At 39.7% G+C, this 57,671-nt stretch carries 58 protein-coding genes (2 of these 58 cut by a window edge); 32 read left to right on the top strand and 26 right to left on the bottom strand.

Going from position 1 to position 57,671, the window contains the following annotated elements; translation table 11 throughout:
• From xdhA to suhB, 15 genes are all read left to right on the top strand, one after another.
• Nucleotides 1-191, top strand: partial view of a xanthine dehydrogenase small subunit gene (gene xdhA / locus HUU81_RS04605; RefSeq protein WP_199611089.1) — the final stretch only. The gene continues 1,258 nt to the left of window position 1, outside the view; 191 of the gene's 1,449 nt are visible here — the last part of the coding sequence; its start codon lies beyond the left edge, outside the window; it ends in the stop codon at nucleotides 189-191.
• Entirely contained in the window at nucleotides 184-2,787 is a 2,604-nt protein-coding gene (gene xdhB, locus HUU81_RS04600; protein ID WP_199611088.1) for a xanthine dehydrogenase molybdopterin binding subunit, read from the top strand. Before xdhA ends, xdhB begins: the two co-directional genes overlap by 8 nt.
• On the top strand, nucleotides 2,784-3,893 hold the full coding sequence (gene xdhC, locus HUU81_RS04595) for a xanthine dehydrogenase accessory protein XdhC (protein ID WP_199611087.1): 1,110 nt from the start codon (nucleotides 2,784-2,786) through the stop codon (nucleotides 3,891-3,893). Before xdhB ends, xdhC begins: the two co-directional genes overlap by 4 nt.
• A gap of 11 nt (nucleotides 3,894-3,904) precedes the next feature.
• Entirely contained in the window at nucleotides 3,905-5,317 is a 1,413-nt protein-coding gene (gene allB / locus HUU81_RS04590) for an allantoinase AllB (protein WP_199611086.1), read from the top strand.
• Entirely contained in the window at nucleotides 5,314-6,411 is a 1,098-nt protein-coding gene (gene alc, locus HUU81_RS04585; protein WP_199611085.1) for an allantoicase, read from the top strand. Before allB ends, alc begins: the two co-directional genes overlap by 4 nt.
• Before the next feature lie 35 nt (nucleotides 6,412-6,446).
• Nucleotides 6,447-6,971, top strand: a complete 525-nt coding sequence (gene uraD, locus HUU81_RS04580; protein ID WP_233520573.1) for a 2-oxo-4-hydroxy-4-carboxy-5-ureidoimidazoline decarboxylase — start codon at nucleotides 6,447-6,449, stop codon at nucleotides 6,969-6,971.
• A gap of 89 nt (nucleotides 6,972-7,060) precedes the next feature.
• A complete protein-coding gene (gene uraH, locus HUU81_RS04575) occupies nucleotides 7,061-7,402 on the top strand; it encodes a hydroxyisourate hydrolase (protein WP_199611084.1) in 342 nt (113 codons plus the stop codon).
• Nucleotides 7,403-7,461: 59 nt separating this feature from the next.
• Entirely contained in the window at nucleotides 7,462-8,034 is a 573-nt protein-coding gene (locus HUU81_RS04570; RefSeq protein ID WP_199611083.1) for an ureidoglycolate lyase, read from the top strand.
• A gap of 2 nt (nucleotides 8,035-8,036) precedes the next feature.
• On the top strand, nucleotides 8,037-9,374 hold the full coding sequence (guaD, locus tag HUU81_RS04565; RefSeq protein ID WP_199611082.1) for a guanine deaminase: 1,338 nt from the start codon (nucleotides 8,037-8,039) through the stop codon (nucleotides 9,372-9,374).
• Between the two features lie 25 nt (nucleotides 9,375-9,399).
• Entirely contained in the window at nucleotides 9,400-10,683 is a 1,284-nt protein-coding gene (locus HUU81_RS04560) for a urate hydroxylase PuuD (protein WP_199611081.1), read from the top strand.
• A gap of 179 nt (nucleotides 10,684-10,862) precedes the next feature.
• Nucleotides 10,863-12,155 carry an NCS2 family permease gene (locus tag HUU81_RS04555; protein ID WP_199611080.1) on the top strand — a complete coding sequence of 431 codons (1,293 nt, stop codon included), beginning with the start codon at nucleotides 10,863-10,865 and terminating at the stop codon, nucleotides 12,153-12,155.
• A gap of 96 nt (nucleotides 12,156-12,251) precedes the next feature.
• Nucleotides 12,252-13,148: a universal stress protein gene (locus HUU81_RS04550; RefSeq protein WP_199611079.1), complete on the top strand. Its 897-nt coding sequence runs from the start codon at nucleotides 12,252-12,254 to the stop codon at nucleotides 13,146-13,148.
• Between the two features lie 46 nt (nucleotides 13,149-13,194).
• Nucleotides 13,195-13,434, top strand: coding sequence for a DUF1289 domain-containing protein (locus tag HUU81_RS04545; protein ID WP_199611078.1), 240 nt, complete (start codon nucleotides 13,195-13,197; stop codon nucleotides 13,432-13,434).
• Nucleotides 13,435-13,579: 145 nt separating this feature from the next.
• Complete coding sequence (locus HUU81_RS04540; RefSeq protein ID WP_199611077.1) at nucleotides 13,580-14,488, top strand: DMT family transporter; 909 nt, start codon at nucleotides 13,580-13,582, stop codon at nucleotides 14,486-14,488.
• 143 nt (nucleotides 14,489-14,631) lie between these two features.
• Nucleotides 14,632-15,435 carry an inositol-1-monophosphatase gene (gene suhB / locus HUU81_RS04535; RefSeq protein WP_199611076.1) on the top strand — a complete coding sequence of 268 codons (804 nt, stop codon included), beginning with the start codon at nucleotides 14,632-14,634 and terminating at the stop codon, nucleotides 15,433-15,435.
• A gap of 95 nt (nucleotides 15,436-15,530) precedes the next feature.
• Here suhB and HUU81_RS04530 read toward each other — a convergent pair whose 3' ends face one another.
• On the bottom strand, nucleotides 15,531-16,376 hold the full coding sequence (locus tag HUU81_RS04530) for a type 1 glutamine amidotransferase domain-containing protein (RefSeq protein WP_199611075.1): 846 nt from the start codon (nucleotides 16,374-16,376) through the stop codon (nucleotides 15,531-15,533).
• Nucleotides 16,377-16,621: 245 nt separating this feature from the next.
• Nucleotides 16,622-17,533, bottom strand: coding sequence for a LysR family transcriptional regulator (locus HUU81_RS04525; protein WP_199611074.1), 912 nt, complete (start codon nucleotides 17,531-17,533; stop codon nucleotides 16,622-16,624).
• Between the two features lie 413 nt (nucleotides 17,534-17,946).
• Here HUU81_RS04525 and HUU81_RS04520 point away from each other — a divergent pair, with 413 nt between their 5' ends.
• Together HUU81_RS04520 and HUU81_RS04515 are read left to right on the top strand one after the other, a co-directional pair.
• Nucleotides 17,947-18,123, top strand: coding sequence for a DUF1328 family protein (locus HUU81_RS04520; RefSeq protein ID WP_199611073.1), 177 nt, complete (start codon nucleotides 17,947-17,949; stop codon nucleotides 18,121-18,123).
• Nucleotides 18,124-18,186: 63 nt separating this feature from the next.
• Nucleotides 18,187-18,381, top strand: a complete 195-nt coding sequence (locus HUU81_RS04515) for a hypothetical protein (protein WP_199611072.1) — start codon at nucleotides 18,187-18,189, stop codon at nucleotides 18,379-18,381.
• A gap of 93 nt (nucleotides 18,382-18,474) precedes the next feature.
• On the opposite strand, the gene HUU81_RS04510 is transcribed toward HUU81_RS04515, so the two are convergent.
• The gene (locus tag HUU81_RS04510; RefSeq protein ID WP_199611071.1) at nucleotides 18,475-19,818 is read right to left on the bottom strand and encodes a sigma-54 interaction domain-containing protein; all 1,344 of its coding nucleotides are present in this window, start codon (nucleotides 19,816-19,818) and stop codon (nucleotides 18,475-18,477) included.
• Nucleotides 19,819-20,089: 271 nt separating this feature from the next.
• Between HUU81_RS04510 and HUU81_RS04505 the strand changes: the two genes are divergently transcribed.
• From HUU81_RS04505 to HUU81_RS04485, 5 genes are all read left to right on the top strand, one after another.
• Nucleotides 20,090-20,569: a PA2169 family four-helix-bundle protein gene (locus HUU81_RS04505; RefSeq protein WP_199611070.1), complete on the top strand. Its 480-nt coding sequence runs from the start codon at nucleotides 20,090-20,092 to the stop codon at nucleotides 20,567-20,569.
• 477 nt (nucleotides 20,570-21,046) lie between these two features.
• Entirely contained in the window at nucleotides 21,047-21,598 is a 552-nt protein-coding gene (locus HUU81_RS04500) for a BON domain-containing protein (RefSeq protein ID WP_199611069.1), read from the top strand.
• Between the two features lie 859 nt (nucleotides 21,599-22,457).
• Nucleotides 22,458-22,805 (top strand): DUF883 domain-containing protein, encoded by a 348-nt coding sequence (locus HUU81_RS04495; RefSeq protein ID WP_199611068.1) that lies wholly within the window; start codon nucleotides 22,458-22,460, stop codon nucleotides 22,803-22,805.
• An 8-nt stretch (nucleotides 22,806-22,813) separates the two neighbouring features.
• Complete coding sequence (locus HUU81_RS04490; RefSeq protein ID WP_199611067.1) at nucleotides 22,814-23,323, top strand: hypothetical protein; 510 nt, start codon at nucleotides 22,814-22,816, stop codon at nucleotides 23,321-23,323.
• On the top strand, nucleotides 23,320-23,592 hold the full coding sequence (locus HUU81_RS04485) for a hypothetical protein (RefSeq protein WP_199611066.1): 273 nt from the start codon (nucleotides 23,320-23,322) through the stop codon (nucleotides 23,590-23,592). The genes HUU81_RS04490 and HUU81_RS04485 overlap by 4 nt, the downstream gene beginning before the upstream one ends.
• Nucleotides 23,593-23,734: 142 nt before the next feature.
• Here HUU81_RS04485 and HUU81_RS04480 read toward each other — a convergent pair whose 3' ends face one another.
• From HUU81_RS04480 to HUU81_RS04470, 3 genes are all read right to left on the bottom strand, one after another.
• Nucleotides 23,735-25,102 (bottom strand): lysine N(6)-hydroxylase/L-ornithine N(5)-oxygenase family protein, encoded by a 1,368-nt coding sequence (locus HUU81_RS04480; RefSeq protein ID WP_199611065.1) that lies wholly within the window; start codon nucleotides 25,100-25,102, stop codon nucleotides 23,735-23,737.
• 52 nt (nucleotides 25,103-25,154) lie between these two features.
• Complete coding sequence (locus HUU81_RS04475; RefSeq protein WP_199611064.1) at nucleotides 25,155-28,040, bottom strand: GNAT family N-acetyltransferase; 2,886 nt, start codon at nucleotides 28,038-28,040, stop codon at nucleotides 25,155-25,157.
• Between the two features lie 71 nt (nucleotides 28,041-28,111).
• A complete protein-coding gene (locus HUU81_RS04470) occupies nucleotides 28,112-29,440 on the bottom strand; it encodes a hypothetical protein (protein ID WP_199611063.1) in 1,329 nt (442 codons plus the stop codon).
• 204 nt (nucleotides 29,441-29,644) lie between these two features.
• On the opposite strand from HUU81_RS04470, the gene HUU81_RS04465 reads away from it, so the two are divergent.
• Entirely contained in the window at nucleotides 29,645-31,537 is a 1,893-nt protein-coding gene (locus HUU81_RS04465; RefSeq protein WP_199611062.1) for an IucA/IucC family protein, read from the top strand.
• A 70-nt stretch (nucleotides 31,538-31,607) separates the two neighbouring features.
• Here the strand turns inward: HUU81_RS04465 and HUU81_RS04460 are convergent, their stop codons facing one another.
• A complete protein-coding gene (locus HUU81_RS04460) occupies nucleotides 31,608-32,321 on the bottom strand; it encodes a glycine-rich domain-containing protein (protein ID WP_233520572.1) in 714 nt (237 codons plus the stop codon).
• A 123-nt stretch (nucleotides 32,322-32,444) separates the two neighbouring features.
• A complete protein-coding gene (locus HUU81_RS04455) occupies nucleotides 32,445-32,927 on the bottom strand; it encodes a MarR family winged helix-turn-helix transcriptional regulator (protein WP_199611061.1) in 483 nt (160 codons plus the stop codon).
• A gap of 156 nt (nucleotides 32,928-33,083) precedes the next feature.
• On the opposite strand from HUU81_RS04455, the gene HUU81_RS04450 reads away from it, so the two are divergent.
• The gene (locus tag HUU81_RS04450; RefSeq protein ID WP_199611060.1) at nucleotides 33,084-33,734 is read left to right on the top strand and encodes a class I SAM-dependent methyltransferase; all 651 of its coding nucleotides are present in this window, start codon (nucleotides 33,084-33,086) and stop codon (nucleotides 33,732-33,734) included.
• A 154-nt stretch (nucleotides 33,735-33,888) separates the two neighbouring features.
• On the opposite strand, the gene HUU81_RS04445 is transcribed toward HUU81_RS04450, so the two are convergent.
• From HUU81_RS04445 to HUU81_RS04435, 3 genes are all read right to left on the bottom strand, one after another.
• Nucleotides 33,889-34,401 (bottom strand): DUF2937 family protein, encoded by a 513-nt coding sequence (locus HUU81_RS04445; protein WP_199611059.1) that lies wholly within the window; start codon nucleotides 34,399-34,401, stop codon nucleotides 33,889-33,891.
• A 113-nt stretch (nucleotides 34,402-34,514) separates the two neighbouring features.
• Nucleotides 34,515-35,555, bottom strand: a complete 1,041-nt coding sequence (locus tag HUU81_RS04440; protein ID WP_199611961.1) for a mechanosensitive ion channel family protein — start codon at nucleotides 35,553-35,555, stop codon at nucleotides 34,515-34,517.
• 330 nt (nucleotides 35,556-35,885) lie between these two features.
• Complete coding sequence (locus HUU81_RS04435; protein WP_199611058.1) at nucleotides 35,886-36,992, bottom strand: serine hydrolase domain-containing protein; 1,107 nt, start codon at nucleotides 36,990-36,992, stop codon at nucleotides 35,886-35,888.
• 194 nt (nucleotides 36,993-37,186) lie between these two features.
• On the opposite strand from HUU81_RS04435, the gene HUU81_RS04430 reads away from it, so the two are divergent.
• The 6 genes from HUU81_RS04430 to HUU81_RS04405 all read left to right on the top strand — a co-directional run bounded on the left by HUU81_RS04430 (nucleotide 37,187) and on the right by HUU81_RS04405 (nucleotide 42,997).
• On the top strand, nucleotides 37,187-37,690 hold the full coding sequence (locus HUU81_RS04430; protein WP_199611057.1) for a GNAT family N-acetyltransferase: 504 nt from the start codon (nucleotides 37,187-37,189) through the stop codon (nucleotides 37,688-37,690).
• A 116-nt stretch (nucleotides 37,691-37,806) separates the two neighbouring features.
• A complete protein-coding gene (locus HUU81_RS04425) occupies nucleotides 37,807-40,623 on the top strand; it encodes an AHH domain-containing protein (RefSeq protein ID WP_199611056.1) in 2,817 nt (938 codons plus the stop codon).
• Between the two features lie 13 nt (nucleotides 40,624-40,636).
• Complete coding sequence (locus tag HUU81_RS04420; protein WP_199611055.1) at nucleotides 40,637-41,269, top strand: imm11 family protein; 633 nt, start codon at nucleotides 40,637-40,639, stop codon at nucleotides 41,267-41,269.
• 47 nt (nucleotides 41,270-41,316) lie between these two features.
• Nucleotides 41,317-41,937, top strand: a complete 621-nt coding sequence (locus HUU81_RS04415) for an imm11 family protein (RefSeq protein ID WP_199611054.1) — start codon at nucleotides 41,317-41,319, stop codon at nucleotides 41,935-41,937.
• Nucleotides 41,938-42,057: 120 nt separating this feature from the next.
• Nucleotides 42,058-42,675 (top strand): imm11 family protein, encoded by a 618-nt coding sequence (locus tag HUU81_RS04410; protein ID WP_199611053.1) that lies wholly within the window; start codon nucleotides 42,058-42,060, stop codon nucleotides 42,673-42,675.
• A 94-nt stretch (nucleotides 42,676-42,769) separates the two neighbouring features.
• On the top strand, nucleotides 42,770-42,997 hold the full coding sequence (locus HUU81_RS04405; RefSeq protein ID WP_199611052.1) for a hypothetical protein: 228 nt from the start codon (nucleotides 42,770-42,772) through the stop codon (nucleotides 42,995-42,997).
• Nucleotides 42,998-43,111: 114 nt separating this feature from the next.
• Here HUU81_RS04405 and HUU81_RS04400 read toward each other — a convergent pair whose 3' ends face one another.
• The 4 genes from HUU81_RS04400 to arsH form a co-directional block, all read right to left on the bottom strand.
• Nucleotides 43,112-43,960, bottom strand: a complete 849-nt coding sequence (locus tag HUU81_RS04400; protein ID WP_199611051.1) for an alpha/beta hydrolase — start codon at nucleotides 43,958-43,960, stop codon at nucleotides 43,112-43,114.
• A 165-nt stretch (nucleotides 43,961-44,125) separates the two neighbouring features.
• Nucleotides 44,126-44,575: a GNAT family N-acetyltransferase gene (locus HUU81_RS04395; RefSeq protein ID WP_199611050.1), complete on the bottom strand. Its 450-nt coding sequence runs from the start codon at nucleotides 44,573-44,575 to the stop codon at nucleotides 44,126-44,128.
• A 375-nt stretch (nucleotides 44,576-44,950) separates the two neighbouring features.
• Nucleotides 44,951-45,676: a CPBP family intramembrane glutamic endopeptidase gene (locus HUU81_RS04390; RefSeq protein ID WP_233520571.1), complete on the bottom strand. Its 726-nt coding sequence runs from the start codon at nucleotides 45,674-45,676 to the stop codon at nucleotides 44,951-44,953.
• Nucleotides 45,677-45,990: 314 nt separating this feature from the next.
• Nucleotides 45,991-46,659 (bottom strand): arsenical resistance protein ArsH, encoded by a 669-nt coding sequence (arsH, locus tag HUU81_RS04385; protein ID WP_199611959.1) that lies wholly within the window; start codon nucleotides 46,657-46,659, stop codon nucleotides 45,991-45,993.
• A gap of 301 nt (nucleotides 46,660-46,960) precedes the next feature.
• Between arsH and sigZ the strand changes: the two genes are divergently transcribed.
• A complete protein-coding gene (gene sigZ, locus HUU81_RS04380) occupies nucleotides 46,961-47,491 on the top strand; it encodes an RNA polymerase sigma factor SigZ (RefSeq protein WP_199611049.1) in 531 nt (176 codons plus the stop codon).
• Nucleotides 47,492-47,512: 21 nt separating this feature from the next.
• Here the strand turns inward: sigZ and HUU81_RS04375 are convergent, their stop codons facing one another.
• From HUU81_RS04375 to HUU81_RS04345, 7 genes are all read right to left on the bottom strand, one after another.
• A complete protein-coding gene (locus tag HUU81_RS04375) occupies nucleotides 47,513-47,812 on the bottom strand; it encodes a hypothetical protein (protein WP_199611048.1) in 300 nt (99 codons plus the stop codon).
• Between the two features lie 227 nt (nucleotides 47,813-48,039).
• Nucleotides 48,040-48,909, bottom strand: a complete 870-nt coding sequence (locus HUU81_RS04370; RefSeq protein ID WP_199611047.1) for a PhzF family phenazine biosynthesis protein — start codon at nucleotides 48,907-48,909, stop codon at nucleotides 48,040-48,042.
• Between the two features lie 399 nt (nucleotides 48,910-49,308).
• Nucleotides 49,309-49,539: a hypothetical protein gene (locus HUU81_RS04365; protein ID WP_199611046.1), complete on the bottom strand. Its 231-nt coding sequence runs from the start codon at nucleotides 49,537-49,539 to the stop codon at nucleotides 49,309-49,311.
• Between the two features lie 182 nt (nucleotides 49,540-49,721).
• The gene (locus tag HUU81_RS04360; RefSeq protein WP_199611045.1) at nucleotides 49,722-49,910 is read right to left on the bottom strand and encodes a hypothetical protein; all 189 of its coding nucleotides are present in this window, start codon (nucleotides 49,908-49,910) and stop codon (nucleotides 49,722-49,724) included.
• A 237-nt stretch (nucleotides 49,911-50,147) separates the two neighbouring features.
• Nucleotides 50,148-50,531: a hypothetical protein gene (locus HUU81_RS04355; RefSeq protein ID WP_199611044.1), complete on the bottom strand. Its 384-nt coding sequence runs from the start codon at nucleotides 50,529-50,531 to the stop codon at nucleotides 50,148-50,150.
• Nucleotides 50,528-50,926 carry a DUF6973 domain-containing protein gene (locus tag HUU81_RS04350; RefSeq protein ID WP_199611043.1) on the bottom strand — a complete coding sequence of 133 codons (399 nt, stop codon included), beginning with the start codon at nucleotides 50,924-50,926 and terminating at the stop codon, nucleotides 50,528-50,530. The genes HUU81_RS04355 and HUU81_RS04350 overlap by 4 nt, the downstream gene beginning before the upstream one ends.
• A gap of 90 nt (nucleotides 50,927-51,016) precedes the next feature.
• Nucleotides 51,017-51,577 carry a hypothetical protein gene (locus tag HUU81_RS04345; RefSeq protein ID WP_199611042.1) on the bottom strand — a complete coding sequence of 187 codons (561 nt, stop codon included), beginning with the start codon at nucleotides 51,575-51,577 and terminating at the stop codon, nucleotides 51,017-51,019.
• Between the two features lie 362 nt (nucleotides 51,578-51,939).
• Between HUU81_RS04345 and HUU81_RS04340 the strand changes: the two genes are divergently transcribed.
• Nucleotides 51,940-52,824 (top strand): IS982 family transposase, encoded by an 885-nt coding sequence (locus HUU81_RS04340; protein WP_199610025.1) that lies wholly within the window; start codon nucleotides 51,940-51,942, stop codon nucleotides 52,822-52,824.
• 40 nt (nucleotides 52,825-52,864) lie between these two features.
• On the opposite strand, the gene HUU81_RS04335 is transcribed toward HUU81_RS04340, so the two are convergent.
• The 4 genes from HUU81_RS04335 to HUU81_RS04320 form a co-directional block, all read right to left on the bottom strand.
• Nucleotides 52,865-53,827, bottom strand: coding sequence for an AraC family transcriptional regulator (locus HUU81_RS04335; RefSeq protein ID WP_199611041.1), 963 nt, complete (start codon nucleotides 53,825-53,827; stop codon nucleotides 52,865-52,867).
• Between the two features lie 202 nt (nucleotides 53,828-54,029).
• The gene (locus tag HUU81_RS04330) at nucleotides 54,030-56,459 is read right to left on the bottom strand and encodes an efflux RND transporter permease subunit (RefSeq protein ID WP_233520570.1); all 2,430 of its coding nucleotides are present in this window, start codon (nucleotides 56,457-56,459) and stop codon (nucleotides 54,030-54,032) included.
• The gene (locus tag HUU81_RS04325; protein WP_233520569.1) at nucleotides 56,446-57,291 is read right to left on the bottom strand and encodes an MlaA family lipoprotein; all 846 of its coding nucleotides are present in this window, start codon (nucleotides 57,289-57,291) and stop codon (nucleotides 56,446-56,448) included. The genes HUU81_RS04330 and HUU81_RS04325 overlap by 14 nt, the downstream gene beginning before the upstream one ends.
• Before the next feature lie 75 nt (nucleotides 57,292-57,366).
• Nucleotides 57,367-57,671, bottom strand: the 3' portion of a protein-coding gene (locus HUU81_RS04320) for a M48 family metalloprotease (protein WP_199611039.1). 1,243 nt of this gene lie beyond the right edge of the window; the window shows 305 of its 1,548 coding nt (coding positions 1,244-1,548); the start codon falls outside the window, past its right edge; its stop codon occupies nucleotides 57,367-57,369.

The following is a 57,671-nucleotide window of genomic DNA, read 5'->3' as shown; positions in this document are numbered from 1 at the left end:
TTAAGCAACAAGCATGGAAACAAGCTTCCATTGATAATGGCAAAACTGCTTTGTTAGATGACTTTGAGCCAATTTCCGATGTGCGAGCATCAAAACAATATCGAATGACCATAGCTCAAAATTTATTACAGAAGTGTTTTTACGAACACAGTAGCCGCGGCCTTTCTTTACAAGTGAGCGATTATGCGTAGTTTATCCTCCATCGCTAAACATCATTCAAAAACAGCCATAAAGGGTGGTACCCATAAGGCATTACCTCATGATAGCGCCAAGCAACATGTAACAGGCTCTGCGATTTATGTGGACGACCAAATAGATGCAGCAAACCAGCTACATGCAGCTATTGGTTTTAGTACTATCGCAAAAGGAAAAATTACGTCCTTAGATCTTGCCGCTGTAGCCAAAGCGCCCGGTGTGATAGCGGTAATTACTTGTGATGATGTAGTTGGCAATATTGATGTAGGGCCTGTATTTAAAGGCGATATTTTATTAACGAGTAAAACGATTGATTATCACGGCCAACCTATTTTCGCCGTTGCAGCCACTAGCTATAATCTTGCACAACAAGCGGTTAAGCTAGCCAATATAGCGTATCAAGAAAGCACTCCTAGACTGGAAGCGAAAGAGGCGTTAAAGAAAAAGTCATTTGTACGACCCAGCTATGTAATGGCAACGCCACAATTACCAACAAGCGCAACCGATAACACACCAAGCCAACACGCTAGCAATGAGCAGGATAACCGTGAACCCGATCACAATAACTTAAGCGACGAGCAGTTAAATACACTTATCAATGAAGCAGAGCACCAATTATCGGGTCAATTACATATTGGTGGGCAAGAGCACTTTTATTTAGAAGGCCAAGTTGCCATTGCTATACCTGATGAAATTGATGATGTTTATATTCACTCATCTAGCCAACATCCTACCGAAGTGCAAAAGTTGGTGGCACAAGTACTAAACGTAGCCATTAATAAAGTGAATGTGATAACTCGTAGAATGGGCGGCGGATTCGGAGGAAAAGAAACACAGGCTGCACCTTGGGCTTGTATAGCCGCTGTGCTAGCCAGCAAAACTAAGCAACCCGTAAAACTAAGATTAAGCCGTGCTGACGATATGATGATGACAGGCAAACGACATCCATTCAGCACAGATTATCGCGTGGGCTTCGATAGTAAAGGTAAAATTACTGCACTAGAAATTAACTTAGCGGCTAATTGTGGATATTCCCCCGACCTGTCTGACGCCATTGTCGACCGCGCAATGTTCCATTCTGATAATAGTTATTATCTGGAACACGCAAAAATAACAGGTCACCGCTGTAAAACTAATACCGTATCACATACTGCATTTCGAGGATTTGGTGGCCCACAAGGCATGCTGGTGATAGAAGCAATAATGGATGACATTGCTCGATATTTAGTATTAAACCCTCTGGCAGTTCGAAAACGAAACTTGTACGGCAAAACAAAACGTAACATAACGCATTATGGCCAAGTCGTGAGCCAAAATATATTGCCCGACATTATTAATCAATTAGAACAAACCAGTGAATATACCTACCGCCGCAACGAGATTCTGTCGTTTAACAAATCACACCCTTACTTAAAAAAAGGAATAGCACTCACCCCTGTTAAATTTGGTATCTCGTTTACCGTACAACACTTAAACCAAGCTGGAGCCTTAGTGCATATTTATACTGATGGCAGCGTACAAGTGAATACCGGCGGCACCGAAATGGGACAAGGGCTATACATTAAAGTGGCACAAATTGTGGCGCAAGAACTACAAATAGATATTGATCATATTTCAATGACCGCAACACGCACAGACAAAGTGCCCAATACATCCCCCACAGCCGCTTCATCCGGTACTGACTTAAATGGTAAAGCGGCGCAAAACGCAGTTCAAAAAATAAAAAAACGGCTAATTAACTTTGCTAGTACGCATTTTAATTGTCCTCAAGAGCAAGTCACTTTTGTTAATAATTTAGTAGAAATTGGCGAGCAAACCTTATCGTTTCCCGAACTTATTCAGCTGGCTTACATGCATCGCGTATCCCTGTCAGCAACGGGCTTTTATAAAACGCCTAAAATTCATTTTGATCGCGAAACAGGAAAAGGCCGGCCATTTTTCTATTATGCCTATGGTGCGGCAGTATCCGAAGTTATCATCGACACTCTAACGGGTGAATCTAAACTGTTACGTGTTGATATTTTGCATGACGTGGGAAGCTCATTAAATCCTGCTGTCGATATTGGGCAAATTGAAGGTGGCTTTGTACAAGGTTTAGGTTGGTTAACGTCAGAAGAACTAATGTGGAATGAACAAGGAAAATTGCTCACCATTGGCCCTTCCACTTATAAAATACCTGCGGTTAGCGACATTCCTGCAGATTTTAGGGTCAATTTATTTCAGCGAGAAAATGAAGAAAACACCATATATAACTCTAAGGCCGTTGGCGAGCCGCCATTTATGCTCGCCATTTCCGTTTGGTCTGCCATAAAAGATGCCGTTTCAAGCATTGCTGATTATAAAACTTGCCCTCCTTTAGATACGCCCGCAACCCCCGAGCGTATTCTTGATGCTTGTATGTGGGCAGAAAGCTGGAAAAATAACGCCTCTCAGCAAGCAACTCCAACAACTAAAAAAACGCTAAAAAAGCTGGCTAAAGGGGTTAAATCTGGCGAACAAGCGTCTACAGATACTCAACCACTCAAAGAAGTGTCAGCACCGTTGAGTCGAGGTCAAACCAAGGCTTCACTAAAAAGTGAGGTGAAAAAATGACATCCTCTTTTGACCCACGCCAACCTCCGCCTAGTCATAACAGCATGCCTAAAATGCATGAGCAAGACTGGCTAAGTGCAGCAAATTATTTGTCTAAAAAACAAATACCTTATGTTATTGCTACAGTGATTGTTGTTAAAGGTTCAGCTCCGCGTGACGCGGGCAGTAAAATGGTCATCACGCAGGAAAATAGCTATGCATCAATTGGTGGCGGGCATCTAGAGTTTCAAGCTATTCAAACAGCGTTACAGCTTATTGCAGATAATCACCATGAGCCATTAAGCCACAGTTACACAGATAAACACTGCGCCCCGCATCAACACATTGAGCACTATCAACTCGCCGCTAAATTAGGACAATGCTGCGGTGGGCAAGTTACTATTTTATTTGAATATTTTTCGGTAAACCGTCCTAAATTAGTTATATTCGGCGCGGGGCATGTTACAAAAGCATTGCTTAATATTATGCAAGCTTTGCCCATTCATATTACGTTAGTGGATTCTCGCGAAGCTCTACTTGATGACACTTTTATAGAGACGAACACATCTCCGCAAAGCTCTGACAATATTGTTACCTGCTTAAGTGATCAGCCTGAGCGAGAGATTTGCACTTTCGCTGCAAATACCTATTACTTGGTACTTACTCATAACCATCAACTTGATTTTGAAATCTGTCACAACATTTTGAAACGCGACGACGCTGCGTATATTGGCTTAATTGGATCGAATACGAAATGGCGACGCTTTGTTCAGCGTTTTCGTCACCGCGATATTCAGCAAAGTCGCATCGACACCATTCGCTGCCCTGTGGGTAATAGCAATGTACCGGGCAAACGGCCAATGGAGGTTGCAGTGTCGATTGCCGCAGAGTTAATTGCTCTTTTCTACCAAGATAACCTCCATGATTACGCCCCAAGATGCACTCCTCATTTAGCTATTGATGGCTCAAGTTTACAAAAACTATTTAACGCTAATGAAGATCAGCACATGCAAGATAACAAGCATTTAGCTGACGATTATAAGACTAAGGGTTATAAGACTAAGGATTATAAGAAAAGTAGCGAGAATAAATTAAAAACAACGCCTGCAATAAGTAAACAAGAGTGAGTACCTTATAAATGACTGCAACTTCAACCTTAATAGATAACAACACGCCAACGCTGGCAATAAAAAGTCAGCGAGTATTGCTAGAAGGTCAGTTTCAACCCGCCACACTATTCATTAAACAAGGCAAAATCCATAGCATAAAAAGTAACGAGGATGACAGTAACTGCCCGCTTGATATGCCCATTCACGACGTGGGTCACCTTGCGGTTATGCCGGGCATCGTTGACACACATGTGCATGTAAATGAACCTGGGCGTACTGATTGGGAAGGGTTCGACACGGCCACGCATGCGGCAGCAGCTGGCGGCATCACCACATTAGTGGATATGCCATTAAATTGTATTCCAGTCACGACTTCAGCTGACGCGTTACAGCAAAAAATTAACGCCATAGAAGGCAAGTTGTGGGTAGATTGCGGTTTCTGGGGCGGCGTAACACCAGAAAGTATTGAAGAGTTACCGCAGTTACTGGAAAGTGGTGTATTAGGTGTTAAATCATTTTTAATCGACTCGGGTATTGATGAGTTTCCGCCAATGACAGCGCCTGATCTTATTAACGCGCTTCCGATTATAGAAAAGTTTCAAGTGCCCTATCTTATTCATGCCGAGCTAGACACCAATAAAAGTCCACCAGCAACGATAGGCAAACACTATCAAAGTTTTTTAGCGTCGCGCCCAAAAGCATGGGAAAACCAAGCTATTCAACTAATGATTGACCTTGCCAAACAGCATGCACCTAATGCACACATTCATATTGTGCACCTCTCCAGCGCAGAAGCAATACAGGATATTCTGGCAGCCCGCGCCCAGCAAATAAATATTACTGTCGAAACCTGCCCACATTATTTAACGTTATGGGCTGAAGCAATTCCCGACGGCAAAACGTTGTTTAAGTGCTGCCCTCCCATCCGTGAAAACGACAACCGAATGCAACTATGGCAAGCCTTAAAAAATGAAGAAATTAATTTCATTGTGTCTGACCACTCGCCCTGCACACCTCAACTTAAACTGATTGATAGTGGCGATATTGAACATGCATGGGGCGGCATTTCAGCCTTACAGTTTTCTTTACCGTTAGTTTGGCATGAAGCAAAAGCACAAAATATTAGCCTTGCTCAAATTAGCCAGCTTGTTTCTACCGCCACCGCAGAATTTGCAGGTATTGGTCACCAAAAAGGAAAAATAGCCGAGGGTTATGATGCTGATTTATTAATTTTTGATGATGAAAAAACATTCACGATCGAAAACAGCATGATCAAACATAAACATAAATTTACGCCCTATGCGGGCAAGCAAGTAACGGGCGAAATAGTACACACTTATTTGCGGGGTAATCTTATTTTCTCACAGGACCAATTTTATGGTGCTGCACAAGGCCGCCCTATTCTTAAAGAAGCAACAGCAAAGGCGAATGCAACGGTATGAGCGAAGAACAATTAACTCTGTGGCAAAATAATTACGTTGATTTAGTCTCGAATAAACTAGGTGCTGAAGCACTTTCATGCAGTGATGAGTTTTTTGCCCCCAAAGAAAATCTACTGAAGCCCGAGCCAAGCATTTTTATCCCAGATAAATATACCGAGCGCGGTAAATGGATGGACGGTTGGGAATCAAGACGAAGTTACGGAAGAATTTGGCGAACCGAAAGCAACGAAGATTACGACTGGTGCATTATTCGCTTGGGCGTCCCCGGCAGTATTGTCGGGGTCGATATCGACACTGCTCACTTTAAAGGAAATGCCCCACTAACCGCTACGCTTGAAGCCTGTTCATGCGATGCATCTCCAACCGACAGTACCACTTGGACAACTATCGTTGATAACCAATCGCTCACTCCCGACAGCCACAATCTATTTCAAGCATTAAGCAATGTTGATGACGTTTACACTCATGTAAAACTGAAAATTTATCCTGATGGCGGTGTAGCACGACTTAGGGTTTACGGCAGCGTAGCCTTTAACCCTATGCAATTTTTACCCGGCGAGCTGATTGATGTAGCAGCAGTGAGTAATGGCGGGTTTGCATTAACGTGCAGTGATATGTTTTTTAGTCATAAAAACAACCTGATTATGCCGGGTAAAGGTGTGAATATGGGCGATGGTTGGGAAACCAAACGCCGTAGAGATCCGGGCCCCGATTGGGTCATTATTAAACTGGGCAGTCCTGCAACAATTAATAAAGTGTTATTAGACACCCAACATTTTAAAGGCAATTACCCTGATCATTTCACCTTACAAGCAATGAATGAAGGCAACAGCAAAGCATCAAGCCAAGATACGATAACAGATGATGAAAAATGGCTAACCATTATTGGTGAAACACCGTTATTTGCTGACCGCGAGCACTTATTTATTATTCACGATCCACAACATCGGCAGCAAATTTTTACGCATATAAAACTGAATATTTTTCCTGACGGCGGGGTCAGCCGTTTACGGGTATTTGGCTATCTAGAGCAGAACAAACATGAACGCGAAGTAGTTATTGGTTTGCAAGATACATTCAAACCCATTGCTTGATGCTGCTAACCTAATTTAAAAGCTTATCGAGACTAATGATGAAAATGAAAGCGCTAACATTACCAGAATTTAATCAGGCAAATGAAACAACACTGTACGACTTTTTGGCGCAATGTTGTACCAGCCAACACTGGATTCAATGCTTAATGCGCGAGCGGCCATACGACTCAGTGAACGACTTTAAAAAGAGAGCCGATTTTTGTTGGCAGCAAATGACTCAGCCAGACTTGCTAGAAGCGTTTTCTGGGCATCCACAAATTGGCGATATTTCTACTTTGCAGCAAAAGTATCAGCACAATGAAGGGTTTTCACAACAAGAGCAACAATCGGTTGAATCAGCCAGCAATGAGACGATTAACGCGTTAGCTAAAGCTAATGAAGAGTATTTAGCAAAATTTGGCTTTATTTTTATCGTCTGTGCAACAGGAAAAACAGCTCAACAAATGCTTGAATTACTGAATGACCGTTTACCCAATTCGCGCGAGATAGAGTTAGGCAATGCAGCAGAAGAGCAGCGTAAAATATTTCAGCTTAGGATAGATAAACTGCTACATGAATAACCGACTGTGTATTTTCCTTAAGATGAGTTGGAGGCAACACCTTGCTTGTAAAACACACCTCACAGCCAGAGATAATTAAAGGAGCATCAATGAGCCAAATTACTAGCCACGTACTCGACACCAACCATGGATGCCCCGCCAAAGGCATTGATGTTAGTGTGTATAAGTTTCACAAAGAGGGTTGGGACAAGATAGGTAGCGACACCACAAACCAAGACGGACGAACCCCAAATTTATTAAATGAAGGAGTTACTCTTGAAGGCGGTATTTATCGGGTTCACTTTGCCACCCTAGGGTATTTTGAACACCTCGACATTCCATGCTTTTATCCCTACGTTGACATTGTATTTAGCATCGCAAACTCGGATGACCATTACCATATTCCGTTGTTGCTTTCCCCTTTTGGTTATACCACGTATCGAGGAAGTTAATGTATGTGCATCAATCGGCAGTGTTATTTGCTTAATAACAACCACTAGGTAACTATTTTATGGATACGTGTCGCGTTATCACTGCATCAGATATTCAGTTGTTAACTAAAGCGTCATTTGCCGCATTTGGCGATGTGATTGAAGCTGTGCCTGATAGCGAGTTTATCAGTATTAATTATGGTCACACCCAACGTTTTCACGATTTAGCGACCATCGACACAATGAGCAATGACGGTAATGCCATCGTCAATATTTTTCGTTCAACGCCCTTAACATTTCCCATGGCGCTAACAGTGATGGAGCGTCACCCATTAGGCAGCCAACTATTTTTCCCTTTATCCGACGAGCCCTATTTAGTGATTGTTGCCCCAGCGGGTGAGTTTAACCAGCAGCGTTTAAAAATATTTTTAGCGTCTCACGGTCGCCACCGACAAGGCGTTAACTACGCTAAAGGAACGTGGCACCACTTTTGTTTAGCACTGAATACCACGTCCGATTTTTTAGTGATAGACCGTGCTGGCTCTGGCAATAATTGCGACGAACAATCACTTAATCCAGCCTTATCTATCGCGGCAGATACAGTGTCATCAATACTTGCGTTAACCGATAAAAATGAAAAAGAGGCCACTTAGCTATGTCAATAATAACGCTTGCTTCAGAGAAAAAATGTCATTCGTCACACTATTTTCGCGCAGCTATTTTACACTTCATTTCTGAACCCAAAAACATAAATGATGACAAAGCTTGGCAATACTTTGAGGATGGCTTGCTTGAAGTGGTTAATGGTAAAGTGATCAGTGTCAGGCAGGCCAGCGAAGCCCTTCCCTCACTACCTGAAAATGCAAGTGTCGTTGACTATTCTGGCTCTCTTATTTTACCTGGCTTTGTTGACGTTCATACCCATTTCCCTCAAGCAGAGATGATTGCATCGTACGGCGAACAGCTTTTACAGTGGCTTGAAAATTACACCTTTGTCACTGAACAAAAATATGCCGAACAAGCATATGCGAACAAAATGGCAGAGTTCTTTTTAGACATGTTATTTTGTCATGGTACAACCGCCGCCATGGTGTTTTCGACCGTGCATAAAGAGTCTGTTACCGCGCTTTTTAACGCCGCCAACGCTAAAAACATGCGCTTAATAACCGGTAAAGTATTGATGGACAGAAACGCTCCTGAAGCACTATGCGATACTGCGCAGTCTGGTTATGAAGAAAGCCAAGCTCTCATTGAACAGTGGCATGGAAAAGGAAGATTAAGCTACGCAGTAACGCCAAGATTTGCCCCTACCAGCACACCTGAACAGCTAACTTTAGCAGGTAAACTGCTGCAACAAGATAGTAGTTTATACATGCAGACTCATCTTGCTGAAAACTTAGATGAGAATGCATGGGTAAAAACCTTATTCCCAGATGCAAAAGATTACCTAGATGTTTACGAACAGCACGGTTTAATGTCAACACGCAGCATCTTCGCCCACAGTATTCATTTACAAGAACGTGAGTATAAGTCCCTCGCACACCATCAAGCTGGCGTTGCTTATTGCCCCAGTGCAAACCTCTTTTTGGGCAGCGGCGCTTTTAATATGCCAACTGCACAACAATACCAGCTCAATGTTGGCTTAGGCAGCGACGTAGGTGCAGGAACCAGCTTATGCTTATTAAATATATTAAGCGATGCTTATAAATCGCAAAAAGTGGAAGGTTTTACATTAAATCCCTTTTATTCATTGTATTTAGCAACGTTAGGTGGCGCAAAGTGTTTAGACTTAGAAGACAAAATAGGCAATTTTGAAGCGAATAAAGAAGCCGATTTTGTAGTATGGGATTTAAACGCGACGCCTTTAATGACCATGCGAAACATACACAGCCACCAATTAGCAGAACAATTGTTCAGCTTTATTATTTTAGGTGACGATCGCGCAGTCGTCGCAACCTACGTTAATGGACAACTCGCGTACGAGCGCACTTAATCATAAGTCGTAAAGGAAACTCACCATGGAATTATTGCTAAACGCTTACACATTAGATTGGTTAAATTTAATTATTCGTTTTGTGCATGTTGTTACAGGCATCGCATGGATTGGTGCGTCTTTTTACTTTGTTTGGTTAGATAACCATTTACAAACACCGCCTCAATGGAAAACAGATAAAGGCATTAAAGGTGACTTATGGGCCATTCATGGTGGCGGCTTTTACGAAGTAGCAAAGTATAAATTGGCCCCCGATCATATCCCCGAGCAATTACACTGGTTTAAATGGGAAGCATATTCAACATGGCTTAGCGGCTTTGCGCTGCTGGTTATTATGTATTACATAGGGGCTGAAACTTATTTAATTGATCCCAGAGTCATGCTGTTGTCACCAACCCAAGCAGTTGGTATTGGCTTAATTTTTATTATTACCACATGGTTAATGTACGAATTTATGTGTGAGACTGCACTGATTAATAAGCCAGTCTTATTCGGAGCCATTTTGTTCATTATTGGCATTGGATTAAGTTATGCGTTGGCGCACTTATTTAGTGGGCGCGGCGCCTTCATTCATTTTGGCGCCATTATTGGCACGATAATGGCGGGTAATGTGTGGCGCGGCATTATTCCCGCGCAAAAAGCACTCGTTGAAGCGGTAAAGAATAATCAAGTGCCTGATCCAAGTTGGGCAGCAAAAGCCAAAGCTCGCTCAACGTTTAATACTTACACTACCTTGCCATTGGTATTTATTATGATCAGTAACCATTATCCCGTTACGTATAATCACCAATATAATTGGCTAATTTTACTCGCCATTGTGGTCATTACTGCACTCGCAAGACAATATTTTGTGCTAAAACATACTGGCAAAAACAAACCTATCGTACTGATTGGCAGCATTATACTCACCATTATACTGGCGGCTGTTTTAGCTCCTAAACCAGCAACCACATCATCAACCATAATTAGCACTCAGCAGACAGAATCACCTACCACCGCAGAAATAGGCACTGAACTCCTTAATCCAGACCAATTTAAAGCTGGCTCACTAAAAGTGATGAATATTATTCAAACCCGTTGTAGCAGCTGTCACTCATCCACGCCTACCGACAATATATTTACTATTGCACCCGCAGGTGTGGTGTTTGACAACTTGCAAGACGTTAAGAAGTGGGCACCTAGAATCAGGGCAAGAACCATCAGCAGCCATGACATGCCTTTAATGAATAAAACAAATATGACGAATGAGGAAAGACATACATTAGGACGTTGGATAAATGCGCTTCAACATATGAAAAATGAAGGATAGCGCATACTTATTCCCTTGAAATGTATATAATTTGCGAAGGTGTGTTGGCTACTTCTATCTATACAATCACTGCCAATAACTGCACGCCTTAATTCGCCGAGCAAAGACTCACGTTCAAATAATAAAGTACTTCCTCGGCAATATAAGTACCCTACCCTATACAATAAGAGAGTTAATTCATGCTTGAAGCATTATTTAAACTTAAAGCGCATAACACGAACGTAAAAACCGAAATTCTTGCAGGTTTTACCACGTTTCTCACCATGGCTTACATCATCGTAGTTAACCCCGAAATTTTATCTATTTCTGGCATGGACTATGGTGCCGTATTCGCAGCAACCTGTATTGCAGCCGCTATTGGTAGCTTAATTATGGGGCTTTATGCCAATTACCCTATCGCGTTGGCACCCGGAATGGGGCTTAATGCATTTTTTGCATTTGGTGTAGTTCAAGGAATGGGACACTCTTGGCAAACTGCCCTTGGTGCCGTGTTTTTATCTGGGTTTATTTTCTTCTTATTAAGTTTATTCCGCGTCAGAGAGTGGATTATTAACAGCATTCCTAACGCCCTTCGTTTTGGTATTACCGCAGGTATTGGATTATTTTTAGCGCTCATAGGGCTAAAAAACGCAGGTATCGTGGTCGACAATCCAGCTACTTTAGTATCCTTAGGTAATTTAACGGCACCAACAAGTTTATTGTTTGCCTTCGGTTTTTTTCTTGTCTGCGCTCTTTCATATCGAAAAGTTACAGGCGCAGTGATGATAAGTATCGTCGCCGTCACCGCCATAGCCTTAATGTTAGGCATGATTGAATATAAAGGCTTTGTTTCTGCGCCGCCGAGTATTGCACCTACGTTTATGGAATTAGATATTGCAGGGGTACTAAACTTCAGTTTAGTGAGTATTGTGTTTGCCTTTCTGTTTGTTGACTTGTTCGATACCTCTGGCACTTTAATCGGCGCAGCTCAGCGCGGTAACTTATTAGACAAAGACGGTAAACTACCGCGACTTAAAAAAGCACTCATGGCCGACAGTGTAGCCTCAATGAATGGCGCGGTATTGGGTACATCTAGCACCACCAGTTACATTGAAAGTACTGCGGGCATTGAAGCAGGCGGACGAACCGGATTAACAGCGGTCGTTGTCGCCATTTTGTTTTTATTAAGCTTATTCTTTGCTCCCATCGCTGCTATTGTGCCGCCTTATGCCACTGCACCCGCACTACTATATGTGGCAGTACTAATGACCAGTGGCTTAATAAATATAGATTGGGACGATATTACCGAAGCTGCACCCACTGTGATCACAGCCATCATGATGCCGTTTACTTTTTCCATAGCACATGGCATTGCCATCGGATTTGTGAGTTATGCCGCCATCAAATTATTAAGCGGTAAGCATAAAGAGCTTAATCCTGCTATTGCCATTATCGCGGGCTTATTTATTTTAAAATTTATTTTTATTGATTAGTTGTTTCTCCAAATTTGCTTTTATATCCTATAGTTAAGATTTATATGATTAACTTGGGCATGCCTAAGCGCATGCCCGTCATAATAGGAAGCTTTGATGAAAAAGGTACTGATTGTTGCAGACAAATATGGCACCGCTCAATTGGCTATTCAACGTGGAATTGACTTAGCAAACAACATTAATAGCACCACTGAAGAAAAAATATCAGTTACCATTGTTGCCTTCAGCTTTGAACATTTAAATCGCTTTTCTATTGCGCTAACCCCTGAAGCCGCACAAGACATTCAACAAACTATTTTAGATAAGCGTACTGGCGAAATTGATGCAGCATTAGAGAATGCGGACCCAGAAGATATTCAGATCGACATCCAAATTATTTGGGAAAAAGACGTCGCTACCTGGCTACTAGAATATTTAAATATTCATAATTACGACTTATTGATCAAATCGGGCAACCGCAGTGAATCATTCTTTTACTCTTCAACAGATTGGCTATTAATAAGAAACTGCCCTTGTCCATTTATGATTTTATGTAAAAACCGTTGGCGTTCTAAACACAATGTATTAGCCGCAATCGATTTAGATACAAAATCAACCAGCAAACAGGCGCTCAATGAAAAAGTGATTGAGCAAGCCAAGTTTTATAATCAATACATTGGTAAAGAACTCTACGCCGCGTACATTGTACCAGTGTCGTCAGTACTCAATGATTTAGGTTTAGTGTTTGCAGACGAAGAAGATAACCAAGCGCAAAAAACGGTACTTCCAAGACTACGAAAATATGTTGAGCAACGAGGCTTAAGTGCCAAAAATGCAATTGTAAGAGCGGGAGATCCCAGTGCCAAGCTCACTTCCACAGCGCATAAGCTAGGAGCAGATTTGGTGGTATTAGGTTGTGTGGGCCACACAGGATTAAGTGGAAAAATAATAGGTAATACTGCTGAAAAAATTCTTACTCATTTAAAATCAGACGTACTAGTACTGAAGCCTTAATTTGGCATAAAATGGTAGTTAATCGAATTAACCACCAGAGCATTAAATGACTGTATCTTCACCCTGTGTATCATGCTGTAAACTTGATGAAAACGATATTTGTATGGGGTGCTATCGCTCAATGAATGAGATAGCAAACTGGAGCCAAAGTAACGACGAGTACAAACTCCAAGTACTGGAACACGTAAAAGAGCGTGAGCACTTATATAAAGAAATGGATTACCATACTATTGATAAATATCCCATCACACGTAATAAGCACATGCAATATAAAAAACAAAGCTAACGCCTAACTGCTGATACGCCTAGCCCCAATGCTCTAGCTTTCAGTATTAAAGTTCCGAAAATAGCCAGTATTTAATATTACTTTCATTAATATTCACGCTATGCCCTGTGAAACAGCGCTTTTAGATGTACTTATTAGGAAGAAAATGAAAATCAGTCACGCATTTGAATTTATTTTACTGGCCGTTATTTGGGGCGCCTCGTTTTTATTAATGCGGATTGCTGTGCCTGAATTTGGCCCTTTCGCGCTAATGGAGCTACGTGTAGCCATTGCGGCTATTGCTCTTATTCCTATCCTTATAATCCATCAAAAACATAAAGAACTATGGCAACATCGAAAACCCATTTTTAATGTTGGTATCATTAATTCAGCGATCCCCTTTGTCTTATTCGGCTACGCAACCTTATATTTAACAGCAGGATATACAGCCATTATAAATGCTACAGCACCGTTATGGACTGCGATTATTGCCTATTTCTGGTTCAGACAATTATTATCACGCTCTGCCTTATCGGGTTTATTAATTGGATTTGTTGGGGTAACTGCACTCGTTTGGGACAAATTAAGCAGCCTTTCTAATAACATTACATTAGCCATTTTCGCCGCACTAGGCGCTACATTTTTATATGGTGTAACCGTTAATTACACTAAAGTGAATTTGGCACAAGTAAACCCAAGTGCAATCGCGACGGGTAGCCAAATTTCTGCAGCAATCGTACTAATGCCATTAGCATTTATTTATTGGCCAACCCAACCCATATCACTTCAAGCATGGATCTCAGTAATTAGTTTAGGTGTGATATGTACCGCATTTGCCTATATTTTATATTTTCGATTACTGCGTAATATTGGTGGCGCAAAAGCTGTCACTGTCGCCTATTTTATTCCTGTATTCGCTTCATTATTTGGCGTTTATTTTTTGCATGAGCCTATTTCTATTTCAATGATCACCGGCGGTAGCTTAATTATTCTTGGAACAGCGCTGACGATGGGAATTATTTCACCACTGAAAAAAATCCATAAACGTGCTAAATCAACGGCAAAGAAAATATAGTTTTCATGCTGATTACTTTTTAATCAAAAATAAGTTTACTTTTTCATTTTTTCCGTTACAATACGCGCCGCTTTGCTGGTTGCATTCAATATAACTGGCATTTTTAGCAATCTCTGTTCTTTTTAAAATAAGGTAATCACAATATGCATCCAATGCTAAACATTGCTGTGCGCGCTGCACGTAATGCAGGCAATATCATTGCTCGCGCCTGCGAACAACTTGACTTAGTAGTAGCTGAACAGAAAGGCGCTAATGACTTAGTAACGAATATCGATAAAGAAGCGGAACAAGCAATTATTGCAACAATTCAAAAGTCATACCCTGATCACTGTTTTGTTGGTGAAGAGTTTGGTGTTATTACAGGTGAAAATAGTGATTACCAATGGATCATCGACCCGCTTGATGGTACTACCAACTTCATTAAAGGCATTCCTCATTTTGCCGTTTCAATTGCATTAAAAGTTAAAGGCAAACTAGACCAAGCTGTTATCTACGATCCAATTCGTGGCGAATTGTTCACAGCTTCAAAAGGTGCTGGTGCGCAACTTAACGGTTACCGTATTCGCTCTTCTAAAGCTAAAGAATTGAAAGGCACAGTATTAGCAACTGGATTCCCTTTCAAGCAAAAGCATCAAATGGATGCTTACATGAATATTTTCCAAGCGTTATTTGTACACACTGCTGACATTCGTCGTGCTGGTTCTGCAGCATTAGACTTAGCTTATGTTGCTGCTGGTCGTCATGATGGGTTCTGGGAAATGGGCTTAAAACCGTGGGATATTGCTGCGGGCCAATTAATCTGTCAAGAAGCGGGTGTTTTAGTTACTGACTTTGCTGGCGGTAACAACTACGAAAACAGTGGAAACATTGTTGCAGGTAGTGCACGAGTAGTAAAAGAAATGCTTAAAGAGATGCGTCCTCACTTAAATGACGCACTCACTAGATAATCTGCGCATCATAACTAACTCGATGTTAGTTATTTGATGCGAAAAGCCCGAGCTCACATTGTGACCTCGGGCTTTTTTATTTATAGCTTGAACAATTATTTAGCGTCTAATTGTTTTAATATTACCTCTGCAACGCCGATTGCTGATGCAGGGTTTTGTCCAGTGATAAGCTCTCTGTCAACAACAACTTTTGCGCCCCAATCTTCAGCGCTTCGCTGATATTTCCCACCAGCCGAGATTAACGCATCTTGAGGGAAATAGTACATTTCTCCGCCATTTAAGTAATACTTGGTAGCAGTAACCTCTTCTGAGTTACTAAACACGGTCATGTTGTAGCCACTATAAATCCAGTTTTTTGCTGGCTTAGCGTTTTTACCTTGTTTCAGCTGCGCAACAAACTCGTCATTATTTGGCATACTTGCAAGTAGCGCAATTGGCCCATGACATACAAGTCCTGTAGGTTTACTGGCTTTATTAAAGGCGGTAAGTATACGTCCTAATTGATCATCTACCACTAAGTCTTCCATTGGTGCGTGTCCACCAGGTGCAAAAAATGCGTCGTATTTATCTACACCTATCTGCTCTACGCGATTAAAGCTAATAACGGGACTATTAACCGGATCGGTAATCTTTAACTCTTTTAATAACGACTTGTGCAGATTGTAATATGCTTGGTCATTATTAAATAAGCTTAATGAGTCAGAATTAGGATCCATTGCAGGGGCAACACCAGACGGCGTCGCAAAAGTCACGGTATGGCCTTCATCAATAAAGCGTTTCACAGGTTCCATCAATTCATTGAAGTAAAAACCGGTCGCGTAAGTTTTTCCGCCTTTTAACGTCATTTCTGCCTTGTCAGACATCACGACCAGTATGTTATCTGCCATAACTAGTGGACTTGCTACTAGGGTAAGTGCAGTAAGAAGTGATTTTAGTTTCATATAAAGCTCCAACTATCTTTTGAGTGTGGACGCAGTATATGGAATGGATTATTTTTGAACAATCCCAATAAAATCTATTTCTTTGTATCAAAAAATAATACAATTTAAGTAATATGACTGCTTTTCGATTCACGCTTACTGATGTTGTAATGAAAAACTTTTTACAATCAATATGTTGAATAGTTACATTACGGCACTGGATAGCCCTGACAACTTTTGTTGGTGCTCACGCAACCCTGCCGCAATCATTCAGCGTCAAGACTAGTTAACCGATCTTTGATGAAATCTATTAATAGCGTGACGGGATTAGCACTACCAAGCCTACGTGGATAAACGCCATATATATCAATATCCTTAGTATTATAATCAGGTAATAGCTCAATCATTTCACCGTTGTCCAAATATGATTTAACTGTCCATAAGGGTAATTTTGATACGCCCTGCCCAGCTAAGGTAAACGCGAGTCGAGCTGCCGAATTATTCGTTTTAACAGGCCCGTTAATTTTAATACGTTGTTCAAGCCCATCCTTTTCAAGTACCAAAGTGGCTGCTGAAGGTGTGTAAATCACCCAGTCTAATTGCGCCAATTCTTCAATTGTTTTTGGTAATGTCGTCGCTGTCCCGCTCTGGTCAAACATACTGTTTGCGGCAACAACAACCGTTGGTTCAGACACTATCTTACGGGAAATTAAGTTTGAATCTTGTAATGGCGCACCACGAAATGCCAAATCAATACCTTCTTCGACCAAATTAACGACTTCATCGGTTAGCATTAAATTGACTTCAATTTTAGGGTACTGCTTACGAAACGCTATGACTGCGGGGACAATACGCTTTAGCCCCCAATTTACTGAGCAAGTCAGCCTTATTGTACCAACAGGGTTGGATGACAACGAAAGCAACTCATCTTTCGCTGCAACCGCTTCAGACGCAATTAACCTACAGCGCTCATAAAATAATGCCCCTGCTGGGGTTAAACTAATATTTCGCGTATTACGATGCAGTAACTGTACATCTAACTGTGTTTCTAAGCGTTTAACATGATAACTAACGACTGCGCGAGTCAGTCCCATACGTCTAGCAGCTTCGGCAAAGCTGCCATAATGCACAACCTTCTCAAACACTAACATAGCTTTAATGCTGTCTAACGTTTCCATAGCGATCTTCCAGAGTTATCGTTTACCTGTGTTAAGCGCGTACTTGTTTAGCGTATTAAAACACAAACCAATGATTTTATTTTAAAATTCAGCTGAATATTCCACTTAACACTTTATGCCTATAGAAAATAGGATCTGCTAACCGTTAAAGATAGTTTTTGCAAAAGAGGCTCCTCTCGCCAAATGTAAAAAGTGAAAAACTTACCGAAAAAATTGTAAAAAGTTCTAAATTTCACACATAAGCAAAGTTAAAAGTTAATGAGAAAACATAAACAAAAACAATTAAATCATTTAATATCAATGACTTATAAAAAAAATTAAAATATGGCATACAGTTCGCAATACTAGACTAAACTTTAAATTCAACAATATGTTTTGTTGATAAATATTCACTTAAATAGTTGGAGAAGAGTATGCTTAATTGGGCATTGATATTTTTTATTATCGCCATCATCGCAGCCATTTTTGGTTTTGGTGGAATAGCAGGTGCAGCAGCAGGTATAGCTAAGATTTTATTCTTCGTATTTGTTGTATTGTTAGTCATTTCTTTAATTGCAGGGGCTTTAAAAGGCAAGCCGCCAAGTGTATAGACACTAATTAATTAAAAGCAAAGTTTTACATTTTATATTATTTTATTTAAACGGGGACGTATCATGGAATTATCAAAACTTTTAACACGTATTTTATTTGTAGTAACTGCCACTTTTGCTCTAGCAGCTTGTGATCAAGGTCCAGCTGAAGATGCTGGCGAAAAGATTGATGAAGCAGTAACTGACGCAGGTAACGCAATTGAAGACGCATGTGAAGATGTGAAAGAAGGCGTTAAGGCTGATGACACTGATTGTTAATTAGCATTGCTATTAATTAATAAAAAAGCAGTGGTATTAGAAAATACCACTGCTTTTTTTTGTACTATCTAAGGCTAATAAATTAAAAAAGTACTATTCACCTTCTTGGTACTTGTCTAACTTGTTATACAGCGTCTTAACACTAATACCCAACTGTTTTGCAGTATCAGTCTTATTCATATTATTTGCTTCTAACGATTGTAAAATTGCTGCTTTTTCAAGTTCTTCCAATGGCATTCCAATAGGCACTTCCGCTTCTACAGGTTGTTGACTACACAATGACTGATCAATAATCAAATGTTCCGGTAGCACTACATCCTCAGCAAGAATATAGGCACGCTCAATTGCATGCTTAAGTTCGCGTACATTACCAGGCCACTGATGTTGTTCAATTCTCGCCAATGTTTCGATTGCAATACTCTTATTAAATCCCTCTTTTGCATTTCGATACGCTAGAAAATGTTTGGCAAGCCCTGTTTTGTCGTCACCACGATCTCTTAATGGTGGAACATGAATAGGAAATTGCGCTAGCCTAAAGTATAAATCTTCACGGAAAATATCATCGCTGATTGCTTGTGCTGGATCGCGGTTAGTTGCTGCAACAATTCGCACATTAGCAATTTTTAGCTGACTGCTGCCCACTGGACGATATTCATTAGATTCCAACACGCGTAACAGTTTAACCTGATGCTCAATTGGCATCTCAGTAACTTCATCTAAAAATAACGTACCACCTTCCGCTTGTTCAAACACGCCTTGATGATCGCGATGCGCGCCTGTAAATGCCCCTTTTGTATGGCCAAACAATTCGCTATCAACTAATTCTGGGCTTAATGCACCACAGTTAATTGCAACAAAAGGCTCTTCTCTTCGTTCACTGGCTAGATGAATCGTATTAGCAACTAATTCTTTACCTGCCCCACTCTCACCAATAATCAACACATTGGTATCAGTCATTGCCACTTTACGAATGGTGCGATAAAGCTTACGCATGCTTTTTGACGAACCAACTAATAAACCAAATTGATCTAAGTCGCTGGTCACTACCTTTTGAGAAGCTAGTAGGTGCTCTGATAATTCGTCATAAAGATCTTTCAGGGTTTCTTCTAAAATATCAAAATTGAAAGGGTTACGATGGTGGAAACCTGCACCGCGTAACATAATTTTATCTAGATAGGGATTGGGTTGTCCCTGACTGAAAAAGATAAATTCGACATTAGACAGCAAATCGCCTTTACATAATCGCTCGAAATCCTGCTTTGCAAAATCATCAGCTTGAATTAAGGCAATATCACATTGCATAAATTCAAGCTGGTCAATCCAGTGCTCAAGTTCACTACTTTTAGCAACGATGAATGAACGTACCACATCAAACGATAATAACCGCTCTTCTAACTTTCTATCACTTAAATGGATGAATATTTTTGGTTGGCTCATTGCCGTTCTCCTTAGGATCATCACGCATGGTAGGGCAAGTTTGTAAATTTAACAATGTATGTTTGTAATTCTTTCTAGTTACCAAAATTAACCCTCTCCTAAATATGGCTAATGCAATGAAAATCAACACCTTAGGTGTTGGCATATAAATTGATTGCTAAATGTAGCATTTTGAAAAAAAACGAGACCTGATTAAGGTCAAATTAACAGATATTTAAACCAGTATTTATGACATGCCATTTTAGTTATGAAGGCATTTGGGGGTAACACCATGGATCCATTTGTATACGTACCACCACAAGATCCTACACAAACAGACGCGATGATAGTTAACGAGATCATTGCAGTTTGCCATGACGGGCTGGCTTTTTATCAACATGCACAAGAACATGTTGAAGATTATAATTTGAAACGCATTTTTTCAGGCATGATCGAGATAAGAAGAGAGATTATTGAAAAGCTCGAACCTGAAGTCATTGCACGTGAAGTTAGCCCAGTTGAAAGTGAGTCCATTTTTAATAAAGTACGCCAATGGTATGTTGATGCCAAAGACATGCTTTCAGACGATAACGCAAATGTATTTATTGATGAGTTAGAGCAACACGAACAAGCCACGCTGAACCGCCTCAAAGAAGCGATGAAACGGATTGAGGATGAACGTTTAGCTAAAAAGATTTCTCATATAGCGGCCTCTGTGCAAATGACACATGACAAAATGGCCGCACTAAAAGAACAATATAAAAATAATTGATCCAAACTTAATAAGTGAACGTAACGACTAATATGAAACGAATGATTTACTAACACAGACATTTGATTTACTCCTACCACGACACACTTTGCTCCCTACGGGGAGCTTTTTTTTATCTTCATTTAATACAGAACCAACAAAAAAGTCCCTCTTCTATATTGAATTTGAAGAAACAATCACCACAAATTCGGCATTAGCAAAGTGTAAATTTCATACAGTTTAGTGACTGTTTCTCAGTAAAAAACTTAACGTAATTTTTTAAATTATATTTTTGGTAATTTGAAACTTAGTGACTACTATTTACACATGTTAATTTCTGAACATTTTACAATTGCAGTGTAAAAAAATTGCAATAATTCAAACATTAACACGCTACAGGAGAACGAATAAAAATATAAGTTATTGATTTTAATTGTTTTTTACAAGTTGGCACTGTTCTAGCAATATTGACTATGAATATATCAATAGGAGGATGTTATGAAAATTAAGACGATTGCACTATTAGTGGGTTTATCAGTAAGTACTTCAGCATTTGCAGGTAATAACAAAGCAAACAGCTGGGAGAAAACAGCTCATGATGCATGGATTGATGGTAAAGCAGAAACCACCTTATTGTTAAATACTAACCTGAATTCTTTTGACATTAATACAGATGTTAAAGACGGTAAAGTTTACCTTACAGGTAAAGTAGAAAGTGATGTTGATAAGGCTCTTGCAGAAGAGTTAATCGAAGGTCTTGATGGCGTTAAGTCTGTTGAAAATAACTTAACAGTACTAAACAACAATAAAGATAAAAAAAGTGATTTTGTTCAATCATTAACTGATTCAAAAGTAACAACTGTAGTTAAAACACGCTTGTTGCTAGATTCAAACGTAAGTGGCACTGGCATTGACGTAAGTTCTAATAAGGGCATAGTAATCCTTAAAGGTGAAGTTAATTCAAGCGCAGAGCGCGACCTAGCGGTTACTATTGCTGAAAATACGAACGACGTAAAACGTGTGATTGATAAAATTAACGTTATTGAATAATTTTATTCAGATAGTAAGTTAATCACAAAACTACCTACACATACGCTGTATGTTTAATGAAACGAGGAATACAATTAGTTAATTCACAAACACATAACGGAAAACTACCGCATCCTGTTAGGTGAATGGTTTTGATTAATTGTAGTGAGTGAATGGTTGTTTCAATCATTCCTATCGAAAGAGCCAGCATTCGCTGGCTCTTTTTCGTATTTACTTTCCCCTGTTTTTCAACATGTTAAACCAAACTAAAGTTACCTGCGACTGAAAACCATAGTGTGTTTACCAACTAACGTTACCAAGACCTTTCGCTATCCTCACACCCTATATACCTAGCAATAAAATAACTGACGTCTGTTTGTGATTTGTTAGGCGATATCACTTATGCATTTTTTATGTTAAGAAAGTGATAAGCGCTGCCATTAGCAATCCCCACCAATTACTTTTTAAGTAACTAGCCCTAGTTAATTAATCTAGTAATCAATCTAGTTAATCAACCATCTAATGTGTAAATTTTACTCACTTACCGAAATTGTTTCATGTGTGTTCACTTAACAAAACAACACGAAAACACAACCTATTGATTTTAAAGGATTAAATTATTGGCACAGCCATTGCTCTATATAATGTAACTGCTGCTGTTGTACTAATTGGAATAACACAGCACTTGAGTAAAACGTGAGATGAATTGCTTACACTAGTAATAAAATTATTACTGAATATTAAATAGTCATACGCGTTTTTTCATCAAGACTATACTCAAAATATACGTTTTTAGAAACTAAGCGGGACATAGTTCAATATCAATAGCTTAGCTATTTGTAGAGGCTATACCTAGAAATAGTAGACAGAGGAGGCCATCATGGCAAGCCAAGCAAACCCTAACAAATCGAATAGTACTAACACTAAAAACAGTGCAGCAAACCCAGCAACCGCTAACGCTGCGCACGAAGATTTCTTCACTGACCGTGTTACAAGTGCATTGCATGAAACTATCGATAATTTAGCCGCTCGTGCTCATAATACCGAAGAGTCTGTTCGTAATGCAGCAAGCCAATCTGCACATGCATTAACTGAAAAGCAGCATGAACTTCAACAAAACTGGCAGAAATCAAAAGTACGCACTTTTGCAAGCAAAAACCCTGTGGCAACAGTTGGTATTGCGTTTGCAGCAGGTGCATTATTAACTAGCTTATTTTCTAAGAAGTAGGTAGTTAGATGAGCCCAACGGATCCTAAGAAAAATTCAGCTGCCCACACTGAGCCTGATATTCCTGCTGGCCAGCATAACGCAAGTATTGCAGATACTGCTGAGACAATAGAACAGCGCTCTATTACTCAATTAGCTGAACCTGATCCGTTATCATCGCTTTTAGCATCATTAGAAACCCTGTGGCAACAATATCGCGATCGGTGGGTAGCTGGCAGTAATTTGCTAGCTGCCGATTGTCGATTGTCTTTGCGAGCATTGGCCTCGACACTGATGGTCGCACTAGCTTTTTTCGCGGTGTTTACTTGTTTATGGATTGGCGTAAATGTGTTTGCTACCTACGGGTTAATTCAAGCCGGATTACATTGGACGTTAACAGGTTTAGCGATCATCGGAGTCAATACCATTGTCCTTTGGTGGCTAAAATCAACGATCCATAGCTTAACATCTGAAATTAGCATTACCCGAACACTCGACTCGGTATTTTCTCACCAACCGAAGGAGGAATCTCAGTCATGACTTTATTATCGAGCTGGTTGATTGGCAAAGAGCAACAAGAAGTTAAAGCGCTCAGTGAAACGTATGAAACTCATTGCCTAGCGCTTGATAGGCAAAAACGTGTTGTAAAATCTAAACTGTATACTCAATTACGTAAACCAAGCACAATTGCATTGTTTTTCGGCATAGGCTGTATACGTGGACTGATGTCGAATCAACAAGAGCATTCTGGAACATCTTGGACTACACAGATTTTTAGAGTGATTTCTTTAATGCGACTAGCTAGCTAGGCGCGTAACCTTTCATGTTTATTTGTATTCTATCTAAACGCTTTTTGCTCACACCGCGACAAGTGTAGTTTGATGGCTCCAAGTAAACGAGCAAGAGCAAAGAGCAAAAGCGCTTAGACGAACTTAAGAGGCAGAGTTTCTTTTACATATAATGCACTGCACATGAGTCTTCATGAGCGGTTAACTCCGCATTAGCGGCAAGGTCTTGGCTAGGTAATCCCCAATCAATCAAATTCTCCTCTTCAGCTAACTGATATAAATCACTACCGTGTACGCTGTTGATTATTTTAGCTGCACGCCATGCGGCTAAACTTAGCTGTGGTTCTGCAATGCCGTGCGAGCTTTTCCCTGCATTCACCATATAAATACGGTTATCGCTACCATGGCTATGAGAAATTTGATCAGCATAGTTCTTAATATAAAAATCTGGTGTAAGGCTTGGATTTTTCAAATCGGCTAACGTTAAACTTGGCTCTATATGCTTAAGGCACTGAGGAATGCATCGTTCAAAGCCAGTGCAAAAAATCACAATATCAGCATGAATATGGCTTACGTGGTGCGTTTGACCATGCTGTACTTCTAACTGGTAACCTTCACTATTGCTTAGCATGCCCGTTAAGCTGCGGTTTGGTTGAATTGTCCACCAAGCTGGTTTTCTAAGTACGTACCGATCGTGGTAAAGCTGTTGATATAACTCTTTTAGGCATGCAGAAGTAATACCGTCACTGGTTAATTTCTGTCTCGATACTTCACGATCTTTTATCGATTGATCAAGATGATAAAAGCCATTTACATAATCCGGCATAAAGTAATTATCACTGAAACACCCTTCATCTAAACTTTCGATATTTGCTCTACGCGACACCCAAGTGATCTGTTTTGGGTGACCAAACTGTCCATTAAAGGCATGACCAAATACATCAGCCCCCGTTTGTCCACCACCAATAATTGCAACACGCTTACCCGATAAATCCGGTGCACGTAGTTGTAACTCACTAGCGTGAAAACATGTTGTGCTTACATGTGGCCTTGCAAATTCTGGCATATTTGGCTGAACGCCTGTGCCTACTACTAAGTGTTTTGTGCGATATTGCTGCGTATCCGTAGCCACTTCAAAAACGCCATTGTTAAGCTGAATTGATTCAACATTACTGTTTAGCTGAACACTTGGTAATTGCGCCGCAACCCATGCCATGTAGTCTGAAAATTCTAAACGCGAAATCACGGACTGATCCGATGCTAAAAACGGATAGACTTTTTTCGTTTTAACTAAGTAGTTCATAAAACTGTAGGGATTGGTTGGATCAACACAAGTCACCATATCTTTGACAAAAGAGGTTTGCATTTTTGACTGTTCAAGTAACAATCCAGGGTGCCAACTAAATTGCGGCTTACGCTCTAAAAATAACGTCGACAATTCAGGTTTAGTGGCTGACAGTGCTGCAATGCTTAAGTTAAATGGCCCTGCACCAATGCCTAGCAGGTCGTAACAATGTGGTTGTGTTGTCATGGTTATCTCGTTTCTTAAAATAAATAGTTGATTGGTTACAGCTTTATTAGCACTAAATGGAAAAATGCTTGAAAAATCTCTCGCGTTCGCATTGTAGTAACGCCGCGCGCTTGTGCGGAAAATCAAATTCAAACTGCTTTTCCATACCACATCGTGCTGTAATTTCGATGACTCGCTTATTTTTTGCGTTTGGCTCTCCGAGTACTCGATAAGTGTTTGGTTCATCTAAAAAGCAGAACTGAAGAATAGCTTTACTCCACGTATCAAAATACTGAGCGCCACGAAACTTTCTATTTCCTACCAGCATATGAACCCCGCGATCATGGGGTTCACTTTCATAATGTTGAGCCAACCTATCGTCTGCCGCCCAGTAAACTTCAAAATAACCAAATGGCACACCGTCAAACTCACCCATAACGCCAAACTGATGAGGCATATTGGCTAATTTGGTTAAGTACTCAATATGACTTTGTTTTGTCCCTGCTAACTCCCAAACAGGCGCGATACCTTCATCGTTATGCCACAAGTGAAAACATGCTAAATCTCGTTCAATATCAATAACTCGAAGTGTTAATGTTCTTTTTAAGTGATAAAAATAGCGTCGATATAAAACGCCACTTGGCTGAGTACCGCTTTTACAATGCCAAAGTGGCGCTATTTGTAAAAACTCGTGACGATAGAGTCGCGTAGCGCTTAATTGTTTTTGGTGGTTAAAGTGCGTTAATACGCTTTGAGGCCAATTGTCAGTTGTAATATATTCAACTTTGTAAGCCATTAATGCATGCTCTGCTACGCTCCACCAGATGAGTGGTTCAGCTGAATCGTTAAATATTGTCTCAATGTGAGCAAGCCGTACTTGCGCTTCTTCAGCCACATTAGTGTGGTGAAACGTAATACGATACTGAGCAACCGTCTCACCATATTCTCGCACTTGTATTTGTCTAACCTCATGCGGCTGGTGCATGATGATGGCGTTACTTTCTAATTGATATAATTCATCAGTTAGGGCTAGTGTTCTCCCCTGTGGTAATGGTTTATAAATAGTGTTACGTAGTTCGTCAGGCTGACGGAAAACATTGTTGATATCACAATAAATTTTAGTTGGATCGGTCAACGTTGCTTCGTTTTGGCCTGATAAAAAGCAATAAAAGTTTCTTTTCCAACGCAAAGTTGCTGAGTGAAGCACATAATCATAAAACGATGGGTCAATTGGATTTGCACTACGTAACGCATTAAATTTATCTTGGCACAGCAACCAAAGCGCACCTTCAGAAATAAGCCCTTCAGCAGCAATAGTAGAAATAGTATTTAATAATGTATTACCAATTACATAGTAAGCTAGGTAAGGGTTTACGCGTTCTGCTTCTTCAAAGTATTCAGGCTTTTCGTTGTCTAATACAGTATTAAACCGCGTCAAAGCCGCATCGGTTAAACCAATACCCTGACAGTCGCGGTAAACCATGCCGACAGGTAAATTATCTTTAATTTTTAATAAAATATTCTGTTGATGAGCCAGTAATACAATACCGTAATCACTTCTTGTGATAGTGAGTGGCGCAATCACATGTTCAAAAAATTTATCAAACCATTGCCTAGCCGCCTGTTGGTGGCTTAATTTAGATTGTTCAGCATAAGCTAAAATCCACTGTGCTATTTTTGCAGGTTGTTGCGACAAGATTTTTTGGTTCGCTGTCGCTAATAAAAATACTTCATCGTCTTGCAGTACAGAAGCCTGCTCTGCTTGCCCGTCCTCTACATAAAAATGATTTTGACGAAAACAAACTAACGGCAAATCCAAAGCGACATTGTTATGGTCATTGATTGAGCACCACATTGGCTCTTCCATAAAAGTTAGCGATGGTAAACGCTGCTTTAATTCATCGCCGCTTGCAGTATTTAATAACTGACTAAATTGCGTCCCTCTTCGCGCTTCTTTTTCTGTCATTAAGCGCAAGGAGTTGGTTAGCTTTACAGGCAAAGACACTTTCAACATCCAAGGCGAATCAGGGTGGTAAATAGCCCGTGATGAAGAGGTTGCTGTCCAGCCTTGTGTGGCACGATGTGATGCAATCGCGGCGTCATCAAACACAAGCTCTATCACAGCATCCTTTAACGTTTCAGCCTGAACTGACTGTTTCCACGCTGCTGCTTGTAATGGATGCATGGGTAATGGCACCCATTCTTGACTAGGCAGTGCAGTAACGTCGTTGCTAGTGCAATGAGCGTAAAAGGCCAAAAGCTGCGTAGCTAATCTATCCAGTTCTGGCTCTGCTTGTAATTCAGCGTTGTCTGCTGGCTCAGATTGAATTTGACCAGCTAAAAACGAACGCTTTACCGCAAACCATTGAAGTGAAAAGGTTTGCGCAAACTCAGGTAAAAATTGCTGTTGCTGTGCTTCGTTTAAAGGCGCACAACTTTTAGGGGAAGGATGCATACTGTGTCCAGCAGTTAGCATTTGTTCGGATGCAATAAAACCAGCTTGAGCTGTACTCAACTCAGTATTTTGATTAATCCTGTCAATGGCAGCACACTGGGCGCGGGTAATGTAATCGTTTGAGTTTTTAACCTGCAACATAAAGCGTGTTTTAGCCGTCACATCAACATCATCAAACAGCGAGTTCATCACAAGCTCAACGGCCTGTTCGAAGCAGATTAGTACACCACTTTCTTCATGGGCTTGATTTGCAGCCGCTTTTTCGTCGTATAAATAAATTTCCCCCGTATAGCGATGACTTAACGCTGGTGAGCAATACGTTAGTGGTAAAATTAAAGATTTACTCGTATCAAGAGGCAATGTAACCGTATTATTGCTATAACGAGCTATCGTTGTTTCTGCCAACAAACTGTTAAAAAAAGACTGATGCGTAAGTGCATGCGCCATGGTTGATTCCTTTTCGAGTGCCTGCCCGCAATAATTAAACGCATAGAAAAGTTGCATGATTAGCTCCTCGCTATACTTCAATTACGCAGAATTAAATAAAAAATAATGTGAATAATTAAAAACGTTGATTAAGTAGATTTATGTGCAAACTCAGATGGCACCTCCTTACTTGAGGAAGCCAAACTTGAAGGTGGTAACGTTGAAAAAGATAAGCGCGCAGCATGCAACGAAAGATAAACGCATGTACCACTTAACAATATCGCAAAAAACAGTGTTAACAGTGCAAGCGGTAGTTGAAAATAAAGCAAGATAGCTGAAAGTACAGTGCCAACAATATGCCCCGAACTATGGGCTTGAGCTAGTACGCCATAAAATACCCCTTTCTCAATATCATTTGTGGTACTAACAACACCTTGGTTGGTGTACCAAGAAGGTAAACCTGACACACCCAATGTAATAGCAACAACGGCAATCATTAAACTGAGCCAGCTTAATGGCATAAAAATCAATACTACCGCACCAGTATTTAATGCCACTAACAATGTAGGTAAAACCACCCGAGAAGAGTTAGCAAACTTAGGAATAATAACGCGTTGGCAAAACCACGCTATCACACTCGTTAATAACATTAACCCTGCGAAATACCTGCTCGCCCCCTCTCCTTGGTAACCAAGAGAAGTTAACGCTGATAATAATAAAAGCTGAATAACACCTACCAAGCACGTTGTAATTACAGCAATGCCTAAGGCCAGCTTAATTACCGAAAATTGGGAAAACTGCTGACTAAATGAAGTAAATTTGGAATTCGCACCGGTTGCTTTATGCGTTATGTTAACGATTGCATTGACGCTATTACCGCTGATGCTTTTCAACAACGGCAAAATAAATAAGATGGGAATACTAAGAAGCAAGAATAGGTTCAATGGAAGTAGAACCAGTAATGGCCCAACAATACGACCAATGGTAATAAAGCTGCTATTTTTAGATAAGCTTGCCACACTGGGCGCGCCATTTTTAGAAATGGCCAGTTGAGACAGCGGCAATAAAGCACTACTAAAAAAACCGGCTAATAAGCGACAGCACCCCATTAATGCCAGCGCTATTGTTAAACTTATTTCATTGTGACTACCGACAAATAGCGCCGCTAAAAAGCCAAGATTGGCAATAATAAAACCAGCTGCGACCACATAATGCACTTGCTTGCGGTGCCAGCGCCCAATCGTGCGCCCCCACCAACCAGAACCATACCAATAAGAAACCAGATTTAAATTTGCCACCGCCACTAATATGCCTAGTTCGCCACTCACTAATGGCATTCCCATAAGTTCAGCGATAGTTGGCAACAGTGCCATCATAATAGTTTGATTTAACCCCAATGCCACTAATGCAATAGCGTAAGGTGAAAGCGATGCAACCGCCCTGAGTTTAGCCAATTTTGTGGTTAGTGAATGAGACATTAAGGCAACTTTTTAAATTATTTATCGAGAATATTAATGATAATTATTCTCATTTGTGTTAAAAAGTCAATCATTCATTGTTAAAAATATTTTTATTTCGACTTAGTAGCTTTTGTAGAGCGTGGCTTAACACTTGAATTCACACCTTAAAAAAGCCAATTGCTAAGTCACTATATTTAAATAGAAAGTAAGGATTCAATTGCTATGACTCTAAGCGCTAACACCTTTGCCGTTAACCCAACTGCAGACTTTCAACCTAGTCAGCATCAATGGTTACAAGCAAATAAAAAGCTAACTGCCAAAATTCTGAGTGAATTACATTTTGAGGAACGGTTAACCTTCACAGAAAAAAGCAATAAAGATGGTAAACAGTATTGGCAATTATCAACACCACATAGAGATTGGACCTTTTCTGCCACCATCAGCATTTGGGGGATGTTTATTATCGACCCTCACAGCATTTCGTTAAGCGATGGCTTATTGCCTGATGCTTGTGTATTGTTACTTGATATTCAAGACACAATTTTAATTAGTGAACATATTCTTGCTGGATTGCTAGAAGAAATTCAGCAAACCTTATTCAGTGATACGGTACAACTTGCTAATTTAGCAAAAACAACAGCCACAGAACTCGTTTCAATTAACGAAGTAGAAAGGCAACCATTCTTAGATGCTCATCCAAAAGCAATTGCAAACAAAGGCCGCCTTGGTTGGGGGGAAAATGAACTGGCTCAGTATGCACCAGAATCAAATAACACCTTTGGATTACACTATCTAGCAGTAAAAAAGTCGGCGTGCCAAGCAGGAATAAAAACAGGTTTAGCGCAACGTGAGTTACTAAAAGCGAGTATGACCGATGATGCCTATAACACATTGATGCATAGACTAACTCAACAGCTCAATACCTTTCCAACAACAAATAGTACAGCAGAAAATTATTTAATTATGGCAGCCCACCCGTGGCAAGTCTCACGCTTTCTAAAAGCGCAATTTGCCACTCTGCTGGCATCTGGCGCATTAATCGATCTTGGTGCAGTTACTAGTAGCGATAACCAGTGGCAGCCGCAACTTTCAATTAGAACGTTAAGCAGTACTAACCCTACCATTAAATACGACATGAAAACGGCGCTCACTATTTTGAACACGTCCTGTTACCGAGGGATCACAGGGCATTTTATTGTGCAAGGACCACAATTATCCGCTTGGTTACACCAGCTAACACAGTCTGACCGCTTATTTAAAACACTTGGCTTGAAGGTTCAACAAGAAGAAGCCGGTATTTTCTGTGCGCATCCGTATCAATCTCAACTTGATGGCGCTGACTATCGTTACAAAGAAATGCTAGGCTGTATTTGGCGAGAACGAGCTGAGAGCTTAATCACCAATCAGCAAAGAGTCATGTCGATGGCAACACTGACTCAAACAGATAGCCACGGTAACAGCTGCTTGCTTGCACTTATCGAATCGGCGAACTGTCAACCTGAGCAATGGATAAGAGCGATGTTTCGCCATGTAGTCATCCCGCTTTATCATTTAATGTGCCAATACGGTGTCGCGCTTGTTGCACATGGTCAAAACATCACTTTAATTTTAGAAAACAATATGCCAGTAGGATGCACGATAAAAGACTTCCATGGCGATTTACGTTTAATTGACAATGATTTTGCCGAGTTAAGCAGTTTAGACGATGAAATAAAAAGCCACCTAACTCGATTACCAGCTCATTATTTAATTCACGATTTATTGACTGGTCACTTCGTGAGTTTGCTAAGGTTTGTGTCACCACATTTAACTGCTGACGCTTCATCAAACACCACGTTAACTGAGCAAGATTTTTACGACTGGCTGGCCGACGAAATTATTCAATACCAAGCACAGCACCCACATTTAGCTAACCGTTTTGCGATGTTTAACTTATTCACTCCAACCATTGATAAAATTTGTATTAACCGCGTGCGATTTAAAATTGGGTATGGTGATAGTAGCGAGCGCCCTTTGCCAGAAATTGGTGAACCAATCCCTAACCCGCTATTTAAATTCGCTGCGCACTATGCAGACCAAAGCTTAGTGCCAATTAAAGAAGAAAATAACGCTTAAGAAATTCTACGCGTGCTCTTATGCAAACGTTTACTTAAATTTAGCAGCTAATACGTTTAATCCTAGGCTATTAGCTGCCTCCACCACATCCACTACTACCGCAACTTGAACCACAACTACTGATTGAGTCTCCGCCACCATTTGCATCCGCGTTTGCGCAATCGCCACTGTAGCCTGAAGCGCATCCTGGACTAAATGAGGCACACCCAATATGAGTAGCACAATGCCCCTTGCTTCGAGGCCCATTACAATTTAAAGAGTATTTAAATCCATCTGGAATTTTCAGCCTTGCATCAAGGGAGAAAAGGATTGGTAAACGTTTGGGATTATCCGTTGAAACTCCTTTTCGCAAACATGACAGCTTCCACGCTAGTTTTATACCTTGCTGCGCTGAGCGATCTGACTTCATTGCTTCAGACGGCGTATGATGTAAAAAATAACCCAGAGCCTTATTACAAAACCGCTGGTATTCTTTGGTGAATAAAATCATTTCATGCCAAGCTACATCAACCACTTGAGAAGGCATAGATACTGGCCTTTTGCCTGCCATGTAACAAATGCAAAACCACTCTTTTAATCCATCAATCACTTTCGCCACATCACTATCAGTTAAATGTGGGTATGTATCTTTTACCTGCTGAGACACTTTTTGCGGAAACATATACGTTTCAATAAACCTTAAGCGTTTTGCTCGCTTAGCGCGTTTAGCAACTCTAGCTAAAATGAGTGCAATAACAATCGCAGCACTACCAAATATAATAATTAAGATTACTCCAGCATCCATCGCTTACACCTTTCCAGTTACACAAACGTTATACCTATATCATTTCACCGCACGTTCAATAACAAGTATGTTTTTCGCATGACATTATGCTTAAACAAAACATGACTTCCTAACAATAATGAATTAGCAATCGCTATGATAAGCACTGCAAAGCTTAGTTAATGCTTTCTCAAAATTATTGTACTCTTCATCATCTAAAAGGGTTTTGAACGATTGCTCTAAGCTTTTATAAACTGTATTTTGAGCCTTCAAGAATAACTTCCGACCTAGTTCAGTTAATAATATATGTTGTGCTCTTGCGTCATATTGGCAAGTTGCACGATATATTAGGCCTCTTTTTTCCAGTTTGTTGATCATTAAGCTGGCAGATGATTTCTGCACCTGCATTTCAGCGGCTAATACAGACAAATGGGCACTATCGTCATGGTCTGTACTGTCAGTATCTATTTCTGAGTTTTCTGCCGTATAAACACAAAGCAAGTACTCAAATTCACTGTAACTCAAACTGTTTTCTTTATTCTCAAGCGCTTGAATATCCCACGCTCTAGCAATAATTCGTTGGAATTTTATCAGTGATTTATCTAAGTTCATCGTCAACAACATCATTAAGTTAGCTTGCCTTATAAATTAACACTTCTTAAATTTGAGCGCTAATCATTACTGGTACTTCAGTATTTACATCGTAAATTAACAGCAACTAAGTTTGACTAACCATACAAACAGATTATATAGTTAGCCTACCTAACTAATTTGAGTGAAAATATGTCAAATCTACATAATAAACATTGCGATCAATCCTCAAGTGCATGGAGTGATCAGTCAACCATAGCTTACGTTAAGCAGTGGGGGGAGTTGCCTCTTCATAATAAAGTGCCTGAATTTTGTAACCTGCAACCATCTGAAGTAGTGCTTGATATTGGCTGTGGCAGTGGTGCAGCGGTAAGAGCTATTGCCAATAAACTTGTTACTGGGCATGTAACAGGGATAGATCCAACGCCTAAAATGCTTGAGATCGCTACGAGCCATTCAATGTCTAATAGTGAAGCACAACGGATGACTTTTTTATTAGCAAGCGCCGAACAAATACCTGCTGAGAGTGAGTCTTGCGACTTAGTACTTGCTGTGAATACCATTCATCATTGGGCAAATGTTAGCGAAGGTATGAAAGAGGTATATAGAATATTGAAGCCATCTGGGCGATTTGTCGCAATTGACGACCTGTGGGAAGAGTCTCCTGAGTACACCCAATCACCAGTTGAAGATAGCGAAGCGTCTCATCAGATGGATAAGCTTAAAACTAGACATGGCATAGTAGAGTTACTAAAAAACAATGGCTTTTTAAACATATCCGACGTTGACTACCGAACAACGGATGTCACTGCATCAATCATCACAGGTTATAAAGAAAGCTAAAAATTTTCTGATTAAGGGTATGACGATAAACGCTAAGTCTAATGATATCCATAAGAAATATTATATTGATAGGGGTTACTAGCAAATAATCCCTTTCGTTAGCTCAATGCATAAGACAATAGCGTGACTTGCTTATTTAGTGAGTAATACACTGTTAAGCTTTTCTCTTGCGATAGCTATTTCGATAATACCGATAACAAAAAACAGGGCTAGCCCAACACAGATTGATTACCACCGTAAACAGTAGCGCAAATATCATGGCATCTATTGTTAGAGGAATGCCTGGGTGAAAATTTTCAATAATGTTATCGAGTCTTTGGTAGCGTTGCGGGTGAAACATGAATAAGGTTTTTTCTAGAATATTGCCCTGTTCAAACACCACCAGTGCCGACTGAAGCTGCTCGTATTCTTTCAGCGTATCCAATTTTTGCTGCGCATCTGTACGCACGCTAGGTAACTCATTGTTTAAATGCCGCTCTATCATGGCATACACATCAGGGTATTCATGCGCTTTTGCTGTTAGCTTGTATCCTTCAACCTGAGCTTGCGTCGCATAATAGTATCCAGAAAGATATTGATGATAATGCTCGGCAAGCAAAGGAATTTGTAACGCTAAAATCAACAGAAAACCAAAAAGTAATTTATCAATAAAGCGTAAAATAAACATAACCTTTGATGCCTCAGCTTGGTGTAAGTGTCAGGGTGTGTTGACCTAATTTTAAGTTGAATGCTAATTTACTCAACACGCTCTAAGTAAATTAGCATCAAAACTTCTATTAATTAAGCCGTTTCTTCTGAGTGCTCTTTACTGCCACTGTCACTATTTGGCTCGCCTTGCTTGCTTGAGGACGAAGCCTGTCCTTGGCTACTCTGCTTTTTTTCTGAATCATTATTTTTGCTGTTGTTGCTTTCGTCTGGCGATGCCTTATTTTCTTTCATGCGTGCAATATTAATTTTTTCTTCAATAATCGCATCTAGCTCTCGCCCGCCCTTAGCACCAAAGTCGAGTGTACGAATTGGGAATGGGATAAGAATATCAGACTGCTCAAGCGCTTTCTTAACTTCAACAACCGCCATATGCCTTGCCTGCATAAAACCAGTTTCTCCTGGATAATCAATCCAAAACCAAACCAAAAGATCTATACTGCTATCACCAAATCCCGACGCATACACTGCGGTTTCTTCTTTTTTAATAACGAAGTCTAGCGCGTTAATTGCTTCAACAATCACCTCTTCCGCTTTTTGTGGGTCGTCGCCATAAGAAATACCTACCGGTACTTCAATGCGTCTTACACGTTTAGTGGTGTAGTTAGTTAATTTGTTTCTAAATAAAATTTTGTTTGGCACAATCACGCGCTGGCCAAAAAAGGTTTCCACAAGCGTGTTACGTAGATTAATGGTTTCCACCGTACCAAACACGTCATCAGCTTCAATAATATCGCCAATTTTAAACGGTTTTCTTACCCCCATTGCAATACCAGCGATCAGGTTTTCGGTCATATCTTGGAAAGCAAAACCAATTGCAAGACCCACAATACCTGCACCAGCCAGTAAAGAGGTTACCGTCCCTTTTAGCCCTAAAAAGTCTAAGGCAATAAAAATACCTACGGTAACAAAAATAATTTGGAAGATAGCGGCTAATAGATCTGCTATCTGTTTAGAATCCATCGATCGCACAAGCAGTTTTTTAACTGCTGATGTAATAAACCGAGAACTCAGTGCAAAAATGACAGCAATTAACACCGCCACAACAAAATTTGGCACATGCTTGATGCCCGTTTCCAGCCATACATTGAGCTTTTCGTTAATAAGTCCCCACATTTTCTCGATTTGAAGCAGCTCAGCTGTGGATGCGCCAAGCTCTTCTGCACTACTTTGAAGACTGGTTTTGATAAAGTTAACTATATTCGGCATTGACTACACCTTCCCTACTTTCTTTGCTGAGCATTCATTTTGCCCACTATGTTAATCTTAAAGTAATAAAGTGTAAGCGAGTTTTATGCCAACGCGCGCAACAAGGTAAAACTGTTGTATTTTCAGGGGGTAATAGTTCTATAAGAAAACGTTAAATAACGAGGGTAAGTAATATTTACAAACTGCCTAGAAGTTATTACTTAACCCTGTGGCTTAAAAGCCAGCTAGGAAAATTAGCTACTCGAGTTGAGCACGCGTCCTTTCGTTAGCGCTAAGCCCTAAGGCTATTTCTTTTAACTCGAACGTTAACGCTCTTATCGGAAACGAGCGAACATTTGCCAACACAATCACCGTTAATTTATCATCGATATATCGATGCAAATTTGCTAAGAAACCATCCATTGACCCACCATGCCGAGCCAGCGTTCCCACTTTCGCCGAGCTAGCTCGTTGATAGTCGCGCACTCTAAAACCATAACTGTAATATCCAAACGCCTTATTCTCTCCACTTAATAGCATTGAGACACTTTCTTTTGACAAAAAACTATCCTTGTACATCGACTGCTCCCACCGGAATAAGTCATCTACTGTTGAGTATATATCTCCAGAACCAAGCGCATAGGCAATAATATTTTCATCCCTATTTAGCCCCCATATTCCCTTTCTATAACCATTTGCCCTGTTACTTGGCGGGTGACTAATGCGCTCTACGCCAGAGTGCTGCATACCTAACGGGGTAAAAACCAAAGTGTTCATTGCTTCTCTGTAGCTTTTTCCGGTCACGTTTTCTATCGCCATAGCCGCTAAATGATAATTTAAGTTTGAATACTGATACTGAGTACCTGAAGTAAACGCTAGCTCGGCAGTATTAATGATGTCTAGTATTTCATTCGCACTGATATCTTTCTCTTCAAAATTGATTAATCTTTCAAGATGTTGTGGTAAGCCTGATTGGTGTTTCAGCAATCGATGCAGCGTTAATTTTTTTGCTAATTGCTTATCTAATTTTGGAATGTACTTGCTAATTGGAATATGTAATTCCAGTTTTCCTAATTCAACCAGCCGCATAATTGCAACCGCAGTCATTGACTTAGTTAATGATCCTATTAAAAACTGAGTGTGTATCGTATTTTCTAGCTTGTTATCAATATCAGCGTAACCAAAAGCGGAGCGAAACAACACCTCACCATCACGAGCAACTAACACTGCCCCCTGAAACTTTTCTTCTTCAACATACTTTTGAATGTGTAATTCAAATTTACTTGCTAGGGCACTTGTCATTGCGGCATAACAATTTAGCGTGATTAGATAAGTGAATATCACACTGAATATAAGCTTATTCATTGTTACTGAAACTCCTGAATTATTTAGCTATATTAGGGCATTACTATTCGATAAAACACAATGGCATTTACCCTAAATTTCAGCTACTTACCGCGCTTGCTGATGGTAAGCTCTATTGATACGATTAATGAAAAAGTGACTGAAGAGACTTTTACTCTCTTTATTTATTACCAATACTTTAAGAGACAAAAACAGTGAAACTTGAAACACAACGAACCTACATTAGAGAGTTCTGCCTAGAAGATGCAGAAGCCGTGCTTGCTTTTAACGGCAATGAGCAAGTAACACAGTACACGGGAGATGCTGGCATGGTTAAAACACTTACCGATGCCAAAAATATTATCGCTAATATTTGGCTACGCGAATATAAAGAATACGGCTATGGGCGCTGGGCGGTGGTAGAAAAGTCATCAAACAAGGTTATTGGTTTTTGTGGACTTAAATACCTGCCAGACGTGGGAGCACCTGATATTGGCTATCGCTTTTTACCAGAGTGTTGGGGCAAAGGCTATGCAACAGAAACCGCAACTGCATGTATCGAATATTGCAAAACCCACTTAGGTGTTAAGAAAATTATCGGCGACGTTATGGAAGACAATATCGCATCGGTAAAAATACTCCAAAAGCTAGGCCTAACATTTAGCGGCTACATCAAAGAAGATGGGCAAACGTTTATGCGCTTTATGTCCGCAGCTTAGAGTCCCTAGTAAGGAACGCATCATTCACATTCATAAAAACATTGAAATAAATAAACCTTATGTTAACATCCTGCCGCTAAAATATTACAACCACCACTATAACAACGGAATGTGACATGAGAGACAGCATTTTGGAAGCATTCAGTGGCTCACGTATTCGTGCTAAAGCAGATGCTACCTCAAGTGTAAATTGGGAATTAAACGTTGCAGCACAGATTCCGCCTTCTGAGATTGCCTACCGCAAATTGGTTGCTATTCCGTTAACAGATGCACAACGCCAAGCGTTACCACGAGAAATTAAACTGCGACTACATAGTGACAATTGGTGTTTGATCCCTCACAACAACGTTGAATTATTTCGTTATCGTCGTCATTGTCAGTTCTGGGTGTTGCATAAAAAGCAGTGGTATAAAACTACTTTTTCTGACTTTAAGCGCCAAAGCCGTGATACACAGCGCATTCTATTGGCGCCATTTCAACCTCAATTTAGCTATTATGCAGAAAATACCAGCGCTTCTACTCAGAAAAAGCGCGGCTTGACTCAGCGTGAAGTTCAGCAGTTTTTTCACCATGTCCCCGAGTCAGAACCCGTACAACCTACGGTTTATATCAGTTATCCAAGCAATGGTAGCGTTATTACCTTTACGGATAACAAAGCCCACAACGCACGGCGGCGGATAGCCGCAAGAGGCTCAGTCAGTGTCTCTCAATGGGTTAACTTAACATGGGAAGGGCCTAGCTCAAGTGATACCGTGGTTGATATAGGCAAAAGACCCTATATGCATGGCGCAATGAGCTGGTCGAAAGAGATATACTTAAGCCCAGGAAAATACACCTTAACCGCCAAAGCTGGCCAGATGACACAAATGAGCCACTTTGAGGTAATCGCAGAGCAAAAATTAGCAGGTTGGTTAAAAGTACAAGCGTATTATAACGATAGCTGGCAAACGCCGATGCCCGCTGAAAATCTAACCATAAAAATCAATGATGCGGTATATCAATCGGCACTTACCCTTAATAGCGGCTCAGGCACTAATACCTTTGTTACTTCATTAAAAGAAGCCACCAACACCAAAGATGAAGCAGGCGTAATAGTATTAGACAAAATTCCTGAAGGGACTGTTGAACTTGAATTTACGCCGCAAGAAGGCATTGAACAAGAAATCGCGTCACTACGTCATGCTATCATCGCCATTTTAGATGGGGCTTATCGCGATACGGTAAAGAACATGGCACCGTTTCAAACGCAGTGGGATGATTACGGTTATGCCGCCATAGCCATTGCAGGTGCACAAGGGCTTTATGCCGGTACGGATAAATGGCTGGAAGACCAAGCCGATTTATTTGAGATTGACACATGGTCAAGTTTAGCAAGCGACATCACAAGCCTAACAGACAAGGCGCTAGACTATGCCGCAGATTATGCTCAAGACACTTATATCGGCATTCGTGACAGTGCCAACCAAACGACCGATTGGGTGGCTGATAATGCAGATAAGCTAGCCAGTTGGAATTGGTGGCATAGCCAAAGTCAGGCCGCCATGAATGAAGCAAAAGCCATTTATACTGACGCAAACGCTCATGTGCAGCAGCGTATTGACGATGCGACTGACTTTTTACAGCAAAGCCAGCAATCACTTGAAAAGTTAATACAACACCGACACGCAATTGCAGCACTTCCCGATACAATAGCAATAGGTGATGTAGATAAAGTACAGTACTTTATTGATAACGCATTAATGGACATTGACCCAGACTTCGCCAATACCATTAAACAAAGTAAACACTTTCATACCGTCCTTGAATTGATTGCCGACCACGACACCGCCTTAGCGTATTCAGCCTATGCAAGTTTAATTATTGAATCAGTCCCTCCTAACTTTTACAGTTATGTAAATGGCAAAGGCAGTGCGTACCTTGCGATTGAAGTAATATTACTGATTGCGACAGCCTTGTTTACCGCAGGCACTGGCACCGCCGCCCGCGCCAGTATGCTGATGGCTAAATTGTCAGCCAGCACCGCCAAAGCCGCAAGTGCAAATAACAAAATACAACACGCTCAATCCGCTATTCATGCATTGAGCAAAACTGTGGATGATTTTGTGCACTGTAGCGAAAAACTAAAATACTTGGGTGAAAAGCTGATGAAAGCCAGAAACAAAGGCGTTGTCACGTCTTCATCTGGCAAAACCACGTTAGTTAGGAAAAAAGACAGCGAGCAACGCAACCAACGTTGCCGATTATGCAAAAAAACTGACCATGTAACCCCACGCAGTTTAAGAGGCAATGCGAAGAAAGATAAGCTATACCCCAACAGAATGCAGCGCGCTGTAAAACACGACAAAGACCACCCCATTAATAACGGTATTCACATGGCCGCGCATCATTTGATTTCAGCAGAAGGTGTCAAACGCTCAAAGCTTGGTGGCCTATTAGAGCACCGTGGCTACGACATCAACCAGTTAGAAAATCTTGTATATTTACCCAGCACCTTTGAGGGAGCCTGTCAGTTAAGAGTGCAACTGCATAAAGGCAACCATACTTATGCGCTACCCGGTGAGAAGCCTTATCATGACCAAGTAAAAAGTATGGTAGAAAAATTAGAGGTTTCTCTTGAAAAGTGCTCCGCTAACGGACAAGGTACCAATAACGTGAAAGTAGAGATGGATGAACTAAGCCAAGAGCTATTGCAGCGAATTGCTGAATTTAGAGTCCCATTAACTTCAGTATTTAGAAACTTCAAACCCTCCAGCAAAGTTGGTTGTTCAAACCATGTTAGAGTGCCAGATAGTCAAGGAAGCCTAGCTAGATGCCACCATGAACGAAATCACGTAGGGCAGACTCACTATCTCAATCCGCATGCAGAACACAATAAAGTACCGAAAGAAATTACCTACACAAAATCTTATTATCAACTTAGCGTAAAGCGCTAGTAATGGAGTGAATATGAATAAGTATGACGATGAATATTATATTATATTAAACGATTATCATGACCAAACGCTTTATGTGGATGCATTACAGAAGTCGGCAGATAGACGTTATCGCTATAAAAAGCTGACTCTAGGACAAGAGCCACTATTTTTTGAGAATGGCTATAAAGAAGAAGCGATTGAAAAAGGTATTAACTTACCTGTCACGGATGTATTGATGGACGGTGTAACTCCAATTATTACTACCAAGCTAAGGGATAAGATTAAACATATCGACTTTAAAGTGATGCAGCTTTACCCCTCAGTGTATATTGATGATAAAGACAAGTGGCATGAAAATTACTGGTGCATGAATTTTTGGGAAGAAGTTGATTACTGGGATAAAGAAAAATCGAAGTTATCAAAAACGAGCCGAAAAAGACTCGCTACCAACCCTAATGCAGTTGTCATAGACATATATAAGTATGTACTAGATGTTGAAAAGTTAGATAAAGTGCCACTAGCAGAAAGACTTATATTTAAGATAGATAGAGGGATGGGTTATATTTTCATTCACCAATCAATTGCTGACATTCTCATGGAAGAAAACCCAACAGGTATCAAGTTAGTGAAAGTGTCTGACTTTGAAGAAGGCAAGCAGTTTTAAGTGACTACGTAATATTTGATATGAGCCACTATGATGACCACTACAATATGACAAAATTTAATGATGAATACTATATAGCACTATCACGCAATGATGATCGTCAAATTAGAATGTCGATAAATGAAAGATCTAAAAATTACCTTTATGATGGATTTAAATTGTCTATAGGATCCCCTCTATTTGTTGAGCAGGGATATGTAGAAAGGGATAAAAGACTCGGAGTAACATCTCATAGAACTGATATTATGTCTGGGTGTGGTTCATTTATAATGGAGAAAACCGTAAAAGATAAAATAGCACAATATGTTTTCAATGGTATGCAGCTTTATCCGAGTGTTTTCATAGATGTAAATGAACAATGGTATGATAATTATTGGTATTTAAATATTTGGGAAGATTTAGACTGTTGGGATCGTAAAAAGTCTATATACGACCCAATTGATGATGACTGGGATGAAGACGATACCATGATCGACCAGTACTACCTAGATGAACAAGTTTTGAATGAAATACCTGAAAAGCAGCGTTTAATTTTTAGAATGGGTGGGGAAAGTAGTGGTTATATTTTTATGCATCAAAAACTTGTAGACATATTTCAAGAAAATCATTTCACAGGCATCCGATTTTTTAAAGTAAGTGAGTTTACTGAAGGAGATCAATATCAATAACAAGTTATACAGAAAAGCCAAAACCGAAACTTGATCGAGAAGCAACTCAAGAGAGTGGGAAATACCCTAAAGCCTTAACACGAGAAAAAAACGCTTTCTCATTAGAAGTTGGACGTTGATGTGACAAAATTTAATGATGAATACTATATTGCATCACCATGTAATAATGATGAAGATCAATCGTTTATATCAGTTCATAAAAGGTCGGAGCATTTAAGGTTTAACCGAACTAGGCTTATTTCAGGAGCCCCTTTTTTTGTTGAGAAAGCTTTTCAAGAGAGAGATAAGCGCCTAAATATTAATTGTGTTAATACAGATATAATGTTTGGATGTGGCACACTCATTATGAATGATATTGTAAAGAGTAAGATATCTCAGTTTGAAATAAGTGGCACGCAACTTTATCCAAGTATTTTAATAGATTCAGACAATCGTTGGCACGAAAACTATTGGTATTTAAATATATGGGAGCGACTTGATTGTTGGAGCCGTAACATGTCAGTTTACGAGCCAGCAGAAGACGGAGATGAAAACGGTGCTATTGTTGATAGGTATCATTTAGATAGTGCAGTTTTAAATGATATTCCTGAGCCGAACCGTTTAATATTTAGAATGGGCGGTGAAAGCTTTGCACATACATTCTTTCACAAAAAAATAGTAGATATATTCGAGGAAAATAATTTTACAGGTATCCGCTTTTTTAAAGTAAGTGAGTATGAATCAGGTGACGAATTTTAAAAGTTATTTATTACTCAGAATATGAACTCTGCATATTAGGGCTGAGCAATTTTCCTTACAGGATGTCAGATATTGAAAAAGGACATTGACAAAAATGCCAGATTTTAACGATGAATACTATGTAGCCTTTCCAGATATAACGCCAGAGCCAATAGACCTTGTCATTCATGACAAATCAGAAAGTCGACTATACGATGGCTTTAAACTACTACCTAATCAAGAGCCTATTTATTTTGAACAGGGTTTTCAGGAGCATGATAAAAAGTTAGTGAATTTTCTTTGGGTGATCAATATTAAATCAGGCGGACGCGTTGTTATCTAACAACTCCAACGCACAAACAGCCTTGCTAAAATAAAATAGGCTTTCTTTGCGAAAGCCTATTTTATTACTTCGAAAAAGCCACTTTCAGTACAATCATGTACCTTGTGTTACACCTTAAATATTGTTTTTTGAAAGCCAATACAACCCTTGAATTGCAGACGTTGCAAAAGCTACCTCATGATTGGCTGCGTCTACAATGTTCAAATGAGTTTGCAACGCTGGCGCAGGTTTGGCTGAAAGTATTTTATGAAAGCGAGTTGCCACATCTACCATGTTATGAATGGTTTCTCCTGTTTCTGGCGTTTCTAATTCACCCACTGAAATATACACATTGGCATCTACATTTTTAGCATTAAATTTGCCTACATTGGTAATCAGTGATTCATTGTCGAACCAAAATGACGGACTTGAAAGCACATAATTTTTAAAGGTTTTAGGCGCTTGTAATAAAACATAACCACCAAACAATCCACCTAACGAATTACCAATATAAGTGCGCGAGGTCGGCTCTGTTTTGTATTTTTTCTCCACTAAAGGGATAACTGTGTTGCGTAAAAAAGATAAATAATTTTCCGCCTCTCCCGTTTTACGCTTCCAGCTTTCATCAACCGTATGAGTGTAATCACGTACTCGACTGTCTGGAGCTGGAATATCACTTTGCCAAGAAACACCAACTAAAAAGCTATTTGTAATCTTCCCTGCCGACATCGGAATTCCTAATGAACCAGCCAACGTGGGAAAAAGATAATTACCATCCGTCATATAAATAACAGGATAAGCGATAGAAGGATCGTATTTTACAGGAAGCTTTACATACACTTTATACGGACGGTTTTCATGTGGGTCTACAACCTCTAATGTATCTGTATTCGCAATAACAAAAGGGGTGGTTGCGGTGCTTTTTGCAGACAAATCTGTAGCAAAAAAGCACATAAACAATACTAAAAAAGAAGTGAGTTTCATTATAAATACTTACACCGTTGGAATTTAATTTAATACTATCAACAATTTACCGTAATTAGAACTGTTGCCTGAACACACAAATAGCAATTTGGCTTCTCTTTTAGAGCAGTTGCAACTTAACCGTTTCATTTAAATCTACTTATGCGTTCACGTGCGTAGATTTGGCTATGCGTAATGAAGCTCCATAATGGTTTCGTCGAATTCGTCTTGCTCAATCACCTTAAAACCAAAACGTTCAAAAAAGGGTTTCATTACGTCATGCCCTTCAACATAACAAATAGAAATGGCGTTAAAACCCTTTAGTTGCTTTATTTCATTGATTACTAATTCAACGGCCTTTGTGCCTAAGCCTTTGCCTTGATGTTCAACATCTATCATTAGCTGATCGATAAATATTTCGTTGGGCTTGCCGTCTTCATAGTTAGGATAATATTGAATAAATCCAACAGGCTTGTCGCCTAAATAAATGCCACGATTAACGTAATAATCATAAAATTTAGAAGCTGCAATTGATTCCGCATTTAGGGCGACGTAATCCTCCTGATCTTTAGTGATTTCAAGCTCTATCATGTCAACCCAATTGTCTTTGGTGATGTCTTTAAGACTAATGTCCATATCGTTTTTTCTACCTTAAATCGTTTTTGTCTGTCGTTTACTACGGCTAGTAATTTTTAATAAATATGTAGTCAAAACAACAAGATTCAACCTAAAAGATAACAGTTTAAATACGTTAATTGACTTTATGTAATGAGAAATCATTGTATGGCGTAAAACGTTGATGAGGCTTAAGCAAATACTTCTAGTTGTGAGCGCGCGGAAACACGCAAGGTGAAAGCGGTGTCAGTTTTTTATTTTATATTTATTCGGCCCCACGCCGAGATATGCTAGCACGAAGATACTATATACGAAGGTACTAAATGCATTAAAACAGCTGCTAGCTTGAGCGACAGTCAAAACAGTGAAACAACAACCTTAAAAGACCAACAAACCCTAGACCCTTTCTAACATAGACATGGTGTTAAGTGCACAATGAGCAAAAATTAACGGCCATAAATTTCTGCCAAATGCGATATATCCAATCCCCATAGCAAGACCAATTAAAGCAACCGTAATGGATCTTACTGATACGTCTTGCGAGTGCCTAAAGCCGAAAATAATCGCTTGAACTAACACAGCAACAATCGTAGCAAACCAAGTACTAGATAGTGCTTTTTCAATCCAATTAATCAAAAAACCTCTATCTAACACCTCCTCCAGCATGGACTGTAGCCAAATAAATGGGATGATGCTAAAAAATAACATCCAGTTTCCTGATAAGTCCCCAAATTTAGATGCGGCATTTTCTGCTGAACGATCAGGAGCAAGTTGCAACCCTAATTGCTCTTTAAACATTTGAAAAATAAGTATAGAAATAATGGTGAAAGCAAATATAAACCCAGTTGCTAACAGCGCACGCTTATAACTTTGCGGCTTAAATAACCCAATTTCTTTCCATGAAACCTGTCGTACCCGCATCAAAATACTTGCAACAAGCAGCGTTGTTAAAGACCAAAAGAGCCCGTTCGTAATAAAGCTAAATTCTGAAAAATATACCTCCCTTAATAAAAACATAATTGAGATATAAATTACCAAATCAAACCAAAATGCGATTGGCGAGGGCGTGTTTAAGCCTGAGCTTTGGGAGGCCGTTTTCATGCTTACATTCACTAATTTCACTGATTTTGTCCCTTAACCTTAAATGTTGTTAACTTTTTATCACGCATGAAAAGTTAAAGACTAGTGCAATTAAGCCAATAAAACACCGCTACACAGTATTACCTTCGGTGAGATTCAATAGTAATGATAAAACTTGAGCGTGACTTAAGTACACCTCGTAAACCTTATTGATAACATACACTTTTTATTTCGGGCTTACCTTCCCATAATGCTTTAAAAAATACTTTAATATGCTTGAACAGCTTATATAGCACCTAAGCAGTTGAATTAATGCATGCTTTTAACGCAATGTACTAAGCATGCAAACTAAAGGCTTACTGAATACTTTGCGTTATTGCACGTCGTTCACTGTATCTGTCCACAAAGAACTCACTGTGATCGCGCACTAAATAAGTAAATCGCATTAATTCTTCCATCACATCCACGACCCTGTTTCTATAAGAAGTGTCTTTCATCACGCCATCAGAGGTAAATTCGTTATATGCTTTTGCAATGGAAGATTGATTTGGAATGGTAAACATCCTCATCCACCTGCCAAGTACTCTCATATTATTGATTGCATTAAAGCTTTGTGAACCTCCACTTACCTGCATCACCGCTAGTACTTTCCCCTGAGTTGGCCTAATTGCACCAATCGACAAGGGTATCCAGTCAATTTGCGTTTTCATTACACCAGACATATTGCCGTGAATTTCAGGAGAGGACCAAACTTGCGCTTCTGACCATTGAACCAATTCCCTTAACTCAATTACTTTTGGGTGCATAACAGACTCATTATTGTCAAACAATGGAAGGCCCTTTGGGTCGAAAAGCTTAACCTCTGCTCCCATTGATTCTAGTATTCTGCCAGCCTCTTCAGCTGCCATGCGGCTATATGAATTTTTTCTAAGTGAGCCATACAAGATCAATACCTTTGGCTTATGCGTGCTTGGTGGCTGGTAATTGGGTATTAAATTAAACGTTTCATGTGTTAAATAGTTCATCATTACTCCAAAACTTTAAATGATTTACACATAAGACGGTAAGCAGATAAAAAAGACGAAATTAAAATATAATTTCAACATATCGTGATGTAGCTAGGCAGTAATCAAATACTCTAATAAGCTTAGATATGCAAATGAGTAAGCGGGCAAGTGTAAACAACCACACTTCAACGACAAATAAAAAGGGAATGTTTAACCTGCTGTTATTTAGCTACAAAAAATAAAATGGGCGGTGCAGTCGTCTTTTTAATATCTCTGTCGTCTTATTAAATAAAGCCATTTTAAATTATGAGTGAGTAATATGAGTATTGAACAAATTTGGTCGGACTATAAGGCGTCATTAAAGCGATTTATACAGTCTAAAGTGGCTAATGAAGCCGATGTGGAAGACTTGCTGCAAGACATATTAATCAAAACCCATAATAATCTTGAACAATTAAAAAGCCACAAAAGCATCAAGTCTTGGCTATTTCAAATTGCCAATTACACCATAATCGACTTTTACCGACGTAAAAGCCGTAACACTAGCTTAAATGCAGAAGATACTTGGTTAAAAGAGGTAGATGAAAACGAAGCCCGAGAGTACGTAGCTAACTGCATTGTCCCATTTATTAATGCATTACCAGAAGAACAAGCTGCGCTATTAACAGCAATTGATATTAATAATCAATCTCAAAAAGAGTATGCACATAACGTAGGCATTAGCTATTCAACGTTAAAATCTAGAGTACAAAAAAGCCGTCGCGAGCTAAAAAACATTTTCGACCAGTGTTGCCACTTCAAGTTCGATAAACAAGGTAACTTATATGATTTTGAAGAGAAAAGGCGGTAGTACTTAACAAATAAGGCAGCGTTACTTAATCGCTTTACCATCCACTTGCGTTAACAAACATGAGCCATCTGACTTCGGTTTAACATTAACGTTGCTAGCTTTAAACTCTCGGTCTGAAAACGCAATACTCACCTGATTATCTTCGTTATTTTTAGCTGGGGATATTTGAGCATTGCAATTTGCAAGAGTGACTTCACTAACAAAGGTTTCTACATGTCCATTTTCGGTAGTTTTGTTGACGACTTTGCCAGATAGAACCGCATTATTGTTGGCAAATACATTAACTGATATCAAGATGAAAACTGGGAAGATATATTTCATAAAATATTCTTTTTAAGGTTTATTTATCAGCAAATAGCGATTAAACATTTATCTACTGAGCTTGCTCATATAGGTAGCTGAAGTTTTTTCAGCCTTATTCCTTTAACCATAACCGCTTCATAGAAATGAAATGAAACGGGCAATGGCTTTTATTAATTTACGCCAAACGCGTTAGACAAAATTACTTGCACAAAGCATTATACCGAAATGGGTTATACAGAAATGGATTATACAGAAATTTTCTGTTGCCCAACTTCACGAGCAAAGCCCCCTACCTTCACCTTGGTGATACCCTGTTCGTTCAACTCAACTGATGCCTTAATTCTTGAAATACAGCCCATTGTTCTACCTTGTTCGAAAGTAAAATAATTCGAGTGTGTACTACCAAGATGCTTGGTTAAATAGCATGCTAAAGCACCGCTAGCACTCCCCGTTGCTGACTCTTCAGGGATACCAAACAAAGGTGCAAAATTTCGGCAACTCGCTGTAAGCTCGCTGCCTTCCTCGCACAATTCAAAAGCATGAACACCAATAACCTCATGTCTTTTACAAAAGTCACTGAGTAAAGACTCGTTCACTTGGATTTTATCAAGATACCCCAGTGGCACAGGAACAATAATATCAGGCAAGCCTGTTGAAATAACCTCGATAGGCAACTGGGTGGACTCTAATACAGCCGAATCAATTCCAATTAATCCTGATATCACTTCGTAACTATGCACCCCGCGATAATCAGGTAACTTTTGTTCCATAACTATATGACCATTACACTCTACAGTTACCGCAAGTAAACCGGCTTTAGTTCTTTGAACATATTGCCCTTCGGATACCATTCCTTTTTGATGCAAAATTGAAAATGCCGCTAACGTTGCGTGGCCACAAAAATCAACTTCACCGGTAACCGTAAAAAAAGACAACTCAAAGTCGACTGCTTCATCTCGAGAAACAAACGCAGTTTCAGAGTAACCAACAGTTTTTGCTATTTCTGACTTCTCTTCGTCCGATAGATTATCTGCGTGCAACACAACACCCGCAGGATTTCCTCCAGCGCCATTCTCGGTAAAAGAACAAACTAAAAAAGCTTCAACTTTCTTCAAAATCCTCGTCTCCTATAGGCATAATGGCTCCCCCTCTGAACTTGCTTCCGCATTTTCGTTGATTGGCGGAATAATAATCCAGAACCATAATTAGTTTCTCATTGGTAAACAGCAGAGCCTAGCATAACCAAACATAACATCCTTTTCATTCGCTTAGGTATTTATAAAAGCTTTTTGAGGTGGTACATATTGAAGGTGCTCTAGAAGTGCAATCTATTTATATTGGCAATACATTCTTAGCAGAAAAGATTACGCATAAACAAGACCACAAAGTTGTTGCCAACCATTCAAAACTCATCTGCTTTTTAAATCAGCATACGAACTATTAACCGAAGCTAGGAATCCTAAAAAGTGGTGCGCTTTAAACTTTAAATTGGGTATAGGTGCAATAATTTCTTATTAGCTGTACTGGGGTGATTTTTTCAACTTTTTGATGGTTCTTGTAAACTCTGATATGCCCCAAATGCCAGAGCTAATTAATCCTACCTGCCAAATGCTAATTGAATTCAGACTAAAATCACTGGAATAAACTGCAAGGCCAATTAATTTGCCTATTTGAAAAATACCTGCGAGCGCTAAAATTAAACTGATGGATAGCAGAGGCCACTTAGCAAAACGTAATTGATGCACCTTAAAGATTCCTTACTTCTTATACAGTTTGTCCGAGCCCAGACTATTTTTGAGTACTCTAAATTCACCAACTAGTCGATCACATGTTCGCATTTTTATCACGGCGATAGGTTTTGTTCAATAAGGTGTTACAAGCCGTATACTTTTTACGCACCAGCAACTAATGTGCTTAAATAGCCCGATTAGATATTGATGTATATCACCGCACCAATACAAACCACAGCCAAAGCCATGCACAACTGAACAATATTACTTTTTTTAGTGTTAGAAAGCATAAGCTCATGAATGGTTATTCCCTCAGGAGCACATTCATGAGATTTAACAACAGCACCTTTGTGTCTATTCTCTTCTTTTACAATACTAACAATCAAAAGTTTTCCTTCTTGGTGAACATTTTGATCATAATTGTCGATCTCTGAGAGTGGCAAAAAACCATATCTTTCAGCACCAAAGTCAACAAAAGCAGCCTCAAGAGTAGGCTATACTCTGGTAATTTTTGCTTTAAAAAAATTACCTTTTTTAAATAACTCTTCAGGTTTCAAGTTTACTCCTTGAACAACTAGTCATTTTAATAGACCGTCATTCTAATATGTGTTTAATTATATTAATTAATTATTTATTTTTGGCTTAATAATAACTTTAGTCACGATACCTGTGGTTCGATCATAGGGAAATGCAATTAAGTAACCACTACCATACACACTACTTACCGACTTCGATCCAATAAAATAGGCTGGTATTTCATCATACTCAAAATAGGCTGTTGGCTCGCCAAGTAGCGCAATGACATCCTCTCGGGAAAGTTTGTTAATCTCGTATTGTGTTAAAAAAGAATAGATAAGCGTAGCTCTTTCTTCTTGCGAGGCACTTTTCCATTTTTCACTGGTAAATGTTTCCGTGCCTAATTGTTGATATTGTTCATACATATTAGTGCTATCACTACAACCATTTAATAAGAGCGCTACCAATAAAATTAGCTTATTTATCGTCATTTAATTACCTTCAGCTCACCTGCTTGTAATGCTGCAAAACAGCGGTTACTTAATGAAGCATTTCCACCACCAGATCTTCCTATACGAAGGCCTACACTGTTGTTATGTAAATCCATTGCTTTTTCTTTAGGCGGGTTTCTTGGTCCAGACTCATGAGCAGTAGTAAATTGCCTTGCATTTTGAACTCCTAAGTCTCTAGCCAACATTGCAGTCCAAAAGCAATGCCTAAAGGCGTCAGACTTATCATTTCTCCCATTCACACCAAATAGTTTCTTAGTTTCCCTATATGCGACTTTCTTAGCTTCATTAATTGCAAAACCATGATGGGGATGCCTACCAAGATAAGACTTTTCTTGAGCTGTAAGCATATTATATTGATTATATGTACTTGACATGTTTTATTCTCGTTCTATTAATTTTATAAATCGTTTTTATAGTAGAAGACGATACTTCTTTGTATTCCTTTAGTTAATTAGCCTCATCAGTTATTCCATATTTAAAATTAATGACACTGCTTCTGGTTTGTCGATATTAGTTAATCCGATTGATAAGTATTTATCAGGATTGTGTTGATCAAAAAAGTATGTAATTGAATGAGGCTCAGGAGAGTTTTTTGCGTCTAGTTCATAAAATGCGACACGATTATGTTTTGTTAAAGTCCCTATAGCACTGGCATGCTTGAGCCTCTCTCTTTGAGTTTTGACATATTCGTTAGGCGCAATCCCCTGTGAAAACAAACTCCAAAATAGCTCTCGCGTAGAAGCTCTTTTTAAGCGATTTTCAAATAGCAGTGAATCTGGATGAAAATCCATATTATCACCATAAGACGCTGTAATAATGCTCAGCTCTTTCGTTATACGAAAACCAACTAGGTTACCTTTTTCAGTTCTAACCTCCTTGCAATTATCATAAGGTTGAAAAAACGAAACAATATTACGCTCTAAGGAACTCATTTCCTCAAAGCTACAATTTGATGGGGAACCATAAACATTCATACTGAGAAGGGTTAACGCTAGCACCATTTTTTTATCATTATAAGAATCCATCTATATCTGACTGGCAAAACAAAACACTGAAAATTAACCCACCACCAACAACAAAGCAAGAAAAAAAACCAAAAAGGCCAACACGGTTAACATAATGAAACATATACTGCAACAGACCTGCCAATAAGAAGTATTATTTGAATAAAAAGCAGTCGTAGGTCGGGGTAGTTTGTCGGGTGGCGCTTCGCTTAACCGATTTACATCTGTTACATGTTTAAGGTAAACAGCCCCTCTAATTGGTAAAAAATTAGCTACTTAAAAACCCCAACTCGGGATAAGAATTTGAAAATTTAAGGAACTAAATGCCTGCTCCACGATCAGATCTTTCGACCAAAAAAGAAAGTGACCAAAAAGGAACAGGCATGAATAAATTAGTTGAACTCTTCTGTGATGTCGATGATTTTTGCAAAGTATTTATTCCCGAATGGGAAAAGCAATTGATTGCAGACGGCACACAAAAACGTAAGCGTCGAAGTAGATTGACGATGAGTGAAGTCATGACAATTATTATTGGCTTCCACATGTCCCATTACCGAGATTTTAAAAATTATTACACTGGTCATGTCAGTCGCTTTTGTCGAGAAGAATTTCCACATTTGCTTAGTTATACACGCTTTTTAGAGCTAATGCCGCGAACAATAGTGCCAATGTGTGCGTACTTCACCTCACTTAAAGGTAAGCCTACAGGCATTGAGTTCATTGACTCCACTACTTTAACCGTTTGTCATAATATTCGAATTCCCAGACATAAAACATTTAATGGTATAGCAAGGCGAGGGAAATCGACGATGGGCTGGTTTTATGGTTTCAAACTTCACCTTATCGTTAATTATCGGGGAGAGATCGTTGCAGCCAAAGTCACCACAGGCAACGTTCATGATACTAAACCAGTCGAAGAGCTAGCTGCTGGTTTGACAGATAAATTGTACGGAGATAAAGGTTATCTCAGCAAAGCACTGGAAGCTTCGTTGTTTGAAAAAGGGGTGACATTAATTACTACCGTTCGCAAGAATATGAAAGCCAAAGCGATGTCGTTATGGGACAGAGCGATGCTATCTAAGCGATTTATTATTGAAACTATTAATGACCAATTAAAGAATATCTCCCAAATTGAACACTCCAGACATCGCAGTATGAATGGTTTTATGTTGAACTTAATGGCAGGATTAGTGGCTTACTGCCTTAAAGACAATAAGCCAAGCCTTAATTTAACTGACTCAGAGCTTAATTCTATGATCGTGGCTTAAACCGATCTGGGGTTACTTAAAACATAAATTACTTCATACTCTACCCTTCCAACGGCAAATAAATATCGGTAATGAGCTCGCTTTGTGGTGTCTCAGGGTAAAAGCTTATGCGGTGTAGATATATTGGGAAGTCTCTTAGCTGTTCACCTGACTGTGATAACCAATGCTGATAAAGCCAATCTACTTTTTGGCCTAATGTATTGTCGTCACCTTGATGGCGGAGTACTGCGCAGCGCCCTGCGGGTATGGTGGATAAGGTTAGATCAGAGTTTGTTACTTGCGCTAAGTTAAAGCCTGCGGGTAATTCTGCTGCTAAACCAAAACGATAATCTTGTGGCTGGCAACTTTCGGGGTCATCAAATAATAAGTTAAAGGTTGCGCTCACTTTTGGCCCGCACTTGTTGTCTTTGCGCCATGCGATAAAGCGTCTTAAGGTGCTAGGAAGGTGTTGAGGGTCGCCCTGATGTATTAACAGTGCAACTTGTGTGTCTGGAAAATCAACAATACTTACGTCACTGGGTAATGTTTGATCTATCAATACTTCTTCTGTTTGAGTTGTGTTAACCATGAAGGGTTCCTCTTTGCCGTTGGTGAAGTTATTTAAGGTGTGTGAGCTAACGCACTTAGCTGGGTCATGTCTGCATTGGCTGGGTGTGCAAGCAAACTGACGCTTAAAAGCTCGTGAAAATGATTCTGCACTGTCGAAATAATTATCCAGTGCAATATCCAGTATCGACAAATGATCGCGATAAGCTAATTGATACGCTGCACGTGATAAGCGTTGCTTGAGTACATATTGATTTAAGGTAATACCTATTTGTGCTTTGAATACACGATGAAAGTGAAAACGCGATAAACAAGCAATATTGCACAACGCGGCCAAGCTTAGCGGGTATTCGGCAACTTTTGAGTTATGAGTTTCAGTTAACTGGTTACATTCATTTGCAAACAGCACCTTGTCGATATGTAACATTACTTGTTGTAATTGATGGTGGAAGTTCATGAGATTATGTTTCGCTTTCTGGCTTAAGTTTTCGTGCTTATTATTGATACAGTGTTGATACAGTGCTGATGCAGTTTACAAGGTGAAATAGATGAAGTGCTTAACATTTATTGCTGTTTAACCTGAATATTAAACAAACTAAATGGCGCTGTTAATTACAGCGCCATTTTAAGAGGGTTACAGAAAAATTAGTTTGAATGCGTTACGTTGTTTTTGGCTTAACAAACTTACCTAATAACGCTGGCAGTAGCGTTAGGTCAGTAATTAAAGCCACTAACATCGCTAATCCCGTTAACATGCCAAACAAAATGCTAGGTACAAAGTCTGACAGTGCCAATAAGCCAAAGCCGCAGGTAATAATTAACGTGGTGTACAGTAAGGCATAACCCACGCTGTTAAAGGTGTTATTAACCGACTCGTTACTTTGGTTTTGATGTTTATTTTCTTCTAAATAACGATGAACAAAGTGTATGGTGTCGTCCACCGCAATGCCCATTGCAATGGCGGCAATGGTGATGGTCATTAAATCTAGCGCGATATTAAACCAGCCCATTACTCCTAAAATTACCAATGTACATATAATGTTTGGAATTAACGCGATTAATGCCACTTTTATGGATTTAAAGATCAGCAATAACACAATGCCAAGCACAATATACACCAAACCTAAGGTAAGAATTTGCGAGTTAAATAAACGCTGTAGAATGTCTTGATACAACACAAATAAATTAGTGACGGAATAACTATCTTTGGTGATCCCCAGCCCTTCAATATCTTGTTTTAATGTGGCAAGAAATTCTGTTCGGTTTAAGTTTTCGGTCGAATCTTTAACTCTGGCAGAAATACGTAGCTGATCTTGTTCTGCAATAAAATAAGCACCTAGTAATTTGTCTTTTAGCGAGTCATCCAGTAAGTGATAAACAGCGGTTAACTCATATTCGGTGAGCGGTTTTCCGTCGTTAATTTTTTTTGCTAGCTCGGTAAAATTAACGACCGACGTTACATTGCCTGTGGCGTCGTATTGTTTTAGCACATGCTGTATTTTTTGTAGTGTTTGAATCGTTTCTGCGGTAACCACTAAATTTTTTTCTTCCGCAGGATTAGGAATGGTATACACAATATCTAACGGGGTAGAACCTCCAAACTGCTTGTCGATAAAATCGAGTTCTTGGCGCACTTGCGTAGTGTCTTTAAAGTAGTTTAAAAAGCTGTTTTCTACCGACAGTTTCAGCGTACCTAGTGCACTAACCACAACCACTACAACGCTTAATGCAACAATAACGCCCTTATGGTTATTCGCAATATTAGCCATACCACTTAACATTGCATTAAAGGCCGAATTAGGTGCTGTTACTTCTTTGCGTTTAAACATGCTTAACAAGGCAGGAAACAGCAATAAACTCACTGAAATAGAAATGACCATGGCCACTATCATCATCCAACCAAATGTGACTACGGGCTGAATATTACTAAAAATAAGTGAACCAAACCCAACCGACGTTGTTAATCCAGCATAGAAACATGGTTTAATTTTGTTATTAAAGGTTTGTGCAACTAGCTCGCCCTGTTCGGCATTAGGATGTTGCTGTGCAAGTTGGCGAAACTCCACCAGCAAGTGAATAACAATGGCTAACGTTAAAATTAGCTGAAGTGCGATAAAGTTAGACGAAATAACCGTGGTTCGCATGCCTAGCATGCCAAACATGCCCATTGTCATTGCAACGCTGACCCCACAACACACAATAGGAATAAATACCCAGCGCCAACGTCTGAATAAAGCAAATAAAATTAAGCAGATTACGCCGCCAATTGCGCTGCCGAAGATAACTAAGTCGCTTTGAATAATTTTGATTAGCTGATACCCCAATACATGCGCACCGCCTAGGTACACATTACCGGTATCGTGGTGTTGTTTAACGATGGTTTCAATTTGGTCAATTTCTTGCCAGCGCTGTTGTTGTAACTTATCTTCTAGCGGTTGAGCTTGCCGCTTTAATTGATCAATGTCAGCTTGTTGTTGCGCGGTTAATTCATCGGTTAATACCGTTTTTTGAATGTTGGTGATCTTGTTATTTAGTTCGGTTAACGCGCTGTCTGCTTTAAATACAATTTGAATAGCGGTAGCGGTTTGCTGTTCGTTTACTAGTAAGTCGGTATATAGCGGGTGCTTATCAAAGGTGTTTTTCATTACCTCTGGGCTGTAACGCTTGCTTTGCCACGTCCACTCTTCTGCCTTTAAATTAGGATCTAGCGTTTGCATATTTAGCAGCAGCGGCACATTAAGAATGTTGGTAACCGACTCTACCCGTTCAAGTTGCGAAAACGCTTGGCTCATTTGTTGAATATGTTCAAAGGTACTTTCGCTGAATACGTTGCCACTTTTGGGCTCGAATGCCACTAAGATAAACTCTTGCGGTGAAAAACGTTGATTCATCACCTGCGTTTGTACATACAACGGGTTATTTTTTATCAGTAAGGTATCGGCTGAAGCGTCTAGCTTAAATTGTTGAATAAACCAGCCTAGTACGCTGGTTACAATAACAAATAAAGCAATAATGATAATGGCATGCTGAGTAATAAATTTAGCGACACCACTGCTTGCAGATAATGCGGTTGCGTTAGTCTTGTTCAAACTGCTCATCCCTTAAAATTTGCTGCATATATAAATTTCGGAAGAACAAATACGGGTCGTCACTTTTGGCGCGTAATTCTTCATAGCTCAGTGTTTTAGGTGCAAACTCGTGAAAGCTGCCATAACCTTGTATGTACATGGTTTCTGGGTTGTCGGTATGCTCTTTAATTAAACTGTATTGGCTTTCTATAATGGTTGAAAAGCCATTACGCAAATCAGACTGGCCTAACACAGGTAACACTAAATACACGCCATGCCCCACATCATAATGTGCAAGCGTATCGTTAAATCGCGACTTTTGCGCAGGTAAATCGAGCCATGCGGTGGCGGGGTCAAAAAAGCCTAATAACCCTACGGTAGTATTAACAACAAATCGAACTAAGTTGGTTCCTGCTTCTTTAGGCTTTATTTGAAATACATGGTTAGCAAAATTAAGTGGTTCGCGAATATTATTAAAAAAGTTGCTCACCCCGTCGCGCACTGGTTCAGGTACGGTTTCTAAGTAGCCTTCACTTAACGGAATAAGCGCGTTGCGATAAATGGCATCGTTAAACGAAAAAATAGGACGATTGATAAACTCTAATGGATCATCAATTTGCTTTGGATTGTAGCTAACTACAGTGGGTTCTATAGTTTGCGTACCTTGGCTGCTTTTTACGACCAAGACTTCTTTAGCGACGGGCTTGTCTTGCTTTGCCGTTACTAACTTTTCAGTAGGCTCAGCAGCCATTGTGGGAGGCGTATTTTGATTTACACTTGCTGGACTAGTACAACCAAACAACACCGAAAAACCGACGAGCAAAAACAGTCGTCGCATCAGTAACACGTCCATACCGATCCTTATTTAAGTTATTTTAACGATAATTATCCTTATTTACTGTAGCAAGAGTTTTAAAATATGTCTGATTTATTTAATTATTTTTATCCATTCACCGGGTTTTGGCTCACCTAGGGGATAATAACCATTAATGAGTCGTAACTGTTGCTCGGTGTATCTACCAAGCCGAATTTGTTTGGCTAATGCCGCAAATGTGGTTTTATCGTTCGCTTTTACATAATGAATGGTATTGGCTTTTGGTGGTTTTCGGGCCCCCATTGCAGGGCGAAAGCTATGAATACTGCTTAAAAACAATTCATCGTAATTAACGTTGTCAGCGGGTTTAAATACTGAGCCAGTAAGAATATAAGCTCGCCGTCCTTGATACAGCACAG

Source organism: Flocculibacter collagenilyticus (assembly GCF_016469335.1).
In the GTDB taxonomy this organism is placed as follows: Bacteria; Pseudomonadota; Gammaproteobacteria; order Enterobacterales; family Alteromonadaceae; genus Flocculibacter; species Flocculibacter collagenilyticus.
The sequence above is the reverse complement of the archived record's forward strand: the minus strand, read 5'-3'. Positions and strand labels throughout refer to the sequence as shown.

What these genes read in the sequence shown, in the direction of transcription:
- HUU81_RS04500 (WP_199611069.1), top strand. Translation starts at nt 21,047, where the DNA reads ATGAAAATTAAGACGATTGCACTATTAGTGGGTTTATCAGTAAGTACT.
- HUU81_RS04450 (WP_199611060.1), top strand. Translation starts at nt 33,084, where the DNA reads ATGTCAAATCTACATAATAAACATTGCGATCAATCCTCAAGTGCATGG.
- HUU81_RS04465 (WP_199611062.1), top strand. Translation starts at nt 29,645, where the DNA reads ATGACTCTAAGCGCTAACACCTTTGCCGTTAACCCAACTGCAGACTTT.
- HUU81_RS04350 (WP_199611043.1), bottom strand. Translation starts at nt 50,926, where the DNA reads ATGTCAAGTACATATAATCAATATAATATGCTTACAGCTCAAGAAAAG.
- HUU81_RS04460 (WP_233520572.1), bottom strand. Translation starts at nt 32,321, where the DNA reads ATGGATGCTGGAGTAATCTTAATTATTATATTTGGTAGTGCTGCGATT.
- HUU81_RS04445 (WP_199611059.1), bottom strand. Translation starts at nt 34,401, where the DNA reads ATGTTTATTTTACGCTTTATTGATAAATTACTTTTTGGTTTTCTGTTG.
- HUU81_RS04485 (WP_199611066.1), top strand. Translation starts at nt 23,320, where the DNA reads ATGACTTTATTATCGAGCTGGTTGATTGGCAAAGAGCAACAAGAAGTT.
- HUU81_RS04375 (WP_199611048.1), bottom strand. Translation starts at nt 47,812, where the DNA reads ATGAAATATATCTTCCCAGTTTTCATCTTGATATCAGTTAATGTATTT.
- HUU81_RS04515 (WP_199611072.1), top strand. Translation starts at nt 18,187, where the DNA reads ATGGAATTATCAAAACTTTTAACACGTATTTTATTTGTAGTAACTGCC.
- alc (WP_199611085.1), top strand. Translation starts at nt 5,314, where the DNA reads ATGAGCGAAGAACAATTAACTCTGTGGCAAAATAATTACGTTGATTTA.
- xdhC (WP_199611087.1), top strand. Translation starts at nt 2,784, where the DNA reads ATGACATCCTCTTTTGACCCACGCCAACCTCCGCCTAGTCATAACAGC.
- uraH (WP_199611084.1), top strand. Translation starts at nt 7,061, where the DNA reads ATGAGCCAAATTACTAGCCACGTACTCGACACCAACCATGGATGCCCC.
- allB (WP_199611086.1), top strand. Translation starts at nt 3,905, where the DNA reads ATGACTGCAACTTCAACCTTAATAGATAACAACACGCCAACGCTGGCA.
- HUU81_RS04470 (WP_199611063.1), bottom strand. Translation starts at nt 29,440, where the DNA reads ATGTCTCATTCACTAACCACAAAATTGGCTAAACTCAGGGCGGTTGCA.
- HUU81_RS04550 (WP_199611079.1), top strand. Translation starts at nt 12,252, where the DNA reads ATGAAAAAGGTACTGATTGTTGCAGACAAATATGGCACCGCTCAATTG.
- HUU81_RS04415 (WP_199611054.1), top strand. Translation starts at nt 41,317, where the DNA reads ATGACAAAATTTAATGATGAATACTATATAGCACTATCACGCAATGAT.
- HUU81_RS04440 (WP_199611961.1), bottom strand. Translation starts at nt 35,555, where the DNA reads ATGTGGGGACTTATTAACGAAAAGCTCAATGTATGGCTGGAAACGGGC.
- suhB (WP_199611076.1), top strand. Translation starts at nt 14,632, where the DNA reads ATGCATCCAATGCTAAACATTGCTGTGCGCGCTGCACGTAATGCAGGC.
- HUU81_RS04355 (WP_199611044.1), bottom strand. Translation starts at nt 50,531, where the DNA reads ATGACGATAAATAAGCTAATTTTATTGGTAGCGCTCTTATTAAATGGT.
- uraD (WP_233520573.1), top strand. Translation starts at nt 6,447, where the DNA reads ATGATGAAAATGAAAGCGCTAACATTACCAGAATTTAATCAGGCAAAT.
- HUU81_RS04405 (WP_199611052.1), top strand. Translation starts at nt 42,770, where the DNA reads ATGCCAGATTTTAACGATGAATACTATGTAGCCTTTCCAGATATAACG.
- HUU81_RS04340 (WP_199610025.1), top strand. Translation starts at nt 51,940, where the DNA reads ATGAATAAATTAGTTGAACTCTTCTGTGATGTCGATGATTTTTGCAAA.
- HUU81_RS04455 (WP_199611061.1), bottom strand. Translation starts at nt 32,927, where the DNA reads ATGATGTTGTTGACGATGAACTTAGATAAATCACTGATAAAATTCCAA.
- HUU81_RS04475 (WP_199611064.1), bottom strand. Translation starts at nt 28,040, where the DNA reads ATGCAACTTTTCTATGCGTTTAATTATTGCGGGCAGGCACTCGAAAAG.
- arsH (WP_199611959.1), bottom strand. Translation starts at nt 46,659, where the DNA reads ATGAACTATTTAACACATGAAACGTTTAATTTAATACCCAATTACCAG.
- HUU81_RS04345 (WP_199611042.1), bottom strand. Translation starts at nt 51,577, where the DNA reads ATGGATTCTTATAATGATAAAAAAATGGTGCTAGCGTTAACCCTTCTC.
- HUU81_RS04395 (WP_199611050.1), bottom strand. Translation starts at nt 44,575, where the DNA reads ATGGACATTAGTCTTAAAGACATCACCAAAGACAATTGGGTTGACATG.
- xdhB (WP_199611088.1), top strand. Translation starts at nt 184, where the DNA reads ATGCGTAGTTTATCCTCCATCGCTAAACATCATTCAAAAACAGCCATA.
- sigZ (WP_199611049.1), top strand. Translation starts at nt 46,961, where the DNA reads ATGAGTATTGAACAAATTTGGTCGGACTATAAGGCGTCATTAAAGCGA.
- HUU81_RS04425 (WP_199611056.1), top strand. Translation starts at nt 37,807, where the DNA reads ATGAGAGACAGCATTTTGGAAGCATTCAGTGGCTCACGTATTCGTGCT.
- HUU81_RS04530 (WP_199611075.1), bottom strand. Translation starts at nt 16,376, where the DNA reads ATGAAACTAAAATCACTTCTTACTGCACTTACCCTAGTAGCAAGTCCA.
- HUU81_RS04325 (WP_233520569.1), bottom strand. Translation starts at nt 57,291, where the DNA reads ATGGACGTGTTACTGATGCGACGACTGTTTTTGCTCGTCGGTTTTTCG.
- guaD (WP_199611082.1), top strand. Translation starts at nt 8,037, where the DNA reads ATGTCAATAATAACGCTTGCTTCAGAGAAAAAATGTCATTCGTCACAC.
- HUU81_RS04525 (WP_199611074.1), bottom strand. Translation starts at nt 17,533, where the DNA reads ATGGAAACGTTAGACAGCATTAAAGCTATGTTAGTGTTTGAGAAGGTT.
- HUU81_RS04490 (WP_199611067.1), top strand. Translation starts at nt 22,814, where the DNA reads ATGAGCCCAACGGATCCTAAGAAAAATTCAGCTGCCCACACTGAGCCT.
- HUU81_RS04335 (WP_199611041.1), bottom strand. Translation starts at nt 53,827, where the DNA reads ATGAACTTCCACCATCAATTACAACAAGTAATGTTACATATCGACAAG.
- HUU81_RS04480 (WP_199611065.1), bottom strand. Translation starts at nt 25,102, where the DNA reads ATGACAACACAACCACATTGTTACGACCTGCTAGGCATTGGTGCAGGG.
- HUU81_RS04560 (WP_199611081.1), top strand. Translation starts at nt 9,400, where the DNA reads ATGGAATTATTGCTAAACGCTTACACATTAGATTGGTTAAATTTAATT.
- HUU81_RS04545 (WP_199611078.1), top strand. Translation starts at nt 13,195, where the DNA reads ATGACTGTATCTTCACCCTGTGTATCATGCTGTAAACTTGATGAAAAC.
- HUU81_RS04400 (WP_199611051.1), bottom strand. Translation starts at nt 43,960, where the DNA reads ATGAAACTCACTTCTTTTTTAGTATTGTTTATGTGCTTTTTTGCTACA.
- HUU81_RS04520 (WP_199611073.1), top strand. Translation starts at nt 17,947, where the DNA reads ATGCTTAATTGGGCATTGATATTTTTTATTATCGCCATCATCGCAGCC.
- HUU81_RS04510 (WP_199611071.1), bottom strand. Translation starts at nt 19,818, where the DNA reads ATGAGCCAACCAAAAATATTCATCCATTTAAGTGATAGAAAGTTAGAA.
- HUU81_RS04570 (WP_199611083.1), top strand. Translation starts at nt 7,462, where the DNA reads ATGGATACGTGTCGCGTTATCACTGCATCAGATATTCAGTTGTTAACT.
- HUU81_RS04540 (WP_199611077.1), top strand. Translation starts at nt 13,580, where the DNA reads ATGAAAATCAGTCACGCATTTGAATTTATTTTACTGGCCGTTATTTGG.
- HUU81_RS04505 (WP_199611070.1), top strand. Translation starts at nt 20,090, where the DNA reads ATGGATCCATTTGTATACGTACCACCACAAGATCCTACACAAACAGAC.
- HUU81_RS04555 (WP_199611080.1), top strand. Translation starts at nt 10,863, where the DNA reads ATGCTTGAAGCATTATTTAAACTTAAAGCGCATAACACGAACGTAAAA.
- HUU81_RS04420 (WP_199611055.1), top strand. Translation starts at nt 40,637, where the DNA reads ATGAATAAGTATGACGATGAATATTATATTATATTAAACGATTATCAT.
- HUU81_RS04495 (WP_199611068.1), top strand. Translation starts at nt 22,458, where the DNA reads ATGGCAAGCCAAGCAAACCCTAACAAATCGAATAGTACTAACACTAAA.
- HUU81_RS04435 (WP_199611058.1), bottom strand. Translation starts at nt 36,992, where the DNA reads ATGAATAAGCTTATATTCAGTGTGATATTCACTTATCTAATCACGCTA.